The 50,912-nt window shown below is 46.7% G+C and carries 25 protein-coding genes; 9 read left to right on the top strand and 16 right to left on the bottom strand.

What is annotated here, in order from left to right; genetic code table 11:
- Positions 1-359 precede the first annotated feature (359 nt).
- The 8 genes from QUA00_RS22150 to pilM all read right to left on the bottom strand — a co-directional run bounded on the left by QUA00_RS22150 (position 360) and on the right by pilM (position 16,779).
- The gene (locus QUA00_RS22150; RefSeq protein ID WP_333411139.1) at positions 360-5,828 is read right to left on the bottom strand and encodes an AAA family ATPase; all 5,469 of its coding nucleotides are present in this window, start codon (positions 5,826-5,828) and stop codon (positions 360-362) included.
- A gap of 615 nt (positions 5,829-6,443) precedes the next feature.
- Positions 6,444-7,934 (bottom strand): NAD(P)/FAD-dependent oxidoreductase, encoded by a 1,491-nt coding sequence (locus QUA00_RS22145; RefSeq protein ID WP_333411138.1) that lies wholly within the window; start codon positions 7,932-7,934, stop codon positions 6,444-6,446.
- Between the two features lie 453 nt (positions 7,935-8,387).
- Positions 8,388-9,539 (bottom strand): threonine-phosphate decarboxylase CobD, encoded by a 1,152-nt coding sequence (cobD, locus tag QUA00_RS22140; RefSeq protein WP_333411137.1) that lies wholly within the window; start codon positions 9,537-9,539, stop codon positions 8,388-8,390.
- A gap of 15 nt (positions 9,540-9,554) precedes the next feature.
- Positions 9,555-9,863: an HU family DNA-binding protein gene (locus QUA00_RS22135; RefSeq protein ID WP_278187376.1), complete on the bottom strand. Its 309-nt coding sequence runs from the start codon at positions 9,861-9,863 to the stop codon at positions 9,555-9,557.
- A 730-nt stretch (positions 9,864-10,593) separates the two neighbouring features.
- The gene (locus QUA00_RS22130; RefSeq protein ID WP_333411136.1) at positions 10,594-13,005 is read right to left on the bottom strand and encodes an AMIN domain-containing protein; all 2,412 of its coding nucleotides are present in this window, start codon (positions 13,003-13,005) and stop codon (positions 10,594-10,596) included.
- Between the two features lie 577 nt (positions 13,006-13,582).
- Entirely contained in the window at positions 13,583-14,377 is a 795-nt protein-coding gene (locus QUA00_RS22125; RefSeq protein WP_333411135.1) for a pilus assembly protein PilO, read from the bottom strand.
- A complete protein-coding gene (locus QUA00_RS22120; protein ID WP_333411134.1) occupies positions 14,374-15,285 on the bottom strand; it encodes a PilN domain-containing protein in 912 nt (303 codons plus the stop codon). The genes QUA00_RS22125 and QUA00_RS22120 overlap by 4 nt, the downstream gene beginning before the upstream one ends.
- A 399-nt stretch (positions 15,286-15,684) precedes the next feature.
- A complete protein-coding gene (gene pilM, locus QUA00_RS22115) occupies positions 15,685-16,779 on the bottom strand; it encodes a type IV pilus assembly protein PilM (protein WP_333140072.1) in 1,095 nt (364 codons plus the stop codon).
- A gap of 380 nt (positions 16,780-17,159) precedes the next feature.
- Between pilM and QUA00_RS22110 the strand changes: the two genes are divergently transcribed.
- Positions 17,160-18,443: a sugar ABC transporter substrate-binding protein gene (locus QUA00_RS22110; RefSeq protein ID WP_333411133.1), complete on the top strand. Its 1,284-nt coding sequence runs from the start codon at positions 17,160-17,162 to the stop codon at positions 18,441-18,443.
- Between the two features lie 209 nt (positions 18,444-18,652).
- Here QUA00_RS22110 and QUA00_RS22105 read toward each other — a convergent pair whose 3' ends face one another.
- Together QUA00_RS22105 and QUA00_RS22100 are read right to left on the bottom strand one after the other, a co-directional pair.
- Positions 18,653-19,084: a type II toxin-antitoxin system VapC family toxin gene (locus tag QUA00_RS22105; protein ID WP_333411132.1), complete on the bottom strand. Its 432-nt coding sequence runs from the start codon at positions 19,082-19,084 to the stop codon at positions 18,653-18,655.
- Positions 19,081-19,809, bottom strand: a complete 729-nt coding sequence (locus QUA00_RS22100; RefSeq protein ID WP_333411131.1) for a hypothetical protein — start codon at positions 19,807-19,809, stop codon at positions 19,081-19,083. The genes QUA00_RS22105 and QUA00_RS22100 overlap by 4 nt, the downstream gene beginning before the upstream one ends.
- Before the next feature lie 441 nt (positions 19,810-20,250).
- On the opposite strand from QUA00_RS22100, the gene QUA00_RS22095 reads away from it, so the two are divergent.
- Positions 20,251-20,826 (top strand): Uma2 family endonuclease, encoded by a 576-nt coding sequence (locus tag QUA00_RS22095; protein ID WP_333411130.1) that lies wholly within the window; start codon positions 20,251-20,253, stop codon positions 20,824-20,826.
- Between the two features lie 5 nt (positions 20,827-20,831).
- On the opposite strand, the gene QUA00_RS22090 is transcribed toward QUA00_RS22095, so the two are convergent.
- Positions 20,832-22,097 carry a folylpolyglutamate synthase/dihydrofolate synthase family protein gene (locus tag QUA00_RS22090; RefSeq protein ID WP_333411129.1) on the bottom strand — a complete coding sequence of 422 codons (1,266 nt, stop codon included), beginning with the start codon at positions 22,095-22,097 and terminating at the stop codon, positions 20,832-20,834.
- Between the two features lie 162 nt (positions 22,098-22,259).
- On the opposite strand from QUA00_RS22090, the gene QUA00_RS22085 reads away from it, so the two are divergent.
- Positions 22,260-23,246: a DNA cytosine methyltransferase gene (locus tag QUA00_RS22085; protein WP_333411128.1), complete on the top strand. Its 987-nt coding sequence runs from the start codon at positions 22,260-22,262 to the stop codon at positions 23,244-23,246.
- Between the two features lie 94 nt (positions 23,247-23,340).
- On the opposite strand, the gene QUA00_RS22080 is transcribed toward QUA00_RS22085, so the two are convergent.
- From QUA00_RS22080 to rsmI, 4 genes are all read right to left on the bottom strand, one after another.
- Entirely contained in the window at positions 23,341-23,880 is a 540-nt protein-coding gene (locus tag QUA00_RS22080; protein WP_333411127.1) for a hypothetical protein, read from the bottom strand.
- Complete coding sequence (locus tag QUA00_RS22075) at positions 23,877-24,062, bottom strand: DUF4365 domain-containing protein (RefSeq protein ID WP_333411126.1); 186 nt, start codon at positions 24,060-24,062, stop codon at positions 23,877-23,879. The genes QUA00_RS22080 and QUA00_RS22075 overlap by 4 nt, the downstream gene beginning before the upstream one ends.
- A 135-nt stretch (positions 24,063-24,197) precedes the next feature.
- A complete protein-coding gene (locus QUA00_RS22070) occupies positions 24,198-25,415 on the bottom strand; it encodes a glycosyltransferase (RefSeq protein ID WP_333411125.1) in 1,218 nt (405 codons plus the stop codon).
- A 79-nt stretch (positions 25,416-25,494) separates the two neighbouring features.
- A complete protein-coding gene (rsmI, locus tag QUA00_RS22065; protein ID WP_333411124.1) occupies positions 25,495-26,379 on the bottom strand; it encodes a 16S rRNA (cytidine(1402)-2'-O)-methyltransferase in 885 nt (294 codons plus the stop codon).
- A 78-nt stretch (positions 26,380-26,457) separates the two neighbouring features.
- On the opposite strand from rsmI, the gene QUA00_RS22060 reads away from it, so the two are divergent.
- The 5 genes from QUA00_RS22060 to QUA00_RS22040 all read left to right on the top strand — a co-directional run bounded on the left by QUA00_RS22060 (position 26,458) and on the right by QUA00_RS22040 (position 45,870).
- The gene (locus QUA00_RS22060; protein ID WP_333411123.1) at positions 26,458-27,318 is read left to right on the top strand and encodes a PfkB family carbohydrate kinase; all 861 of its coding nucleotides are present in this window, start codon (positions 26,458-26,460) and stop codon (positions 27,316-27,318) included.
- A gap of 229 nt (positions 27,319-27,547) precedes the next feature.
- Positions 27,548-28,672, top strand: a complete 1,125-nt coding sequence (locus tag QUA00_RS22055) for a cupin-like domain-containing protein (RefSeq protein WP_333309561.1) — start codon at positions 27,548-27,550, stop codon at positions 28,670-28,672.
- 388 nt (positions 28,673-29,060) lie between these two features.
- Positions 29,061-29,939 carry a 3'(2'),5'-bisphosphate nucleotidase CysQ gene (locus tag QUA00_RS22050; RefSeq protein ID WP_333147612.1) on the top strand — a complete coding sequence of 293 codons (879 nt, stop codon included), beginning with the start codon at positions 29,061-29,063 and terminating at the stop codon, positions 29,937-29,939.
- A 399-nt stretch (positions 29,940-30,338) separates the two neighbouring features.
- A complete protein-coding gene (locus QUA00_RS22045) occupies positions 30,339-38,513 on the top strand; it encodes a DUF4347 domain-containing protein (protein WP_333411122.1) in 8,175 nt (2,724 codons plus the stop codon).
- Positions 38,514-39,015: 502 nt separating this feature from the next.
- Positions 39,016-45,870, top strand: coding sequence for a DUF4347 domain-containing protein (locus QUA00_RS22040; protein WP_333411121.1), 6,855 nt, complete (start codon positions 39,016-39,018; stop codon positions 45,868-45,870).
- Here the strand turns inward: QUA00_RS22040 and QUA00_RS22035 are convergent.
- Positions 45,808-46,068, bottom strand: coding sequence for a DprA-like winged helix domain-containing protein (locus tag QUA00_RS22035; RefSeq protein ID WP_333411140.1), 261 nt, complete (start codon positions 46,066-46,068; stop codon positions 45,808-45,810). The two genes, QUA00_RS22040 and QUA00_RS22035, sit on opposite strands and share 63 nt — an antisense overlap.
- Positions 46,069-46,422: 354 nt before the next feature.
- Here QUA00_RS22035 and QUA00_RS22030 point away from each other — a divergent pair.
- Positions 46,423-50,912: DUF4347 domain-containing protein (locus QUA00_RS22030; protein ID WP_333411120.1), on the top strand; the 4,490-nt coding region annotated here is incomplete at its 3' end.

The following is a 50,912-nucleotide window of genomic DNA, read 5'->3' as shown; positions in this document are numbered from 1 at the left end:
CGTCCAAAAAGGACGGGCGGGACGCCCATCCCACAATAACAATTAAAATTGTAAGTTATTTAATTCGCGATCCTTAAAAACTCAAGGGAACTCTTCACTCAAAACCGGGCACAAAAAAGCGAAGAGAGTTGGTAAAGCGGGCGGTTGCAAACCGCTGTCTCAATCACCAATAAGGTGCGGGCGGAGGATGGGGGAATTAGTCGAGATTCTTTGTTTCCCTAGTCCATAGTCGCTAGTTCCGAGCACGAAAACCCCTAGGCTGTTGCTCGTTCCCCGTGTCCCGTTTCCTCTTTCTGCTAATAACGGAACTGGTAATTGCGACGCGGCACTAATTGCGTTACAGCCCTATTACGAAATGCTCACGCCGGAATAGAAATCACAAACTCCGAACCCTGGCCCAAAGAAGAATTCACGAGTAACGTACCTCCATGTTTTTCCACAACAATTTGGTGGGCTATAGACAATCCTAATCCAGTTCCTTGACCCACCGACTTGGTAGTGAATAAGTGGTTAAAGATGTTTTCCTTGACTTCGCCTGACATCCCCACTCCATTATCCTTAATGCGAATCAAAACCTGATTTTGGTCTTCGCTCAGAGCAGTTTGAACCGTGATTTGATTAGGTAGGGCTTTAATTTCCTTAAAACTGCGCTCCTTATTTGACTCCTCCAGAGCGTCAATGGCATTAGCCAGTACGTTCATAAATACCTGGTTTAACTGGCCGGGAAAGCATTTCACTAGGGGCAAGTTACCATACTCTTTCACAACTTCAATGGCAGGGCGGAACTCGCTGGCTTTTAAACGGTGCTTGAGAATTAGCAGAGTGCTTTCGAGTCCATCGTGAATATTGAAAGAAACTGGTCGATCGCTATCAGCCCTCGAAAACGTTCTCAAACTTATACTGATATTGCGGATGCGATCGACTCCTTCCTTCATCGAGCCAATCAATTTGGGCAAATCTTCTCGCAAATACTCCAAGTCCATATCTTCAATTTCTGTTTCAATTTCCACTCCCGGATTGGGAAATTTTTCTTGATACAAATCAATCAAATTGAATAAATCCCCCACGTATTCTTGAGCCGGTTGCAAGTTGCCGACGATAAAGCCTACGGGATTGTTAATTTCGTGGGCTACCCCTGCGACTAAATTTCCCAAAGCAGACATCTTCTCACCCTGCACCAATTGCAGTTGCATCTGTTTGAGATCGTGGAGAGACTGCTCTAGTTTTTGGGCATATTCCTGGGATTGTTGATACAGTCGGGCGTTTTGTAAGGAAATTGCAGCTTGGGAGCACAGGATGTTGAGGATGGCGACGCGATCGCGCGTAAACGCCCCCGTTGTGAGATTATTCTCTAAATACAGAATCCCCATTACTTTGCCTTGATGGAGAATCGGAGTGCATAAAACGCTCTTGGGTTGGTGCTCAATCATGTAAGGATCGCCAGCCCAGGTGGTTTGAGTGCTGGCACGATCGAATACCAGGATTTCTTTTGTACGTTTGACGTAGTTAATGATGTTCAGAGGAATTGCTTTGCTTTCTTCAACTAGAAGTGATTCCAAGTCACAATCTTGACGATTTGTACAGTGTACGGCAACTCTCCACTTTCCACCTTCCTCCAAAATTAATGCTCCGGTTTGTGCTCCGGCATTTTGCACTACTACTTGCATCAAAGTAGTTAGCAATTGCTCTAGTTCTATTTCACTAGAGAGAGCTTGAAAAGCTTTGATCACTGTCGGCAAATCTACTAACTCCAAACTGCTTGTGCTACCGATAATTGTTCTATTCGTGTTAGATAGAGATGATTCACTGCTGGAGGTGTGAGTTGTTTCTGTCGGATTCTGGCGAGTTCGCTCCTGTTGCAGGATCACAGCAAGCAATTCGGGGTAGCGCTGTTCTAGATGGTCAATCTTTGCTTTTGCTCCCCAACGAGCGTAAGCATAGTAAGCATCAATTAAATAGGGTTTTGCCAGTTTTTCTTTGCCCCATTCTAAGTAGAATTTGGCAGCGAGTTCGTGAGCCACTGCTTCTTCGTTGATGTACTCGTTTTCTTGGGCGAGGGCAATAGCCTTGTCGTACATCTCAACCGCTTCTATTTTTTGGTTTAAAACCCGATGCCGTTCTGCCTCAACTAGATAGAATTTATGCAGATGGTTCATGGGGGCATGATGCGCCCACTGTTGCATTTTTTCTTGATTAGCTTGTACTCTGTCGAGAAGTTTCTGTTGTTCTGACTGTGGAGTGTCAGAATACACTGCCAACCGCACCAAAGAATCGTAGAAATGAAAGATAGCAACAGTTATCAGCCCTGAAGCTGCGCTCAAATAACTTTCTATTTGAGCGCTACTTTTAAAAGCTTCTGGGTAATTTTCAAACAGATAACAAAGCACAAGTTGATGCAAGTATAAGTAATGAATCCCTAGGTAGTTATTGGTTCCATGATACAGTTGCAACATTGTCTCTTCGTCGTAGGCTTCTCCATTTAAATGGCATGGGTCTGGCGATCTTCCTATCAAGTTCAAAACGGCTTGCCAACAAATTTTCTGATAAGAAAGTGGGGCTTCCTGGTGAATTTTACTAACGGCATCTGCGTAGGTTGCTATTTCTGGTTCGAGTTGCGTTAGTTGCTTGCCAACAAAATACGAGTAATAACTGTAGTGAAAGATAGCATAACCAGCAAATTCTAACTCTCCGGTTTCCAGCCCACAAGTATAATCTGACAGCAAAGGTTTTAAACTATTTCTGAAGTGTTCTTTCCAAGGTTGAATACAAGAATGCACCATTGCGGATGTCTTGGCTTGGATTTCTTTGGCATTCAACTTTGACAATAGACGTAAAGCCAGTTGACCGAACTGATAGCCCCGCTCAATATCTCCCATGCCACAGAGAAGAAAACTATATATGACAAAAGCATAGGGAGACAAAGAAGCATTGCCATATTGGACAGATAAATTGACCTGTTTGCAAACTACCAAAGGCGCGAGTGGCGGCAGCGCTAGGTAGGCAGGAGTAAATAGGCTTGACAGAATCGTTATAGTTGCTATTTGTTGAGGATCTGTCATCAGAGGGAGATCAATTAAGTCCTCAGTTCCCTTTCCGCTCAAAATTGACGCGGTTTCTCCTAGTGCCTGTCCAATATCAGATAAATTTGGCTCGGAGGGAAACTCTACCCCCAACTGCTTTAAGACTGGCAACCCTGTATTCAGCGCTTCCTGTAGCTTATTTTGCGCCATATAAGCTTGAATTTGGACTTCATATAGCTTCACTTTGTCCCCTAGCGTTTTGGCGCCGTTTTCCACGACAGATGCTAATTTTTCCATCTGGTCAAAATCACCATTTAGATATGCCGCTGCTGCTGCTTCTGTATACAGCGCTAATGTTAGTTCGTATTGACTATGCCAACTATTTTCTGTCAGTAATTCCTGGCCAACCTTGAAATCTTCAACCGCAGCAGCATAAGCGGTAGCAGCTTTGGCTTTCTTTCCAGCAACCAGATTCAATCGTGCTAATTGTTCCCGTTCTGCCTCCTGGGTAATTAGCTCAACTCCCACATTTAAGTGATTGACAATATCAAAAATTCTTTCTTCTCGATCGGCTTCTGGCGTATTCTTTAATAAGAGTTGACCAATTTTTAAGTGAGTAGAACGCTTTTGGTCCTCAGGAATGAGGGAATAAGCTGCTTGTTGAACGCGATCGTGTAAAAAATTATATTTGGGTAATTGATCCTGGGTAATTAGTAATTGGTCAGATTTCTTGATATTACCGATTACCGATTCGCTATTTCCCTCTGGCTGATAAAACTTATAAACTTCGCTAATGGGTAAAATTAGCCCGTCTTGTAGTGCCTTCCATAAAGCCGATGCGGTTTCTGTTGGCGAATTTTCATCAACAATTGCTAACGTCGCCAAATCGAACTGATTGCCAATACAAGCAGCTAACTTTAAAATTTCCTGGGTCTGGGCTGGCAACTTTCGCAACTGAAGTGCCATAAATTCTACAACATCATCTGTTAGTGCCAAGGTTCGCACTCTAGCAATATCGCACTGCCAATACCGAGCGTCAAAATTAAATTCAATCAGCCCATCTTCCTGCAAAGATTTGAGGAATTGTGTGCTGAAAAATGGATTGCCTTGGGTTTTCTGATAAACGAGTTCTGTCAAAGGCTGAGCCAACGCTGTAGAACAAGCTAGAGTATCGGCAACTAAACAATTTACGTCGGCTCGCTCAAGTGGTGCTAAGGTAATAGTATTCACCTTTGCTTCAGTTTTTTGAATTTCTGCTAACGTCAGCATCAATGGATGTGCGGGAAAAACTTCGTTATCCCGATAAGCTCCAATTAATAAGAGATAGCAGTTATCAACGTCGCTCATCAGCAGTTGAATTAATTTTAACGATGCTGAGTCTGCCCATTGCAAATCGTCCAAGAAAAGCACTACAGGATGGTCTTTTGTTGTGAAGACTTGAATGAATTTTTCAAACAACAAATTGAAGCGATTTTGACCAGCACTTCCCGAAAGTTCGGGGACGGGCGCTTGCTGTCCGATAATACGCTCTAGTTCAGGAATGACTTCAACTATCACCTGAGCATTCTCGCCCAAAGCCGCCAAAATTTCCAACTTCCATTGTTCAACTTTTGCATCGGTTTCCGAGAGCAGTTGTCCCATTAAATCGCGAAAAGCTTGGACAAATACTGTAAAGGGAAGGGTGCGTTGAAATTGGTCGAATTTTCCTTTAATAAAGTAGCCTCGCTGTCTCACAATTGGTTTGTGAACTTCGTTAACGACAGCGGTTTTGCCAATGCCTGAGAAACCGGCAACGAGCATCATTTCGGTGCTTCCGGCACTGACGCGCTCGAAGGCCGATAGCAGGGAGAATACTTCGCTTTCTCTACCGTACAACTTTTCTGGGATGATGAAGCGATCGCACAAATCTCGTTGTCCTAATTTAAAGGATGCAATCTCTCCCTTTTCTCTCCACTGCGGCCAACAAGTTTCTAAGTCATACTTTAGTCCGCTGGCACTCTGATAGCGCTCTTCTGCATTCTTCGCCATCAGTTTACCAACTATCTCAGACAGTACCGGAGGAACTGCTGGGTTGAGTTCATGGACGGGAATAGGTTGCTTTGCCAGGTGGCAGTGTACCCAATCCATTGGATCGTCTGTTTGGAAGGGTAACTTTCCTGTTAGTAATTCGTAGAATGTGACTCCCAGAGAGTAGAAATCTGTGCGGTAATCAATGCCTCGGTTCATTCGCCCAGTTTGTTCGGGAGATATGTAGGGTAAAGTGCCTTCTAGGACATTGGGATTTTGAATTTCTTGGGTTTCGCGCGGCAGCAGGGAAGCGATGCTCAAATCAATCAGCTTGACTTCTTTACTGGTGGGGTTAATTAAAATATTGGCGGGCTTGAGGTCTTTATGGATGACGTGGTGGCGATGAAGTCCGTCAAGGGCGTTGGCAATTTGAATCGCCATAGGAAGAAACTCGTTAACTGGCAAGCCTTCTAGGGTTTCGTTGCTATCGGATGCTAGACTAGCAAGGTAGCTACATAAGGAAATTCCGCCAAAGTCTTCCATCACCAGAGCATAGCGGTTATGATAGCTCTCCAGGCTGTATGCCTTGACAGTGCCGGGGATATTTAAGTTTTTAGCAATGACGTATTGGTTGCGGAAGTGAACCAGTTCGTTGAAGCTGGGAAAGTCATTTCGCAGTAGTTTGATCGCGACGGGTTGCTGATCACAAGAGCGAATACCACGATAAACTAGAGTTCGATTGCCTGCGTATATTTGCTCGTTTATGTGATATCCTAGAAAAAAATTTGTGATGTTAGTCATATCTACGTATTCCTACTGCTTCTGTCCAGTCTGAAGCTTCTGAGAGTTACTATCTACTATTTTCGCTTGCTCTGCTTTAGTATTCAGTGAATTACATTTTTCTTAATATATTGGGGAGAGAGACTTATGAAAGCCAGAGCTTAAAACAATACTTGAATTGTTTATGTAGGAGCTGTTTATAGTTGAGTTAATACTAAGTAGAAGATGAAGAAGGCTAAGGCTGATTGAAGACCCGCCGTTGATAGAAGAATTTAAGAGGCTAATCAGGTACTTAAGAGTATTTTTAAAACCGATGCTTGTATGCGATGGCCTATTAAATATAATGTCGAGTTTAGCTCAGAATTTAATCTCATCAGTACAATTCGGGCGACTCTGCATTTAAAGCAGGAAGCAGAGGAAATCTAGTTTGTGCGCTCGATGGCGGATCGGTAGGGAGTCATAGGCTCCAAGCCGAATTATTTGTCCTGATGCAACAACAAGCTGCCCCACTTTAATAAGTGAATCAGGCATTTAATGCCAAAATTCAGAAGCCGACTATGGAACTAGCCCAAGTCAATTATATTTTGCCACTCACATACTTACAATTACCAATTACCAATTACCCCTTTGATTTTTTCACTTCCAATACCTGCGCCAGTGAAACAAATTCTCCCATAAATTGCGCGAAAAAGTATTGCGACCCAAGCGCTGTGACTCCCAAACAGCAGCAGTTTGACCATTAATTTCCGAAAAACTCGACCAAATATAAGGAAGTTGGGCGATCGCCTCAACCTTCATCCCGTGACGCACAGCCAAAGCGATCGCGTGAATCAACTCAGCAGCTTGAGGCCCCACAATACTCGCTCCCAACATCTCACCATTGCGACGCCCGACAATCTTACAAAAACCAGTTGTATCCCCGGACATTTGAGCTCTTTCAACATTCTTGAAATATTCCCGACAAACAATGAGATCGTCTCCAAAACGGCGCCTTGCTTGCGCTTCAGTCAAGCCAACCCTCGCCAACTGTGGATCGGAAAAAATAGCCCAAGGAATCCCACGATAATCTATTTGAAACATTGGCAAAAACAAAGCATTTTTCACAGCAACCGCAGCTTCGTAATTAGCGATGTGAGGGAACGGATAACCCCCAGCAACATCGCCGATCGCATAAATTCGGTGATTTGTTGTTTGCAGCTTTTCATTTAAAATCACCCCCCGATCGCTGAATTTAACCTTAGCCGCTTCGAGATTTAACGATGAAAAATTGTGTCCTCTACCCGCAGCCAGAAAAATCTCCTCAGCTTCGATCGCCCTTGGCCCAGCTTGAATCCACTTTTTACCCTCAATCACCCTAGCTTGAGTCACCTCAGTAGCAGTCAGAATCCGCACTCCCTCAGCTTCCATTCCAGCTTGCACCAAACCAGCAGCCTCCCGGTCTTCTTTAGCCAAAATGTGCGAACTTTTCACCACCAAAGTGACAGCAACCCCCAGGCGAGCAAAAGTCTGAGCCACTTCGACACCGCTGGGATCGGCACCGATTACAGCCAAACTTTTAGGCAACTCTGGAAGTTTTGCTAATTCCCCGACAGTTTCCGAAGTAAAAAAGCCCGCAGACGAAAGTCCTTCAATATTGGGAATCGCCGGCAGAGTTGGACAAGCTAGCAAATAACACAGCGATCGCAATTTCCGCCCACCTGCAACAAAAGCCAAATCCGGTTTCGCAACAAACTCGCCGTTGCCAACAATAACATCGACCCCGCGAGCAGCCAAAAGGCCGAGAGAATCAATTTCTGACAAATTAGAAACAACATCATCTGCCCACTTGAGAACCCCCTCAAACCGCAATTTGAGTGGCATGGAGGAATTCGCGACTTCCCAGCGAACTCCCAACTGCTGGCGGCTGATCTGCTGGGCAAAACGAGCAGCCTCCCTCAAAGTTTGGCTGTATCTCAAACCAAGGTCGATCGACTCTTTGCCCCCAGTCTGCAAATCTTGGGAATTACTTAGCGGTTCCACCAAAGCAACGCGGGCCGGGAAATTAGTTGCAGTCAAAGCAGCATAGCGTCCGGCCGGAGTTCCACCAATAATCACTAAATCATAGTCAAGCATAAATAAAGAAGTCAATCGATTTTAGATTTTAGATTTTAGATTTTAGATTAAAGAATTGAAGCATTGACCACGGATAAATTCGGGGGGCAAGTTTCATCTGATACAGGTTTTTTATTTCCCCGGTTCTGAGTCTGCTTTCGGAATGAATCCGGGGGCTTGTATCCTGGATGCTTTCGGTCAGTAGTCATTAGTCATTAGTCATTAGTTAGTAGTTTAGGACGATCGGTGCGCGGGGTCAGAAACCCGGTTTCTTCCTAGATACTTCGCTGTAAAACCCAAGATTTATCATAGAAACCGGGTTTCTTGGGGATGTCCGCTCAAACGACCAATAAAATCAGTTTGTCAACTTTTATTGGTTGTTAACCGTCAACTGACAACTGTCAACTGACAACTGTCAACTGACAACTGACAACTGTCAACTGTCAACTGTCAACCGTCAACAGTCAACCGTCAACAGTCAACCGTCAACTAACCAATAACTTCGCCAAGTCCAGCAATCAGCCGCAGATTGTCCGCCCTTGAGCGCACGGCCACCCGAAAAAAACGATCGCCCAACTCAGGAAAACTCAAACAATCGCGAATCAAAATCCGGTGTCGTTCCAACAGACTTTTTTGAATAGAAGAAACCGACATCGACGACTCAACCAACAAGAAATTAGCCGCCCCTGCAAAAGGCTGCAAACCCGGCAAATTAGCCAAACCCTCAAATAGCTCTCGGCGAGCAACAGGCAGCCAATCCCAAGTTTGCCGCTCAAAAACAGTATCTCGCACCACAGCAGCAGCCGCAGCAGCAGCCAAAGCATTTACAGGCCAAGGATCGCGCAGTAACTGCCAGCGGCGCAGAATATCGGGATGGGCGATCGCGCATCCCATCCGCAGTCCGGGCAGAGAATAGAATTTTGTGAGCGATCGTAAAATCACCAAATTCGGAAACTCCTCAACACAATCGATCGAACTTTGCTGTTGTTCCGGTGGTAGAAAGTCCATAAAGGCCTCATCTACCACCACCAAAGCCAACTGCTGCAAATAAGGCACAATGGCCTCCTTACCGAACAGCAAACCCGTAGGATTGTGCGGGTTGTTCAGCAGCAAACCTCGATCGGTCGTCTGCAAGCCCGATCCCGCATCCACAGCAAGAGGAACCGGGAGACGGAGAGAAGGGGAGACAAAGGAACGGTTAGAAACCGACAAATCATCCGTTACTAATCCGCTTAATATCTCCCCCTCCAACGACTTGAGATCCAAAGGACATTCCAGCACCTGCGCGCCGAAAGCCTTTAGAGCCCGCCAGTAATCGCCAAAAGCCGGAGTAACCAAATAAGTCGCCTCCAGCTTCGACAAATCCCAAGCCGCCCAAGTCAACAATTCTGCCGAACCATTCCCCGGCAAAATCCAATCCCGGTCAACATTCAAAGCCTCCCCCAAAGCAGTCCTGAGCTCTCCATAATCCGGGTCTGGGTAAGCCGTCAGACTGCTCAAGTGAGCTTGAATCGCAGCCAGGGCAGACTCAGGAGGGCCCAAAGGACTGATACTCGCAGAAAAATCGACAATAGCAGAGGCAGGGCAGCCGGCCAGTGCGGCTGCCCAAGCTAAATTCCCACCGTGTACAGGTCTAATCAAGACTCAGTTCGCCAGCTATTCCGCGTTTTTCGGCGGTGCAACTCTGTCCTTAAACAACTTCCCTGCGGAAAATGCAGGAACTCTGGTTGCCGGGATTTCCATCTTGTCGCCAGTTTTGGGATTGCGACCCTCGCGGGCCTTGCGTTCCCGCGACTCAAACGAGCCAAAACCGACCAGCGTCACCTTGTCGCCATCGGAGACAGCTTCCATGATTGCTTCGAGGGCGGCACTCAAAACAGCATCTGCCTGTTTTTTCGTCACGCTAGCCTTTTCCGCGACTGCATCAACCAATTCACCTTTGTTCATTGCGAACTCCTTCTGGATTTGCAAAATTACGTTAAACAGAGTTAGTTCAACTATTAGCTGTGAGTTATCAACTGGATTGAGGTGTGGATTGGGAGGTTTGGGTGGTTCCCGATTGCTCCCGTCCGCTTCCCCGAATCACAACTCCTGCTGAATACCAATTACCCTAGGATAATTGGTCAGAGAAGGAATTTTTGTTTCTAACTGCTGAAAACCCCACAGCATCTAATTTTCACTGCATTATTCTAAAGTCTTGCCGACCGTTATGGATCGGTGGAACCTTTAATTTATATGCAACTTGCTAATTTTTGTAATTAATCCCAAAATTTAGGTAAAAAAATACCACCTTCGAGAGAAGATTTCTTGCCTCGGTGGATTTGAAAGCATAAAAAAAGGAGAAATAGAAGGAATAAAATGTAATTTGTCAAGGGCTAAAGGAAAAGTTTTTTCTTTCTTCCTTCTTTCTTTCCCATCTTTCTTTCCCCGGTGGGCAGGGCTGTTTCATTCTCCCGAAACCCGCCAGGGGTTGAAACCCCTGGCTAATAGCGAAAGTCGTCTGAAGACGACTGAAAGAGTGATTGAGAGTCCTATGCAAGAGGACTAATGAGTTCTTTAGTCCTCTTTGAGAGGACTTTCGCTTTGAGGCAGGGGTTTCAACCCCTGTCGGACTGTCGGACTGTCGGACTGTCGGACTGTCGGACTCAGGGGAAAGAGCATGGAAAGTTGACAGCAAGGCATTTTTCCTTTGTGCCTACTGTCTGGGCTGGACGGGCTGACTGCGCTGCAACATTTGGCGCGCGTCGGGACTGATGCTGTTTTGGTAGCCAAAGTTCGATCGATCGCTATCATCCAAAATCTGCGGAGTCAGCAATACAATCACTTCCGCCCGCTCGTTGATCTTATTAGTGCTCCTGAACAGCGAACCGATAATCGGCAAATCTCCTAAAATCGGAATCTTCGTCGCTGTAACCCGGTCTTGGTCGCGGATAATCCCCGATAAAATCAAAGTCTGACCGTCCCGCAGGCGAATTAGCCCCGACTGCAAAGAGCGCTCAGCCAGCAGGGTGATACTGTTATTTTCTCCTGCGCCAGTGCTCAGGGGTCGAGACGGGCCGATCGCACTGACGATTGGGTTGACTCGCAGAGAGACAAAACCGTTATCGTCGATGCGATCGATCGCCACTCCCAAGCGCAAACCTGCCTGGCCTTTTTCTGCCGTCACCGTTCTGGTAGTTTGACCTGCTGTTGTCTGCGATTCCGATCGAATGTTAGTAATCACTTCTTCGGTGATATTCACATTCGCCGTTTCCCCTTCTTGGACAACCAGAGTCGGGTCAGTCAGGATTTTGGCATTCTGGCTGGTAATACTGGCCTGCAGGTTAGACAGAAAACGTCTTGGATATTGGAACAGCGGGAACTGACCAAAAAGCGCAGCTCCCGAACCGGTCGCCGAGCCTGGAGTGTAATCCGTAATTCCAACTCGCGTGGGGTCATTAGTCACTGGGGCTGTCGGCTGGAGGAACACACCTTTGGTGGGGGGTAGACCTGGACCTAGAGATTGACCTGTCAAGGGCACGATACGCCGGCCGTTCGCATCGTAGAAAGGAGTATCCCTGAATTCTTGGGGAATGTCTCGGTTCTCAATAATCGCTCGATTAGCGATGCCCCCCAGTGTAGTATCCCTATTGGGCGGATTAATACCACCAAAATTGACGATCGCCGCCCCGCCGTCATTGACAAAGAAACTGTCATTAATCCCGAAAGAGAAGCTAGTATTTGTTCTGTTGTCTCCCGACAAGTTGATATCGATCACCTTGACGTTGACAGCTACTTGACGGCGGCGCAAATCTAGCTGTGTCAAGAAAGCCACAGCCATGTCAACTTTGCGCGGGTCGCCCACCAAAGTGATGGAATTGAGCCGAGAATCCGCCAGCACCGACAGTCCCCTCAGCAAGAGCGGCCCGGTGCCTTCCCTAGCGCCGATCGCCTTAATGTCGGGTTCCCTAATTTCCACATCCCGCGCCGCATTTCCCTGGCCCACGCTTTGAATCGTCACCCGAGTAATCGGCAGTTGAGTTTCCGCGCCTTGAGCGCTCAAAAAGTTAGCGGCATCCGTAGACCGAACTTGATTGAGCCGCAGAGTCCGAATGATAATATTGCGCGAGTCGATCGGCAAGCTAGTCCCTACAAAAATCGTCCGCCCCTGGCGGTTAGCTTGCAGCCCGCTGAGCCGCAGCACGTAATTAAAGACATCTTGCACCGACTCATTTTCGATGTCCAAAGAAATCTTCGGCCCTTCATCTGACCCGGAGGCTCCTGGCTGACCAGGCACTGCGGGCTGGCCCGGTTGAGCAGGGGCCCCGCCACCTGTAAAAGCAATGTTCAAGCCTGCAGCGCGCGCCAGCAGAGCCAAAACGTCCCGGACTGGGGCATCCCGCAGCACCAAGCGGGGGATGCGTTCTCCCGAACTCAGCTCAATATTTCCGACGCCAGGGGCGATGTTAGACACTGCGATATCTCCCAAGGGCGGCGCCACGGCCCGCGGCAGGAAAGGCGCTGCCTGATTTGTCTGGGATTGTATTTCGCTGGGGAGGGGGGGGCGATCGTTTCTGGTAACAGTAACTTCTGGATTTGGCAGCAGCACGCCTGGGTTTTGCGAGGTGCGGACTTGGGGAGTCGGCGGGGGAGCTGTTTGGCTCAGCGGCAGTCCCGGAGGCGGCGGGGGTGGAGTTTGGGCAGACTGTGCTGTGCCACCCTGTCCGGCAACGCTGAGGACGATGCTTTGGCCTTGTCCCGGAACAATTTGTCCGTTGGGAACTCCGTTGGTGCCGGCTACCACAACGCGGATGCTGTTAGCCTCTACCTGGGTGATTTCTACGGAAGAAATTCCCGGAGCGGGGTTATCTTGACGGAAGCTGTTGCCTTGTGGTAAGCGGAGCTGGGTGTTGATAATTGTGGCTTGGTAAGTATTGCCGTTATTGATGGCGAAAACTTGCGGGCGATCGCCCTTTTCTGTCGCCATGACAATATTTACGCCATTATTACCTTGACTTACTTGCACTCCTGTGACTTGAGTCGGCGCTGCCGAGACGGGGGCTTGCGCGATCAGAACTCCTGCAACGCTGCATAAGAGTCCTCCACTTAACCGTAGATGCTGTTTCACGTTCTCTCCTCAACTACACTTTGTTATTTATTTGTTGTTCGCAGTCTTTTGTCGCTAGCTGCTAAACTGACTAAAATATTCAAGGGTTCGAGCCTTTTTGAAAGGAGAAGTTATGCCCTTTTCGATTGGCGATTTTCGATTGGGAATAACTGATGACATAAGGGTTAGAAACTATCCTACAGCAATCCTCGCATCATTTGTGTACTTCTTACTCCCTCCCCTTTGTAAGGGGACGGTTGGGGTGGGGTAAAAAAATTACGACTCCTACAAGGATTGCTATACAGTTCCATTACTTTGAGAAACTGGTATTAGAAGAAATTAGGTTTTAGAGCAAATTGTTGAGTGCCATATAAAAAATATTTTTGTGGCCTTCATAATTTTTTGACTTCTACCTTCAATCTTCAAAATTCAACCTTCTGCCTTCTCCTTTCTTGTGAAAGAGCAAGTTGGGAACAATAGCTAATATAGCGGTTCTCAAGCGTGGTGAGGTATGCCCTATGCCCTATGCCCTATGCCCTATGCCCATGAGTACCTCATATGAGAGCTCGAAAGGCTATATCTATCCGCCAAACTACCGCTACTTAGCACCAGGACTCGGAGCCGGAGTTGGCGGTTTTTCTTCTTGCTTTAACGGCAGCAGCGCGTGCAATTCAAAAGCGGTTTTAATTTGAGTTGGCGGCTGCTCCACAGGAACTATTTTCCCTTTCAAAAAGTCAACTTGAATTGCCCCAGTTGATGGTAGCAATTCCGATCTCAAATTCTTCACTACCAACAGCGACTGCATCAACTCCAAGTTACGCATAAAATTGCGGGTTTGAGCGAAAGTGCCTTCAAACTCTACCTTAAATTTTTTGCGTCTGAGCTTGCCAGCCAGGGACGGCCCGAAGGAGGTATCTGCCAGAATATCAGGGTCTACAGTTCCCGGCGCGGCGGTTGCTGGGGGCATATCCGGCTCAAATTTGGTAATTTTAGCCTTGAAGTCATCTCCTTGCACGCCGGCGTTGATTCTATTAACGAGCTGGGTCATGTCCAGCAAAATCGTGTTGGCGCTGGCGTCGCTGGCAAACATTGCCGTCACGTTGGCCCGGCGCTGTTTTGCTTCTTCTTGCTTTGCTTCTGCTTCTGCCTTTTTTTGAATTTGAGTTTGCAATTGCTGTTGCGTTTGCTCGCTTTCCCTAAGTTTTTGCTTGAATGCGTCGCTTTTTTGGAATTCGGGAAGTACGAACTGGTAGCCGAGGCCGCCGGCAATGAGGAGGCCGAGAACCGCGATGCCGATTGCTTGGACTTGGGGGGTCAGCTTAATGCCGAATATTTCCTGAGCCCCTGTCTCTTCTGCTTGTGCGCCGCTGGGAATAAACTGATTTGCTGTCATTGTTTTTTCACCTCTGGTTTTTGTGGTTCTAGCACTCCTTTTTCTTGAAGTGTTTCTATCCGTATTGCTAGCCCGTCTGCTTGCTTGCTCCGCAGCTCGGGGAGCAACTCGGAGGCCCCCGTCGGGCTGAGCGTCGTTTCAATTTTATATTCCACCACTTTCCGCAGTTTGGGAAGTTCTGTTACTCCTGCTGCACTTTGGTTCCGCAATTGTACTTGTGCCGGGTTGTCTTTTAAGGTCGCTGCTAGCAGTCTGGTGTCAGTATTGAGGAAGAAAGGAGAGCGCTGGACTAGCAACATAAAGTCGTTAACTTGAGCAAAGGTACTGGCTATCCCTGAAATTTGTACTTTTGCTGCCTGCTGGGGGACGACGGGCGGGGGAGGAGCGGCAGCCGGGGTAGGGCTGGCTGGGGACGGACTCGCCCCTGGGGACGGGCTGGCTGCGGGGGTGGCTGCGGGGGGTGGGGGTGCTGCTGCAACGGGGGAGGGACTCGGGTCGATTTGCTCGATTTTGGCAATTTGCACTCCGGCGGGAGTGCGGACACTCAGGTCTTGCAGCATCGCCGACCAAGGTTTAATTTGGTCGAATACTCCGGCTAATGCTTTGTATTCGGCGGTAACTTGGTCGGTTTCGGCGTTGATGGCTTTGATGGTGTTGGCTTGAGTGTTCAACTTGGCAAGTTCTTGGTCGATGGCTTCTTGTTTTTTGGTCAAGCTGGTATTTTCGTTAGTCGCCAACCACCAGGCGCCCATGACTGCGGCGTTGATGCCAAAGGCAAACAGCACTGCCCCATATATGGGCAGTTGGTCTTTTGCTCCACCGGAACTTTTTTTAGCTGAGCTTTTGGCTGCTGCAACGGGTTTGTAGTCCGGACGGTCGTTGAGAAAATTAATATCTAGGCTGTACATGGCTTCACTCGATTTTTTAGCAGAAGGGAGAAGGCAGAAGGCACAAGGTAGAAGGAAGAAGGCACAAGGTAGAAGAAAAAAGTGATCGACCGCTTATGTTTGAGCAATTAAGAATGTCCCAACTCTCTTGGCTGTTGCTATAGATTTAAATTTGAAATTTTAGATTTTAGACAGAGCCCAAGATTGCTGGTACAAGTGAAGGATTTATTTAGGGAAGAAAGAAACAACTTTTTGCCTTCTACTGAAGGAAGGGGCTGCTTCTACCTCAGATATATTCTACCTTTTACCTTCTACCTTCTACCTCCAATATTCTACCTTCTGCTTTCTGCCTTCTTCTTTTGGAAGGGGTTTTTACCTAAAATTCTCACCTCGGTTTTTCTCTCATCTAAAACTGTTAGGTCACATAACCTCCCTTAGTCCTAAACCTAGGGCGACTCCTAAACCTGCTCGCTGTTCTGGGGTAATTTCTTGGCTGATTTCGAGTCCTAGGGTTTCGATGGGATCGACTTGAGATGCGGGCAAGCTTAATCTTTGCATAAAAAATTCGTCTAGTTTGCCGATCGCAGCTCCCGGGCCTGCTAGCAGCAGTTGCGCTACTTCGAGTTCTTCGCTCTGATTGAGGTAAAAGTCTACTGAGCGGCGCAGTTCGTCTGCTAGTTCTCCTAATACTTTAATCATCGCATTTGTTCCCGGATTAGCGTCTCCTGATGCGCCCATTGTATCTGTGACTGGCAGGGTCATGCCTTGCAGTTCGCTGGTGTCTCTGGTTGGTGGCAGGTTCATGGCTTGGTTGAGGGCGGTCTGGATTTGGTAGGTGCCGATCGGGATGGTACGGTTGAACTGAGGTATGCCGTCCACTACTATAGCTAACTCGGTGCTGTCAAATTCTATGGCAGTGAGAACTGCTGCTTCTTGGGAGGAAAATTGTTGCAGTTGGTCTTTGAGGGTGCGGATTAGGGCAAAACTGGTTACTTCTAGTACGTCTATAACCAGTCCGGCTTCTTTGAAGGTTTCGATGTATGTGTCGGTAACTTCTCTGCGGGTTGCTACTAACACGACTTGCACTTTTTCTACTCCGTCGTCATCTACAAATAGGCCTATTTTTTGATAGTCTACGTCGGCGTCTTCTCTGGGAAACGGCAAGTAGAGTCCTGCTTCTGCGTTCATGTAATCCCGCAGTTCTTCTTCGTTGAGCTCTGCAGGAACTGGGATGAGGCGGATGACGGCTTCACGGCCAGGAATGGCTGTGGCTACTCGCTTGGCTTTGATTTTGTTTTCGGCGAGGACGGTACGTATTAGTTCTGCCATTCCCGGCGGATCGACTATTTGTCCTTCTTGTATATAGTCTTCTGGAACTTCTATTGAGGCTAGGATGCCTAATTTTAATGCCTGACCTTTCTTTTCGAGCTGAATGATGTTGATGCGGTCTGGGGCTATTTCGAGCCCGATTCCTGGCTGGCGTTGGGAAAGTAGACCTTTGAAAAAGTTAACCATGTGATTGGGTCGCCGATAATTGCTATTTTTTTCTTTTGTAGTTGGCCAGCCTGATTCAGCGCGCAGGCCTGTTGGAGGGTTGGTTTCCAACTGCCGCCAGAGTGCTGTAATCTCGGTATCCCGCCGTAGCTACGCAGCTCAGTCTGTGTTGCGCGATCGCTAGTTCCGATTTTATGCTATCCAATTTACTTGACAATAGCTATTCTGCGGAGAATGTCAATAAATTCCAGCTCGATCGACCGAAAACCCGCCGATTCTGCACAAAAACAGACTATCTCGCTCCTGAACCCAGGTACAAAACTCTGTTACTGACTCATCGCGCTTGATTCGGGGGAGCGCTTTTTTGTCTGACGGTTCCCATAACTCTCAAATTTTATTCTATGAAACGTAAATCTTGGCAACTTTTTGCTGTTTTTGGGCTGGTGGGGCTGCTGCTGTCTGCGGTGGTGAGTTGCAGCAAGCCGGCTGTTAATTCCCAGGCAAATAATACGCAGGAAATCGAGTTCTGGACTATGCAGCTTCAACCTCAGTTTACTGAGTATTTCAACAAGACGATCGCCGGTTTTGAAGCGGAAAATCCGGGGGTGAAGGTGCGTTGGGTGGACGTTCCTTGGTCGGCGATGGAAAGCAAGATTTTGGGGGCTGTTTCGGCGAAAACTGCGCCGGATGTGGTGAACCTAAACCCCGATTTTGCTTCGCTGTTGGCGGGACGCAATGCTTGGCTGGATTTGGATTCTCGGATTCCGCAGCAAGTTCGTGAGCTCTATCTCCCAAATATCTGGAAAGCTAGTGTACTCGACGGCAAGACTTTTGGCATTCCTTGGTATCTCACGACTGGGGTGACAATTTACAATACGGAGTTGTTAAAGAAGGCTGGAATTGCTAAGCCTCCTGCTACTTATGCCGAGTTGGCACAGGTTGCGAAGCAGGTGAAGGAGAAGACTGGTAAGTTTGCTTTTTTTGTGACTTTTGTGCCGGAAGATTCGGCGGAGGTTTTGCAATCTTTCGTGCAGATGGGTGTGCCTTTGGTTGACGCTAAAGGCAAGGCGGCTTTTAATACTGCTAAGGGCAAAGCTGTTTTTCAGTATTGGGTGGATTTGTACAAGGGCGGACTTTTGCCACAGGATGTTTTGGTGCAGGGACATCGTAGGGCGATCGAGCTTTATCAAGCTGGGGAAACTACTTTTTTAGCTTCCGGGCCTCAGTTTTTGAAAGCGATTGCTGAGAATGCTCCGAGTATTGGTGCTGTTTCGGCTGCTGCGCCTCAAATTACGGGGGAAACAGGCAAGAAGACTGTGGCGGTGATGAATTTGGTTGTGCCCCGCGACAGCAAGCGTCCTGATGATGCTGTCAAGTTTGCTTTGTACGTGACTAATTCTCAAAATCAGTTGGCTTTTGCTAAGGCTGCTAATGTTTTGCCTTCTACGGTTGAGGCTTTGCAGGACGATTATTTTAAGAATGTTCCGACTGATGCTCCTGCTGCCGATCGAGCTCGGGTTGTTAGTGCTTCTGGGTTGAGTTCCGCCGAGCTATTGATTCCGCCTTTAAAGGATGTTAAGAAGCTGCAAAAGGCGATTTATGACAATTTGCAGGCGGCAATGTTGGATGAGAAGTCGGTAGACCAAGCTGTTGCTGATGCGGCTAAGGCTTGGGATCAAAGGTAGTTTTTAATTGAAGCTGGGGCGGGATTTTTTTTGATCTCGCCTCTTGCTTTTTTGGGCTACTTGACGTATTATTAAATAATGGAAATCTGTGTCGCCATATATAGGCATATATTAGCTTTTAAATGTAAGGTGCGTCGCCTCGCAGAGCTTCCAATCATCGCGAAAAATTCGATGGCGACGCACCCTACGATTAGCAATCGCGCTTGCTTTTAAGGTTGAATAGTCCAGTCTTCCTGCACTAAATCAGGCACTTGCGAAAAATCTCGGTAGTTGCGCGTAACGAGGATAGCATTATTAGCAAGTACAATAGCAGCAATCCGCAAATCTTGCGTGCCGATACGTATTTTTTGACGACGGAACTCAGTGTAAATAGTGAAAGCATTCTGGTCAAATTTCAGAATGTTGAGATTTTTGAAATCATCTAATGTATCCCCTAACCTGGTGTAAGCCAAGACTAATTTGTCCGCTTGCGAAGGTTCAGAAGCCTGTCTGATAACATTGAACCTGCCGCGAATTACTTCCTCTACGGTTACGATAGTTACAGCAAGGTTTTCTGCGTTAACCTCGACTCGCTGCACCATCATTGGATGATTCTGTTGCCAAAGGGAGAAACAATCCGTATCAAGTATGTATCGGCTCATTTGGTCTCAACCGCAGCGTCAATTTGACTATAATAAGCTTCGGTTTCTGCATCGAGTTCGCGGCGATATTCTTCTATGTGTGCCAATACCTCATCGTAATGCGGATCGTTTTCATACTTACCAGCTAAGCTCACCCAAGGATTGTTCGATCGACTATTCGTGAGTTTGACAGAGACGATTTCTGCTTCGGCTAGCTGGGCATTTACTAATTCGTGAAGGTTTTGCAGTGCTTGCGATCGCGTCTCGCCAAAAGCTTTACATTCTGGCCATCCCAGCAACGCTGCACTGACTGTTCTGTCTGATTCGTTTTTAATGATTACGTGAGCCTTTGAGCTGTCGAGGTCGCCCCCAGAGTTAGTGCGATCGGCTGCGCGAATGTCGCAGGTAGCGTTACCTGTTAAGAGTGTTTTTGTCTTGACTGTCTCCTTGGTGTTTTCCTGGCGCGGCTTTTCTCTTTCTCCAATGATAAGCGGCTCTGCTTTGCGAACCGCCTCAAAAAATTTGGCCATGTTTACTCTATCCTTGGTGTTTTCCTGGAGGAACTTTTCTAGTGCTTCTTGCCACCTCGCCGAGTCAACAGCTACCTTGACTGTAGAATCGATGTTTTCCTGACGCTGCTTGATTATGTTTCGCCTGAAAAGCTCGTCAAATAGTAAAGTTTGCTCTTGGGCTGGCAAAGCTTCTATATATTCAATTAGCGTTTGCACCGATATAAGGCTGCTCATAAACTTCTATCTCTAAATTTTTCTAAACTCACTTGTATTGTAACAAAAATTGGGCATTGGGCATTGGGCATTAATTTTTTTTGAGATCGCCTCTTGCTTTTTTATGCTACTTGACGTATTATTAAATAATGGGAATCTGTGCCACCATATATATAAGCAGATATAAGCTTTTAAGTTATTAAATAATTAAATTACCGCCTCTTCACAACCCGGAGTCGGAGGAGAACTCTGGATAAGTCAATCTCGACTGTTTTAGAGGTAAATGTTTGTTGATAAGAACGATCGCTCATTCCAGAAACCGGGTTTCTTTATCCCGTGCGAGATCCTTTCTCAATTGAGCTTGATTGATGATTTGTAGGAATATAGCCTGAATTCCTCAAATATTCAGAAATTTGACTCGTGTTAAAATCAAAGCTCAGATCGGAATAGGAGAAAATTCTTATGCCAGCGATGACACTCAAAGATTTAAACCAAGTTCAAACCCTTTTTTCCGAAGCGGGTTTAGATTACAAAATTGAACTAGAAGACGGGAGACTTTCAATTGTGGGGCCATCAGACATCGTATCCAGTGAAATCAGCAGTATTTTGATTCGCTTGCTGGGTAACTGGGTTTATCCCCGTCGCTTGGGGAGAGTCTTTGACTCCGCAGGCGGTTTCATCATGCCGGATACGAATGTCAAAGCACCGGATGTTTCTTTTGTGCGGGCCGCCCGCTTGCGCCAAAGTCCGCGTTATTTTGGAGAATTTGTCCCCGATTTGGTGGTTGAGATTAAATCTTTGAGCGATCGCATTAAGCTTATAGAAACCAAGGTTTTGAAGTTTATAGAATTGGGTGCGATCGTCGGAATTATGATCGATCCTGATGAAGAAACAGTGACTATTTATCGCTCTACAGGTGAACCGACTGTTTTAGGAAATGGTGATATCTTAACAGTAGCAGAACTTTTTCCCGGTTGGGAATTGCCCGTTTCGGAATTGTGGCCTCCTATCTTTACTGAGGAAGAAACACAATTCTGATGCGTTTAAGCTTGGGATTGTTGTTGTTGCAGAAAATAGCCGACGAGATAAAGGGAACCGCAAAGGATTGTTAGGTTGTCGCCTGTAACAGCAGCGTCTAAGGCCGTTGTTAAGTCGGAGAAGGCTTGACAGAGTGTTAATTCCGGGCAGATAATTTGAGCTAGGGTGGCTAATTCTGCGGGGGATGATGAGTTTTGATCGGGTACGGGTACTAGGTAAAGTCGATCGCCCTTTTTGAGTAATGCTTTCAAAATATCATCGCAGTCTTTAGTCGCAAGAATGCCGATTACCCAGTTAATCGGTGACGGGTGATTGTTCAGGCGATCGACATATTCACGCAGGGCGATAGCGGCGGCGGGGTTGTGCGCGCCGTCAATTAATATATTGCGGTTTTTCCAAGTTGTCTGCTGGAGTCTTCCGGGCCATTGGGTTTTGGCGATACCGTTTTCGATGGCGGTTGGGGAAATTTGCCATCCTTGGTTTTGGAGAGTTTGCAAAGTTGCGATCGCAATTGCTGAATTCATTAGTTGAATTTTTCCCAGCAGCGGCAATTGATATTTTATTTTAACCGCATTTTGATTTAACTGATATTCTGCGAATCCTTGTCCTAAATCTATTGCTGGTTTTACCCAAGTTGCCGGACAGTCTAATTCTTGAATGCGTTTTTCTACTACTATTCTAGCTGATCCTGGCAATTCTCCGATAACTGCCGGACATTTTGCTTTAAGAATTCCCGCTTTTTCCCCAGCAATATCGGCGACGGTGGGGCCGAGTATTTGCCAGTGGTCGAGACTGATAGAAGTGATGACGCTAGCGAGAGGTGTTTCGCAAACGTTAGTCGCGTCTAATCTTCCGCCCAATCCAGTTTCTATGACTGCGATGTCTGTTTTTTGTTCGGCGAAATACAGCCAAGCTGCGGCGGTGATTATTTCAAATTGAGTGGGAGTTTCGGTGTTGTTTTCGGTGGCGGCGACAACTCGTTCTAGACACTGTTGCAATGCTGTTGAGGAAATCGGTTTTTGGTTGATGCAAATTCTTTCTGTCCAATCGATTAAGTGCGGGGATGTGTAGCGTCCCACTCGATAGCCTGCTTCTGTGAGTACGGAAGAGAGATAAGCGCAAACGGAACCTTTGCCATTGGTGCCGGCAATGTGGATAATGGGTACTTGTTTGTGGGGGTTGTCTAGTTTTTGGAGAATTTGGTGAATTCTTTCTAGACCGAGGTGGACGCCGAAGTGTTGGTAGGATTGGAGGATGGATTCTGCATTCATTGAGGATGATAAGTTCTGTTTGTGTGTGAATTAGATTTTTTTTTATTAACCGCAGAGGGCGCAGAGGGCGCAGAGGGCGCAGAGTGAGAGAAGAAAGAGATAGATATCTAAGAAAAGAGAGGTTTATAATTGATTTATTGTATTTATTGTGGGTGAAAAAAGGTGGCTTTGGATATTATTTCTCTGTTTTCTGGTTGTGGGGGGTTGGATTTGGGTTTTCGCTTGGCTGGCTTTAATGCGGTTTGGGCGAATGAATATGATAAGTCTATTTGGGATACCTACGAGTTTAACCATCCTGAAACTATTTTAGATCGCAGAGATATCAGAAAAATCAAATCTGATGAAATTCCCAACTGTATTGGGATAATCGGCGGGCCTCCTTGTCAAAGTTGGAGTGAAGCCGGGGCTAAACGAGGGATTGAGGACAGTCGGGGTCAACTTTTCTGGGAGTATATCAGAATTGTGCGGGACAAGCAGCCTTTGTTTTTTTTAGCTGAGAATGTTAGCGGTATCTTGGCTCCCAGAAACAAGGATGCTTTCACTTATATATTATCGCAGTTTGAGGACATCGGGTATCGGATTTCGTACAAGTTGTTGAATGCTAGAAATTTTGGGGTTCCGCAAGATAGGCAAAGGGTGATTGTTGTTGGCTATCGGGAAACTCTGGGTTTTGGTTTTGAGTTTCCCGAACCTGGAACCGAGGTTTTGACGCTGAAAGATGCGATTTTTGATTTGCAGGCCGCGCCACTGTCAGTTAAGGGTAAATTAGATAATTATCACGATTCTGTCTCAAATCACGAATGTGCGGATTTGGGGTTTTCGAGCATTTATATGTCACGCAATCGAGTTAGAAGTTGGTCAGAACCTTCTTTTACAATTCAGGCAAGCGGCAGACACGCACCTCTCCATCCTCAAGCTAGTAAAATGATTTTGGTTGGCAAAGACAAACGCATTTTTGACCCCAATTCGCCTCTGCCTTACCGTCGGCTTTCTGTGCGAGAGTGCGCGAGAGTTCAGACTTTCCCGGATGAGTTTATTTTTAAGTACAAGTATATTGCTGATGGATACAAAATGGTCGGCAATGCTGTTCCTGTGAATTTGGCGAGGATGTTGGCGAATAAAATATTTGCGGATATTTCGCACTTGTAGCATGGAAAGTTTTGTAGGGGCGGGTTCGCCGAAATATTTGATAATTACCGACAAATTATATAAACCCGCCCCGTCTATACTAGCGGACATGATATTACAAATCATCTAAAGTAAAATTGCGGGGATTTTTGAGGGTAAAGGTTTGATTTTCTTTGATTAAATCTCCCGTACAGAGGAAAGGCAAGCGTTCTTGATAAGCTTTGATTGCGAGGATGTAATCTTTGTCTGCAAGTGAGGTTTGAATTTTCCGCAGTTTGTCGGCAATGACACCTAACAATGTAATTTCGCCGCTTAATTTGTCGGCATTGGGAGTTTGAATTTGCATCACGACTCCCTGAATGGTTGTATTGGGAATTCCGGTAATTAAGTCGGCTAAAATTTCTATTTGAGAGCGATTCTCGATGAGCTCCAATGTCTCTAGCATCAAGTTCATTGACACGGGAAAGTCAGGAAGAGTGGAATTTAAAGGTAGAACGATTTGAGGGGCTTCGTGCTTGATATCGCTGCTTGTCCAAATAATAGCGCGGCTGTCAATTTGTTGTGCTTGTTTCCAACCTTTTGCTTCTAAGTAGTAGCTGATTTGCTGAGGTTGGAGATTTTTGAGCAATTCAATATCCTTTATTGTGACATTCATATGACTTGAATGTAAAGAATGGGAAAGTTTGGTAAACCTGATGCTGCTATTCCCGTGATAATTAGGTCTACACCCAGCTTGTCTAGAGGAGTAGTTGTTCGCTGGCAGATGCACCCTGCTGCTGAGGCAATGGCGTAAATGTAGGCATAGCTAAATTCTTCTTTTTTGGTGTTGATGTCCATTAAACTGCTAATTCGGTCTTATAGCAATCCTAAATCATTTGTAAATTTCTTACTCCCTCCCCTTGATAAGGGGAGGGTTGGGGTGGGGTAAAAAATTTACGACGATGGTGAATAAGAACAGCAGTATATCATCTGTCATTTGAATTTTGTTAACTCGCCGAGATTGTGCCCAATCGCATTTATCCCGCGAATATGAGACAATGGAGAACCTCCGTACAAAAAGCTATTCAAACTAACTTGATAATTTTGTTGAACTGCTAAATCTAGCCACAAATTGTTAATCGCATCTCCGGGCTTGTAGTCGGGAATGTTGTGCTGGTAGTAAGGAAAACTGTCTATACAAGTATTGAAAAAGTTCTTGCGCCCGCAATGCTTTAAATACTGATATCGCGGTTTGAATTCTGTTTGATTTTCCAATACTGTATATATAGTATCTGCGAGAGATTCTGGGTCAAATTTGGCGTAAAGACCCGCACCTTCCGGGAAAACTGGCGAGTTTCCTCTGGCGTATTGGTTAAATTCTTCAAAACAAATTACTGGTACGTTGCAACTCATGGCTTCGGTAATTCCTCGGTTTTTTCCTTCGAGGAGGGAACCGAGGACGAATGCTTGGGCTCGCGAATAATATGTGGGTATTTCGCTGTAGTAGTCAACTCTGGGCACTAAGTTAATGTAGTCGGAGGGATTGGTTAAAATTTCCTCGACTTGTCGCCATTCTTTTAATGCGTACTCGTCGAGAGTTTTCAGGTTGCTAGCATCAAATTCGTGGCCGGTGACTACTGTTAGTTTTATCGGTTTTTGCGGATATTTTTGGCGGTAAACTTTTAAGGCCTTGGCTATGATTGGCAAATTTTTTTCTTCGGAAATTCGCGCGACGGCTAGCAAGTCGATGTCTTTGGCGGGGACGTTGCGCGGGGAAATTAAGTATTCGTTGATGAAGTCGGTGTCTTGCAGTGGTATGATTGGTTTGTGGGCGCGATCGACATAAGTTTCGCGAAACCACTTTTCTCGCTGCGGGTTTTTGTATAAACTGGAGTAGGCGTCAGCTATGGGGGCCCAGGAGTAGGAGATTCCGGGGGAATAGGTGAAGGAGAAAAATACTGAGGAAAGTTGGGGAAATAGTTTGTTTATTAGTTCGACTCCTTCGCTGAAGTAAATTCCTTTGATGAAACGCCCTTCGTAAAATAGTGGGGGAAGCAAGACGTAGAAACTGACGGTATCGAAGCGGTGGGGTTGGTCTTCAAATATCTCCCAGCTAAAGGCGTCTAAGTCTGCATAGATTTCGGCGATTGGTTTGTTGATGTGGGGGTTGCGTAAATATGGTTTTTGTCGATCGTAGTTTCCGCGTACCATATAATTCTGAGTGTGAGTATCTAGCTTTTTTTATTTAACCGCAGAGGGCGCAGAGGGCGCAGAGGAGAAGAGAAGAGAGTTATTCACAAGTCTCCACGGGTTGTTCTAGTGATTCATTGTCGCCTATTGTGAGGGCGAGTTGGTAGATTTGGCGGCGGGGGAGGGATGTTTGTTGCGCTAGCTGGCGGCTGGCTTGGGAACGACTTATGCCTTCGGCAATTAATGTTTGCAATTCTGCTTTAATTGCGTCTTCGGAAAATATTGGGGCGGCTGTTTGAATGCCGGCTATTACGAGGGTAAATTCTCCCTGGGGTTCGCGATTGGTGTAAAGTTCGATCGCACTTTCTATACTACCACGCCAAAACTCTTCGTGCATTTTAGTTAATTCTCTTGCCAGCACAATCTGTCTGTCGCTTCCCAAACTATTTGCTAAATCTTGTAAAGTTTGTCGCAATCGGTGGGGAGATTCGTATAATATTATAGTGCGGGATTCTATTTGCAAAGCTTCTAAACTTTGTTGGCGTTCTTGACCTTTCACGGGTAAGAATCCTTCAAATACAAATCTCTCTGTGGGTAATCCTGATGCAGTTATGCCAACTATGCAGGCGGTCGGGCCGGGAATCGGAATAATGTTAATATTAGCATCGGCGCAAGCTTTCACTAACTCGTATCCGGGGTCAGAAATTCCCGGCATTCCGGCATCGGTGACGAGGGCGATATCTTTGCCTAAATGCAGTTTGTCGAGGAGTTCGGGCAGTCGCTGCTGTTGGTTGTGTTCGTGATAGCTGATTTGGGGGGTTTTGATTTGGAAATGTTGCAAAAGTTTGCCTGTATGGCGGGTATCTTCGGCGGCGATGAAGTCTACTGTTTGCAAGATTTTGATGGCGCGAAAGGTCATGTCTTCGAGGTTGCCGATCGGGGTTCCTACGATGTAAAGTGTTCCTGTATTGGGATTTGCTTGCATTTTAAGATTGGATTTTTTAACGATGGGACACGGGCGGGACGCCCATGTCACAGGCCCATGCCACACATTTAAGAAGATATGAAAACGGGATTGTTTTTGGGATTGGCGACTTTAGATTTAGTTTATTTGGCCCAGAAGCCTCCGGGGGAAAATCAGAAAGTTGTTGCTTCTGATTGTACCATTGCTGCGGGCGGGCCTGCGGCAAATGCTGCGGTCACTTTTAGCTATTTGGGGAATGCGGCGGTATGGGCTGGTGTTTTGGGTACTCACGCGATCGCCCAATTAATTCGTGCAGACTTAGCGGAGTATAATGTCAGGATAATCGATTTGGAACCGGGGCGATCGCACTCGCCGCCAGTTTCCTCGATTATTGTAACTGAAGCAACGGGCGATCGATCGGTAATTTCGATTAATGCTACTAAATCTCAGGTTGACCGTCAAGCAATTAACCCGGATATTTTAACATCAGTTAATATTGTACTGCTTGACGGACATCAAATCGCAGCCAGCCAAGAAATTGCTCAACTTGCCAAGTCAAAAAACATTCCCATTCTCCTCGACGGCGGCAGTTGGAAACCCGGATTAGAGGAAATATTGCCTTTCGTTGAATGGGCTGTATGTTCGGATAACTTTCATCCCCCCAACTGCGACAATTCCGAACAAGTCTTTGCTTACCTGTCAGCAGCCGGAATTTCCCATATTGCCATCACTCGCGGCGAAAAATCAATTTTATACCTCAGCAATGGCAGTTACGGCACTATAGAAATACCTCAAATCCAAGCCACAGACACTTTAGGCGCCGGCGACATCTTTCACGGCGCTTTCTGTCACTACATTTTGCAAAATAACAACTTTACAGATACTCTCACCGCAGCAGCTAAAATCGCTTCCCATTCCTGCAAAAACTTCGGAACCCGCGACTGGATGAATAAGAGTTAATTTTCAATTAAAATTAACCAAAGTATCCGGGGAAAACCCCTCCCAGCTAGAAAACTTGAACTGGCAACACCTGTTAAGTTAAAATCCTAATAACAACCTTGACAAAAATTGTCAACTCCTTCCCTCTCTTCCTTCGCGCCCTTAGCGCCTTCGCGGTTCGTTAAAATTGCTATATTAGTAAAACAACCTCAAACCAAACCAAAGAGTCCCACAACAACATACCCGAATCATGTCTGACACCCAACCCCTAACTATCACCCTTCCCCCTTTGCGGATTACCCTAACAGAACAACAGCAAGTTAACCTAGAATGGCTGACACAAAACTTGCCAAATCTACTCACCCCAAGCAAACAAGAAGTCCCCGACAATATGAAACAGTGGGTGGCGGCCAACAAATTATTAAATCAACCCGACGCCGAAATCATTCAAGCCTTAATAAATACCGGCATAGATGCGGAAACAGCCACCGCAGAAGTGAGGGAAATATCCTCTCATCCCTACTTCCAAGCAGGTAGCCATTACGTGCAGTTATTGCAGAAATTAGAATCGCATCTCAGGATTAACAATCAATTAGCTGCATTGTCTTCCAAATTTGGCACAATCGAACGCAAAAGCAGCCTTTCCAGAGAGTATTTCCTCGAAAATTACTACGCCAAAAATACTCCAGTAATTATTACCAATATCATGCACAACTGGAAAGCATTGCAGTTGTGGACGCCGGAGTATTTGCAAGAAAAATATGGCGATGCAGAGGTGCAAATTCAAGCCAACCGCAATTCCGACCCGAATTACGAAATCAAGATAGAAAATCACAAAAAAATTGTTTTGTTCCGCAAATATGTAGAGATGGTGGTCAAGGGCGGGCCTAGCAACGACTACTACATGGTTGCTAATAACCAAACTCTTGAAAGAGAGGAATTTAAACCCCTATTCAACGACATTGAAATATTCCCAGAATACCTCAATCCAACGGATACAAAAGGCAGAGTTTTCTTTTGGTTCGGCCCGAAAGGCACGATTACACCGCTGCACCATGACCCAGTTAATTTAATTTTAGCTCAAGTGTCGGGTCGCAAACTAATTAAGTTGATTTCTCCCCAACAAACACCTCTGCTTTACAATCACGTCGGAGTTTTTAGCAAGGTGGATGGCGAAAATCCCGATTATGACAAATACCCGCTTTACAGAGATGCGAAAATTATTGAAGTCATTTTGGAACCGGGAGAGGCTATCTTTATTCCTGTTGGTTGGTGGCATCATGTAAAATCATTGGAGGTTAGTATTTCGGTTTCGTTTACTAATTTTGTGTTTCCTAATTATTATGAATGGAAATATCCTCATATTAATTGGTAATTATCAAGCGGGCGAATATAATTCGCTGCTACACATACAAAGTCCGCCTACGCGGACTAAGAGAATAAAAGATGTCTCGTTCTCTCGTTCTCTCGTTACTAGGCTCTGCCTGGTAACGCATATCTAGAGGCTCTGCCTCCGATTCTACTAATAGGAAAAGGAAGGCTCGGCTCCAGATTTTGCCAACAGGAAGAAGGAGGCAGAGCCTCCGGGTAGGCATTCCCAGGCAGAGCCTGGGAACGAGTAAACAGGAAGAAGGAGGCAGAGCCTCCGGGTAGGCATTCCCAGGCAGAGCCTGGGAACGAGTAAGGGGCGGGCACGGGGGCACCGGCCCTACAGAAGTCTGGGTTAATCGGCGTTTATCTGCGGTTCAAAAAAAAATAAATTCATGAAAACTCTCGAAGAAATCAGCGAAATTGCCCGATCGATCGCCTGGAGTGCATCAGATATCCTACAATCCTATTATCGGCAGGATTCCAACACTCCTAACCTCGACATCCAAGAGAAAAAAGATGGCCCCGTCACCGCCGCCGATGTCGCTGTCAACTCTTACATTCTCGACGAATTGCAGTCGGCTTTAGGGAATGCAGAATTTGGCTATCTCAGCGAAGAAACTTACAAATCTTATTTAGAAAAAAACGGTCAAATTCCCTTACGTCAAAGTTGGGTTTGGATTATTGACCCTTTGGATGGAACGCGAGATTTTATTGACAGGACAGGTGAATTTGCCGTTCACATTGCTTTAGCGTTCGAGGGAAGACCGGTATTGGCAGTTGTGGCTTGGCCCGAACAGCAAAAGATTTATTACGCAATCCGCGATGCGGGTGCTTTTATGGAAAGTCGGGACGGTTCTACGGTCAAATTGCAGGTTTCGGCGCGAAATATAGTGGCAGATTTATCTATAGTAACCAGCCGCAGTCACCGGGGCGATCGCTTTAATCAATTGTTACAAAAACTGCCTTGTCAAAATCAAATAGCTGTCGGTAGTATCGGCTGTAAAATTGCAACTATTGTGGAACAAAAGGCTGATGTTTATATTGCGCTTTCGGGAAAGTCTGCGCCTAAAGATTGGGATTTAGCGGCGCCGGAATTAATTTTGACTGAAGCGGGCGGCCGATTTACTCGTTTTGACGGTTCTACTTTGCAATATAACCGGGGAGATGTGAGTCAGTGGGGGGGATTGTTGGCGAGTAACGGTTGCTGTCACGCTGCTTTGTGCGGGCAAGCGGATGAGATTTTAGCGGGGATAGATGGGACCTTGGGCTAGTCACAAGTTTCGTAGGTGCGTTAGAAGAGTGTATTTTCTGCACGACTAATTGCTGACGCACCCTAAAGTATGTATCAAAATTGCTGAGTTTGAAATTTCTGTACAATTGTACTTACGTTTCACAAATATTTGTGGTAAATCAATCTAGCATTCGTTACAGTAATAATACTTAAGTATTTTCCATATCTTTATCAAAATTTTAATTAACCAGGTATTTTTTAAGAAAAATTTACATATTTTCTGTAAAAAAACTGTTATGGTTACGACAAAAGATGAGGACTCACCGGGTTTGTACGGAGAAAGGGTGTGTCTCTATAAATAAAAATTGATAGATAGTTTCGGACGCCAGTCACGAAATAGCGGAGTTTTTGTATTTTTTTAACCCCCAGTAGGTGCAGTATGCCAAATTTAAATAATCAAGTTTCACCAAGTGCGATCGCCTTTATCGACACTCAAGTTGAAGATTATCAAAGTTTGATTGCCGGGATAAAACCGGGTACAGAAGTAGTCGTTTTGGATGGGAATAAAGATGCGATCGACCAAATTACTGAAATTTTAGCTCTTCGTACCAATATTGACAGCATTCACATCATTTCTCACGGCAGTCCAGGCAGCTTGCAACTGGCCGACGTTCGCTTTAGTTTAGATGATATAGAGTGCGATCGGAATTCTCTACAGCAGTGGTTTTCGCCACGAACCGACTCAATCCCCAACAATCGACCTCACATTCTTTTGTACGGGTGCAACGTAGCAGCAGGCGAGACAGGTAAAGCATTTGTCAAACGCCTGAGTGAGTTAACCGGCGCTAGTGTTGCTGCTTCGCAAAACCTCACCGGAAGTGCAGCAAAAGGCGGCGACTGGTTCCTAGAAGTAACATCAGGGAAAATTGCCACACCTTTAGTATTTCGGCCAGAAGTGCTGGCGGCTTACAGCCACGTTCTCTCCAGCTTCAGTACGGCTACTAACTTTAGTGCGGGCTTTTCGCCGACGGCAACTCCTGTTTCGATTGATACGGGCGACTTTAACAGCGATGGTTTCCCCGACTTAGCCGTGCTCAACCTCAACTCCAGAGATATTTCCATATTGTTGGGGACAGGTACGGGCAGCTTTGGTACTGCTACTAACTTATTTAACCCCGGTAACGAGATTCCCAATTCCATTGCAGTGCGCGACTTTAATGGAGACAGCAAACTCGATTTAGCTGTAGCGAATCCTCTCAGTGGCGCTAATGGCAATTTCATTTCCATCCGGCTGGGGACAGGTACTGGCACTTTTGGCAATCCTACCAACTTAGGTCAAGGGATAAATCCTCGATCAATCGCAGCGGGCGACTTTAATGGAGATAGCAAGTTAGATTTAGCCACAGCCCCTTTGAGTGGCAACAACCTTTCAATTCTTTTGGGAGACGATACCGGTAGCTTTAGCACTCCCGCTACCATTAATACAGGAGCATCTCTTACTATTGCCACAGCCGACTTGAACGGCGACGGCAAACTCGATTTAGTCACCTCGAACAATAGCGCCACTAACAATATTTCAGTTTTGTTAGGAGATGGTACGGGCAACTTTAGCGCCCCCGTTAACTTTAGCGCGGGAACAGGGAAGCACTTTGTCGTTACAGGCGACTTTAATGGCGACGGCAAACTCGATCTCGCTGCATCGAACAGTCTTTCTCAGAATGTTTCAGTCTTGTTGGGGGATGGTACGGGTAATTTTGGTACTGCTACCAACTTTAGTGTCGGATCATCTCCCGAATCTGTGGTTGCGGGGGACTTTAATGGCGACGGCAAAACCGATTTATCCGCGTCTAACGGCGGAGATAACAATGTCTCAGTCTTGTTGGGAGATGGTACTGGCAGTTTTGGTACTGCAGTCAATTTTAGTGTAGGAACTATTCCCCGTTCGATCGCAGCGGGAGATTTTAATGCTGACGGCAAGTTGGATTTAGCTACGCCGAACTTTACCTCTAAAGATGTCTCAATTCTGCTGAATACACCCAATACAGTTAATTTCGGGGCTGCAACTTACAGCGGCACAGAAGGAACAACAGACACAGTAGTTAATATTCCCGTTACCCTCAGCGGCGGCACTCCTTTTGCCGATGTAACTGTACCAATTGCGATCGACAAGAGCAGCACAGCCACCCAAAATTCAGACTACACTATTTCCCCTACCTCGATTACATTCCCCGCCGGCACTACTACTCTCACTCAGGATATTGCAGTTACTATCAAACCTGACAATCTCCCTGAAACCGCCGAAACCGCAATCCTCAACTTTGGCGCAATCACCGGAGGCATTGCAGGTACAACCAAACAAACAACATTAAATATTGCAGCAAACGGTACTGTTTCTTATGCCGTTGCCGCTGGTACTGCCAGCATTCCCGAAGGCAATAGCGGCACAAAACCTCTGACTTTCACTGCGACTCGCAGCGGCAACACAGGCGGGGCAAGTAGTGTCAATTATACGATCGCCGGCACAGCTACAAACATCAGCGATTACAACAACATCGGTGGCACTTCAGGGGCAACTGCTGTTACTGGCACCATTAATTTTGCCGCCGATGAAACATCCAAAACTATTACTCTCGATGTATTAGGCGACACCCTAGTTGAACCGGACGAAACTATTGCCGTCACCCTGTCAAATCCCACCAGCCCAGGCGTAACACCGACAATTACCACTGCTACTGCTACCACAACTATTACTAATGATGACACTGCCGGTTTCACAGTTAACCCAATATCGGGATTGACTACAAGTGAAGTTGGTGGCAAAGCAGAATTTACAGTCAAACTCAACGCTCAACCTACTGCTGACGTTACCATCGGTTTGAGGAGTGACAATGTTGCAGAAGGAACAGTTTCAACTAATAGCTTAACTTTCACTCCTGCTAACTACAATCAACCGCAAACAATAACGGTGAGTGGTGTTAACGATTTAGTAGCTGATGGCCCTAAACCTTACAAAATTGTCACGGCTGCTGCTGTGAGTACCGATGTTAATTACACTAACCTCGATCCTGAAGATGTCATCGTCACCAACAGTGACAATGAAAGTCCGGGAATTACGGTGAATCCGACGGCGGGATTAACTACTGGTGAATCTGGCACAAAGGCTAACTTTACTGTGGTTTTGAATACTAAGCCGACTGCTGATGTGACTATCGGTTTGACCAGTGACAATGTTGCCGAGGGAACAGTTTCGACTAATAGCTTAACTTTCACTCCTGCTAACTGGAATACACCGCTGCCGGTGACAGTAACAGGGGTTGACGATAGCATTGTTGACGGCAATATTGATTACAAAATAGTCACAGCGCTTGCTGTTAGCACCGATCCGAATTATAAGCTAGATGCAGCGGATGTTAGCCTCAGCAATAAGGACGATGATACCGCTGGTGTTTCTATTACTACGACGAGTACAACTGCGACAGAAGGCGGTGCGAATGGCATTTATGAGTTCAAATTAACGTCGCAGCCGAGATCCCCTGTAACTATCACTCTCACAACAGGTGAGGAGATAGAGGCGATCGCCCCTGTAACTTTCACTACGGATAATTGGAATGTCGCTAAAACCGTTACGGTGAAAGCTGTTGACGATACGATTGTCGAAGGCGCCCACAGCGGTACTATCGCTCACAGTGTGAGTAGTGGTGATGCTAAGTATAATGTGGTTGTGGTGCCAGGGGTGACAGTGGCGATCGCAGATAACGACACTGCACCGACACCGCCGACACCGCCGACACCGACACCAACACCAGTTATAGTCGAGCCGCCGACACCGCCGACACCGACACCAACACCAGTTATAGTCGAGCCGCCGACACCGCCGGCACCGACACCGACACCAGTTATAGTCGAGCCGCCGACACCGCCGACACCGACACCGACACCAGTTATAGTCAAGCCGCCGACGCCGCCGACACCGACACCCCCTGCTATCATCAACACACAGAATAATTGGTGTGGCTTAGAAGCTGGATTGAACAAACTTGAAAACATCCTTGACGACCAGCTAAATACAATTAAACTACCCATAGTTGGTTCCCTCAAGAACATTGCCCCCAATTTTATTGACAGCTTCAAAAATAAGTTAGTCGATGCGGTTAAAAATGGGGTAAATCAAACTACCGAGCAGTTAGAAACTACTTTGGGCAATGTACTTGGAGCTGATTTCAACGTCAAAGTCGATCGCAATTCTACTCAAGAGGAAAGCACTTTACTAATTACTCTGGGTAAAGCATATCAAAGCGATGCTAATTTAGCCCAAAATTTAGGGATGCCTGGATTAGGTTTGACTACGGATGGGAAAGCTAAATCCACAGCAAATTTTGATTTGGCGATCGCTGTGGGTGTTCATAAAGATTTTGGTTGCTTCATAGATACCGACAAAACCAAGCTTACAGCTAATTTTGACGCCGGAATAGATGACAAATCTAAGGGGCAAGCTAATTTAGGCGTTTTACAACTTGACCTGAATAATAATCCTCAAAAACCCACTAAAGCTGAGGCTAAACTTGCCGTCAATTTGAAGGATTTGGATAATTTGGGAGGTGCGAATGATGGATCTCGCTTAACTCTCTCAGAACTTGGTGGTAACTATCAGTTAGCAGATTTGTTCAATGCTACCTTAACTGCTAACGCTAATCTCGGTCTCCAAGCTAAAACTAGCATTAACAGCAATCCTGCTTTTCCTTCCTTAAGTTTTGACCTGGGCGCTAATTGGCAGGCTATTAATTATACCAACGGTCAATTAACTGCACCGCAAAATCCAACAATTAACATCGATAACGCCTCTTTTAACTGGGGGCAAACATTACAAGGGTTGGAAACAAGCTTGACTCAGCTTCAAGACAGTCTCAATCAAAATTTACTGGAAGTAAAACTGCCAATTTTAGGGAAATTAAAAGATGTAATTCCCGGAGATTCTAGTGCTTTGACTTTCCTGAATACAGTCAAGGAGAGTACAATAAATGAGTTGAAGTTAGTTAGCGATCGTACTCTCAGTTCAACCCTCACTTCTCTTGTCCAAGACTCGCTAGATGGCAATTTCAACTCCGAAGCATTAGGGGCAAAATTAACTTCTCAATTTGCCCAGAAATTTTCTGAACAAATTGCCAACAACCTACAAGCAGGATTAACCAAATATTTTCCTTCCAAAAAACTCTTTGGCTTTTTAGATTGGCCTAGTTTGAGGGTAATTGGTAACGGTACTCCAGATGACATTAATCTGCAAATTTCCCTAGACAAAAACTATGAATTCCCAGATGTTAACCTTTCTGGAGACTTAGGACTTCCAGCATTAGGTTTGGACGTAAATGGCAAAGCACAATCCAAATTTGACGGTAACTTATCATTAGGATTTGGCGTCAATAAAGATTTTGGCTTCTATGTTGACACCAACAAAACCAAACTGGACGCAAATGTAGAAGCTGGTCTAGATAATAATTTCAATGCCAAAGGTCAATTAGGATTTTTCCAAGTAGACCTTGCCAACAATAAGGACAATCCTACCAAAGTTGAAGCAAAATTTGCCGTCAAATTAAAAGATTTAGATAATTTGGGAGGTGCTGATGACGGATCTCGCCTAACCTTCCCAGAACTGACTAGCAACTATCAGTTGTCAGACTTATTGAATCCTACCTTAAATAGTAGTGCTAATCTCGGTCTGCAAGCTAAAACTAGCGTTAACGGCAATCCAGCTATCCCTTCCTTTGACTTTGACCTTGGAGTTAATTGGCCGATCGTCAATTACGCTAACGGTGAATTAACCGGGCCGCAAAAACCCAGTGTTGAGTTCAAGAATATGCAGCTCGACTTGGGAAGCTTTATTACGGGTTTTGCTAAACCTGTCATCACCAAAGTCAATGATGTTGTGAAGCCGGCTCTTCCTATAATCAATGCACTGGAGAAGGATATTAAACTGCTGTCTGAATTCAAGGCGATCAGGAAGTTCTTCGACCAAGACCGCGATGGCAAGGTGACGCTGATCGAAATGGGTGCGACTCTCACAGGCACAACGATCGATGATCGATTCCTAGATGCCCTTCAGTACATCGGCCAAGCAAGTGATTTGCTCAATAGTTTTTCATCTCAAGAGGAGAAAATTGCTATAGATTTAGGTGACTACGCGATCGATTTCGATGCCACAGATCCCAATGCTGATACCAAAACTGCTAATACAACTCAAACCAAAACCGCCACATCTCCCACTGACCAAGCTAAATCAAATTCAAAGGGCAACACTCAAGAGTTGCTTTCCCTCTTTGACAAGATGGATGGGCTGAGTTTTCCTATCTTGAGAGAGCCTCAAGTTGCCATCGACTTGCTGATGGGTAAACCAGATGTCAACCTGTTCGACTATAAAGTGCCAAAGCTCGATTTTAATTTCAGTATTAATAGAAAGTTTCCTATCTACTCCATTCCTGTTGTAGATGTAGGTGTCAACGGCAAGTTACAGGGAAACTTTGAAGCTAAAGCTAACTTTGGTTTCGGCTTTGATACCTCTGGACTTTCTCAATGGAAACAATCTGGCTTTAATGCCTCAGATGCCTATAAAGTTCTTGATGGTTTTTATGTAAGCGATCGCGAAAATGCAGATGGTACAGGATCGGATGTTAATGAACTCAAGCTTAATGCTAGTATTTCGGCTGGGGGCGGAGTTGATATTGCAGTGGCAAATGCCTACCTCACGGGTGGAATTAAGGCTAATGCTAAATTAGACTTGCTCGACGTGGGAGAAGGGTTTGTTCCCTTTAGAGGAACGGGTGATGGCAAAATTCGCGGTTCCGAAATTACTTCCCGCATCAGCAACCCCCTGAGCCTGTTTGAAGTTAATGGTGACGTGAAAGCTGCCCTAGATTTTAAGGCTGAGTATTGGACTTTCTGGGATGGCTGGGAAACAGCTTACAAGAGGCGCCTAGGTGAAATAAAACTGGCTGACTTCCGATTGGGAAGTGGTTCGACGCGCAAGAGTCGCGCCATTGATGGTTACATCACTGGTGGAACAGTCTTCTTCGATGCCAACTTCAATGGGCTGCAAGATGATAATGAACCCTTCGCTTTTACCAACCCTGATGGCAGCTTCGACCTCACGATAGAACTAGAAAAATTCGACAACAATAAAGATAGCAAGATCGACTATACCGAAGGTAAAATTGTCATCACCGACGGGATAGATATCTCGACCTATTTGCCCCTAGAGACACAGTTGTCTTCTACTCCAGAGTCAGAGGTGGTGACACCTTTAACTACCGTCATCGCTGAGTTAGCCCAGCAAGGCACTGACCCTGAAACTGCTGAAACTCAAGTGAAATCAGCGCTGGGTCTGCCGGCTGATGTTGATTTGGGCAGCTACGATCCTTTGGAGGCGATCGCCAATAACGATCCCAAGGGTGTGGCGGTTTATGCAGCACACGCTCAGGTACAAAATACCATTGTTTTAGTCACCGATTTAATTACCGGTGCTTCAACTACCGCGAAAAATGAGATTGCCAAGAGCGTAATTTCTGCGGTTGCCAATCAAATTAAATCTGGCACTCTCGACTTCAGCAATTCCACACAAGTGCAGGCGATTATTGAGTCGGCGACGAGTCAACTGCAAGTACCGCAACTCTCTAGTATTGCTTCGGATGCTGCCCAAATTATTGCCGAGGGAAATCAGCGAATAAAGGCGATCGCATCCAGCAATTCCTCGCCCTCAGATGCCGCGACAGAAATCGCCCGCATCCAAAAAGTTGCACAAGGAGAAGTAGCCCAAGATTTACTGCAAGTCGCAGCCGGAAATAAAACGATTCAGTCGGCGATTTCCGAAAATACTGGTGCATCTCTAAATACCAAAATTCAGTCGGCGACAGCTAACAATCCAACAGTCCGTAATACTTTAGATACTGATGACTCCAGTACACCATCTACACCCGATGAACCATTCCCAGAAAGCGGTATTGAATTAGTTAAAGATGGGGAAAATACTACCGAAAGCACCGATGGCGATGATACCCTCATGGGCAGCGCTAGCGATGATATATTGCGCGGTAGAAAAGGAAATGACTTGCTGTTTAGCCTTGATGGCAATGATTGGATGAATGGCAATCAGGGGAACGACTTAACAGATGGTGGAATTGGTGACGATACGCTTTACGGCGGAAAGGGTTTTGATACCTTGACTGGTGGTGCGGCTAGTGATTTCCTTTCTGGCAATCGGGGTGAAGATATCCTAATTGGTGAAAAAGCCGACGATACCCTTTACGGCGGTCAAGGCAATGATATTCTGCTAGGAGGTCAGGGTAACGATTTCCTCAGTGGCGATTTGGGCGATGATACCTTAGTAGGGGATGTAGGCAATGATAAATTCTTACTCTCTACCAATTCTGGTATTGATACTGTTGCTGACTTTGAAGTCGGTCAAGACTTGTTAGTATTGGGTAACGGGTTGACTTTCTCGCAATTGGCCCTTGTCCAAGATAGCGATGCAACATTAATCCGGTTTGCACAAACAGGGGAAATTTTAGCTTCTCTGGCAGGAGTTTCTGCTAGCAGTATTAGTGCCGTTAATTTCGGATTGATTTAAGAAGGATGTGGGTTCAAGCACTTATTCTATCGGAGTTTGAAGTAAGTCCGCGCGTGCGAAGCTATCCCGTAGGGAATCGCCCGTAAAGATGGTAACGAATAAGTTTTAGGGGCGGGTTTTACGGGAAATAATTGCCTAATACCAATTATCCCGTAAACCCGCCCCCACCCTTGCGAAAGTCCGCTAGGGCTTGAAACGAACGGCCCAACCGCATGGCAGATATGTATCAAAAATCCCGTTCTTAATATTTCAGTATAATGACACTTGCTATTGAAATGTTTTTGTGTTATCTCATCCACCTCGCGCTGGCTTATCCGTAATATTACTTAATAAAATTCCCCATCTTTATCAAAACTTTAAATAAAAAGGTGTTTATAAAGAAAACTTTATAGATATTCTCTAAAAAAACAGTTATGGTTACTACAACCTTCAGAAAGTGTTTCGGATGCAAGTCGCGAAACAGGGGAATCCTTGTCTTTTTTTAGCTATTAGTAGGTGCATTATGCCAAATTTAAATAATCAAGTTTCTCCAAGTTCGATCGTCTTTATCGATACTAAAGTTGAAAATTATCAAAGTTTGATTGCAGGGGTAAAACCGGGTACGGAAGTAGTCGTTTTGGATGGGAATAAAGATGCGATCGACCAAATTACTGAAATTTTAGCTCTTCGGACAAATATTGACAGCATTCACATTGTTTCTCACGGTGCTCCGGGTAGCTTGCAATTGGGTAATGGCTGCTTGAGTGCAGATAATGTGGAAACTTATTCCGAGAAATTGCAGCAGTGGCGGAGTGCTTTAAGTGTTGATGCGGACATTCTGATTTACGGTTGTAATGTCGCATCAGCCTCTGGCGCTTACCCGAAAGTCCGCCAGGGAATGAATTCCCTGTCTCAAAGCGAAAGTCGGTTGAAACCGACTGGTAACAACCTCAATAAACAGTCCCTGAGCGAGGACTTTCGCTATGAGACGGGGGTTGAAACGAACGGCGGATCGGATGAATACGCCATAGATGATGAACAGGCGAGAGATATAGACGGTGTAGCCTTCATCCAACGGATTGCCCAACTCACAAATACAAACGTTGCAGCTTCCCAAAACCTCACGGGAAGTGTAGCCAAAGGCGGCGACTGGGAACTGGAAGTCAGAACCGGGGAAATAGAAACGCCGCTGACATTTGAAGCCGAAGTATTAGCAGGTTACGAGTATGTTTTGAATAGTTTTGGTGCTGCAACTAATTTTGGCGCGGGGGGGCAGCCGCAATTCGTCGGCGTAGGAGACTTCAACGGCGACACCAAGCCTGACTTAGCCGTGCCGAATCGTGTCGCTAACGTTTCTATCTTATTAGGGACAGGTACAGGCACCTTTAGTGCTCCCACTAATTTTCCTGTGGGACAATATGCCTTTGCTGTGACGGTGGCAGACTTTAATGGAGACACCAAGCTTGACCTAGCCGTTGCCAACTGGGGGAGTAATAACGTCTCAATTTTGTTAGGAACAGGGACAGGCAGTTTTGGTACAGCTACCAACTTTAACGTCGGGTCGAGTCCTTGGTCAGTTACGTCCGGCGACTTCAATGGAGATGGCAATATTGACCTAGCCACAGCCAACATTGACTCAAACAATGTCTCTATTCTATTAGGGACAGGTACAGGCAGCTTTAGTGATCCCACGAACTTTATCGTCGGGACAAAACCCCAGTCTGTATCTGTAGGCGACTTTAACAAAGACGGCAAACTTGACCTAGCTACGGCGAACTTTACCTCAAACAATGTCTCGATTCTATTGGGAACAGGCACGGGTAGCTTTGGCACTGCCACTAATTTTAGTGTGGGAACAAACCCCTATTCTGTTGCTGTGCAAGATTTTAATGGGGATGCCAACCCTGACATAGCTACAGCCAACGAAGGCTCTAATAATGTATCGGTACTGTTAGGGAATGGCACAGGTGGCTTTGGGACTAACACTAACTTTGCTGTGGGGACAGGGCCTCGTTCCGTTACTGTAGGTGACTTTAACGCCGACGGCAAAATTGACTTAGCTACAGCGAACGGTGTTAGCAGCTCGACCCCTGTGGCTAATAACCTCTCGGTTCTGTTGGGGACAGGCACTGGTACTTTTAGCCCTGTCGCCAACTATAGCTTGGGGTCAAATCCCTGGACTGTCACTGCGGCAGACTTGAATGCGGATGGGAATCTTGACCTAGCCACGTCGAACTATTGGACTAACGACGTTTCGATTCTGCTTAATACAACCCCGGCGGTAAATTTCGGGGCTGCAACTTACAGTGGCAGTGAAGGAACCGCAGATACAGTAGTCAATATTCCCGTTACTATCAGCGCCACTCCTGACGCTGCTGTAACAGTGCCTATTGTCATCGACCCCAGCAGCAGTGCCACCGAAAATTCAGACTACACCTTTTCGCCTACCTCGATTACATTCCCCGCAGGTGCAACAGGTGACGCACTCACCCAGAATGTTGCATTTACTATCAAACCCGACAACATAGTTGAAAATGCCGAAACCGCCATCCTCAACTTTGGCACAATCACCGGTGGCGTTGCCGGTACAACCAAACAAACCACACTAACTATTGCGGCTAACGGTCAACCTTCAAGCCTGAGTCCGTACCAAATAGACCTCAAAACAGGCGCAATTACCGGTGGGCCAAACCCGTTTATTTCTCTAGTAAATACCCCGACCGACTCAAACGCAGACAGTTGGTTAGAAGCGGTAGCCAAAATCAATTTTGACGGCAAGATCAAAAAAGCAAAATTCATCGTTGAATACGACAAAACTCCGTCAGGATGGACGGTAAATCTCGGCGACTCAGCGTCAAACGATGGCTATGGAGGGGATGCCAGCACTAACAGCCGCGATGCCGAGATGCAGATTGTTAACGGGGGTATGGCAGTTTTTGGGAATGACTACAATACACCCGCTGGGGGAGAACTTACCCCAGGAAATGTGCCTAACTTTGTGAGTAATGGTTCCCGCGTCGAGTTAGAAGTGAGCAACGAACAACTTGCGTGGGATAACAAAAGCGGGCTAAAAAATAGCCTGAATTCCCCATATCTTTACGCCCTCAACGGTCAACCTGATGCTACTGGGCCAGTCAATTCCGAGATTTACGCCGGATTTAACAGGGTGATTTCTGGGCCCGGCGATCGCATCGGATCGGGTGCTAGCAAGGTGACAATTCTGCTCAATCCGATCGACTACGCGATTAGTGCTGGTGTTGCAACCGTTACAGAAGGAAACTCCGGTACAACTGCTGCCACTTTTACTGTTACTCGCAGCGGTTGCACTGATTTGGCGAGCACAGTAGATTATGCGATCGCAGGTACTGCTACAAACGCCAGCGATTACAACAACATCGGCGGCACATCCGGTGCAACTGCTGCGACTGGTACGATTAATTTTGCAGCGGGCGAGACATCGAAAACCATTACTCTCGATGTTTTAGGCGACAGTGCGATCGAAGCCAATGAAACCCTTGAGGTTACGCTGTCAAATCCCTCGGTATTAGATTCTACACCGACAATTACCACTGCTACCGCTACCACAACTATTACTAATGATGATGTAGCGCCACCGACACCGACGCCAACGCCGACACCAGTCACGCCGACGCCGACACCAGTCACTCCGACGCCGACACCGACACCAGTCACGCCGACACCGACGCCAGTCACGCCAACACCAACGCCGACGCCAGTCACGCCAACGCCGACGCCAGTCACGCCGACGCCGACGCCAGTCACGCCAACACCGACGCCAGTCACTCCGACGCCGACGCCGACGCCAGTCACGCCGACGCCGACGCCAGTCACGCCGACGCCGACGCCGACGCCAGTCACGCCGACGCCGACGCCAGTCACGCCAACACCAACGCCAGTCACGCCAACACCGACGCCGACGCCAGTCACGCCAACACCGACGCCGACGCCAGTCACGCCGACTCCGACGCCGACGCCAGTCACGCCGACTCCGACGCCGACGCCAGTCACTCCGACTCCAACGCCGACAACTGGTACTCCGACGCCAACGCCGACAACTGGCACTCCGACTCCGACGCCGACAACTGGTACTCCGACGCCGACGCCGACAACTGGCACTCCGACTCCGACGCCGACAACTGGCACTCCGACTCCGACGCCGACAACTGGCACTCCAACTCCGACGCCGACAACTGGCACTCCAACTCCGACGCCGACAACTGGCACTCCGACGCCAACGCCGACAACTGGTACTCCGACGCCGACGCCGACAACTGGCACTCCGACGCCGACGCCGACAACTGGCACTCCGACGCCGACGCCGACAACTGGTACTCCAACACCGACGCCCACGCCGATACTTGGAAGTCCTGGCATTGTTATTAGTCCGGCATCGGGATTAGTAACTACAGAAGCAGGTGGCACAGACCAATTCACCATCAAACTCAACCGCCAACCGACTGCGGATGTAACGATTGGTTTGCGTAGCAGCAATGAGGCAGAGGGAGTAATTTCGACGGAATCAATTACTTTCAATTCTGCTAATTGGAATCAGTGGCAGCCGGTTACGGTAACGGGTGTCAACGATCGAGTATTTGACGGCGATAAGACTTATCAGATTGTGACTGCCCCTGCTGTGAGTGCCGATAGTAACTACAACGGCCTCAATGCACCGGATGCGACTGTTGTTAACAGGGGTAACACCATACCGCCATCTAACGATCTGATTGCTGGTGGTCCTCGCAACGATCAGATTCTTAGTATTCCCACGGTAAATTTTTCCCCAGCTACTTACCAAGTCAATGAAAGTCGCACAGTAACCGTTCAGAAACAAATTACCCTCACTCGCACTGGGGATCAAAGCAACTTTTCCACGGTGTGGCTAGAACGTCCTACTGGTTCAGCTACTTTGGGAATAGATTGGAACGTTCCGCCCAATTTCTCTCCTCAAATCACCTTTAACCCAGGCGAAAATAGCAAAACTTTGACAATTGACATCTTACCGGATGGTCAGTTTGAGGGAACAGAAGAAATTGCGTTTCGGATCGCCAATGGGGGGGTTAATGTCAATATCGGCACCCAAAACACTGCTACCTTGCAAATTTTCGATGCTGAGGGGCCTCCTACAATTAATTTCTCCCCAGCTACTTACCAAGTCAATGAAAGTCGCACAGGAATCGTTCAGAAACAAATTACCCTCACTCGCACAGGGGGGAATATAGACAGCTTTTCCAGGGTGTACCTAGAACCTCCTACTGGTTCAGCGACTTTCGGAACAGATTGGAATACCCCCAATTTCTTTCCTGAAATCACATTTAACCCAGGCGAAAAGACCAAAACTTTCACAATTGACGTTTTTCCGGATGCTCAAGTTGAGGGAACAGAAGAAATTGCGTTTCGGATCACCAATCGGGATAATTCCATTATTGGCACCCAAAACACTGCCAGTCTGAAAATTATCGATGCTGAATCTACACTCAACAACAACCCGCCGGTGGTGACTAATCCCCTCTTGAATCAACGTGGTCCCAATCCCCGCCGCGACTTCAGTGTGACTCTTGCTCCCAACACCTTTACTGATCCCGATCCCGGTGACAGCCTCACTTACTCCTACTCAATAATTCCAGAGCCGGATCCCAACGGACCCTTCGGCCCCAACCGTCTCGATTGGCTGACCTTCGACCCCAATACCGGCACTTTCATTGCACCCGATTGGCTGACCTTCGACCCGAATACTCTGACCTTTAGCGTGAATTTGAATGCTGGCAATGTTCCCTCATTCTTCTATGTGCCAATTAAGGTGACAGCAACGGACAATGCGGGTGCCAGTGTCAGTGACTTCTTCCACCTGTACCGCGCCGACAGCCTTTCTGGCGTCGCAATTGACGGTTATATCTCCGGTGCTACTGTGTTCTTAGATGCCAACAAAAACGGCATCCTCGATGCCAACGAACCATCCACCACAACTAACAGCAGCGGTGAGTTTAATCTCGATATCCCCTTCGAGACATTCGACACCAACAAAAACGGAGAAATCGACCCATCAGAAGGCAATTTAGTAGCCATAGGAGGCATTGACACCGCCACCGGCTTACCCCTAGAAACACCAGTCACCGCACCACCAGATGCGAGTGTAGTCACCCTCCTAACCAGCTTAATCGCCGACTTAATCGACAAAGGAATTGAACCAGAAGAAGCCCAATCTTTAGTCAAAGCCGCCCTTTCTCTCCCCGCTGAAGTTGACCTAACTAGCTTAGACCCTATCTTAGCTACCAATAACAATCAACCGGGCGGAGTCCAAGTCTTAGCCGCAATGGTGAAAGTCCAAAACTTCATCACCCAAACTAGCGGTTTGATTGACGGTGCATCCAGTGCAGTCAATACCGATATTGTCAAAGCTGTTGTCAGTTCAATTACGGCTCAAATTCAATCCGGTACAGTCTTAAACCTCAGCAATGCCGCAGCCTTAGAACCAATCATTCAGCAAACAGCCGCGAAAATCCAGCAAATAGACCCCAGTTTCAACAGTCAAACAGTCAGCCAAATTACATCGCAATCCGCGACAGTAATGGCAACAGCCAATCAGCGCATTGATGCGGCTGTCTCCAACCCAACAGGAACATCAATTCCTGAATCACTTGCCCGCCTCCAACAAGTAGCCTTGGGCCCAACCACTCAAGACTTCAAATCAGTTGGTACAGGAAATAAACCTATTTCCCAGTTAGTTGCTGACAATACTGGTACTGCTTTAGATAGCAGAATCGAAGCTGTAGTATTGCCTGTTGGGATTGCGACTCCTGTTGTCAGCGGCGATGCTGATTTGGGCAGCAATTCCCCGGATGCAATTCTCGGTACTAATGGCGACGATATCCTGACTGGCGACAGCGGAAATAATGTGTTGATGGGGATGAGGGGCAATGATTCCCTCGATGGAGTTCTGGGGAATGACACTATTTTTGGTGGCAAAGGTAGCGATACAATCCTGGGAAGCAGCGGTGATGATGTCTTATTTGGCAACCGTGGTGCTGACATTTTGAATGGCGATGATGGTAATGATATTCTTTACGGAGGTAAGGGCGATGATTTACTCAATGGCGGTTTGGGAAGTGATACTTTGGTAGGAGGAATGGGAGTAGATAAATTCCTACTCTCTACCAATTCCGGTACTGATACGATTACTGATTTTGAAGTCGGTCAAGACTTGTTAGTATTGGGTAGCGGGTTGAGTTTCTCGCAATTGGCAATTGCTCAAGATAGCGGTGCAACTTTAATCCGGTTGGCACAAACCGGGGAGATTTTAGCTTCTCTGGCCGGAGTTTCGGCTACCAGTATCAGTGCCGTTAATTTCGGATTGATTTAAGAGCGATTTCGGGTTTATTACCCAGATTTCTGCCTTCCGAGAAACTCGTGAGCGCGAGAGTAAGACAGGGGTTAAAAACCCCTGTCTCATAGAAACTAATCCCAACAATTCCAACTGCAAAAGTATACGAGAAACTGTTCCCGCTTCTAATCGAGATGCTTCCACAATTGTATTAAAAGAAATCGGCCCAGAGGCGATCGCACAGCGTCTTCCACCAATCGATCGAACTCTGGTACTAAACCTCTGAACCTCTACTCCTATATTCTCCTTCCCATACTCTGCACGGGGACTAAAATATTTCAGTATAATGATACTTGCTATTGAAATGTTTTTGTGTTATCTCATCCACATCGCGCTGGCTAACCCGTAATATTACTTAATAAAATTCCCCATCTTTATCAAAACTTTAAATAAAAAGGTGTTTATGAAGAAAACTTTATAGATATTCTCTAAAAAAACAGTTATGGTTACTACAACCTTCAGAAAGAGTTTCGGATGCAAGTTGCGAAACAGGGAAATTATTGTCTTTTTTTAGCTATTAGTAGGTGCAGTATGCCAAATTTAAATAATCAAGTTTCTCTAAGTTCGATCGCCTTTATCGATACTAAAGTTGAAAATTATCAAAGTTTGATTGCAGGGGTAAAACCGGGTACGGAAGTAGTCGTTTTGGATGGGAATAAAGATGCGATCGACCAAATTACTGAAGTTTTAGCTCTTCGTACCAATATTGACAGCATTCACATTGTTTCTCACGGTGCTTCGGGCAGCTTGCAATTGGGTAATGGCTGCTTGAGTGCAGATAATGTGGAAACTTATTCCGAGAAATTGCAGCAGTGGCGGAGTGCTTTAAGTGTTGATGCGGACATTCTCATTTACGGTTGTAATGTCGCATCATCACCTCGCGCTTACCCGAAAGTCCGCCAGGGAATGAATTCCCTGTCTCAAAGCTCAAGTCGGTTGAAACCGACTGCTTACCCGAAAGTCCGCCAGGGAATGAATTCCCCGGCTCAAAGCTCAAGTCGGTTGAAACCGACTGAAAACAAACTCAATAAACAGTCCTCTTCAGAGGACTTTCGCTATGAGACAGGGAATTCATTCCCTGGCGGATCGGATGAATACGCCATAGATAATGAATACGCCATAGATGATCGACACGCCAGAGATATAGACGGTGTAGCCTTCATCCAACGAATCGCCCAACTCACAAATACAAACGTTGCAGCTTCCAAAAACCTCACCGGAAGTGTAGCCAAAGGCGGGGACTGGGAACTGGAAGTGAGAACCGGTTCAATAGAAACGCCACTCGTATTTGAAGCCGAAGTATTAGCGGGTTACGAGTATGTTTTGAATAGTTTTGGTGATGCGACTAATTTTGGCGCGTGGACAAATCCCAAAGGTATTAATGTATTGTTTTTCAACGCTGATACCTTTCCAGACTTGGTGGTGACCAACCTATCAAGCGAAAACATTTCAATTTTGTTGGGAGATGGAAATGGCAATTTTGGAACAGTTACCCAATTGGCTGTAGGTTTGGATCCTGTTTTCGTCACATCAGGACTTTTTAACGCTGACAATTTCCCCGATTTGGCAGTAGCAAATAGCAGTAATAGCAGTGTGTCAATTCTGTTAGGAAATGGCACGGGCGGACTCATTAGTCCACCCAGCACCTTTAGTGTGGGTAACACTCCCTCTTCAATAGCTGTCGGGAACTTTAACAGCGACACTTTCCTCGATTTAGCAGTGGTAAATGCTAACCCTCAAGGTACGGGTAGTGTCTCAATTTTGTTGGGAAACGGTGCTGGCAGCTTTGGCGCTGCCACTAATTTCAATGTTGGTGCGATTCCTGGTTCCGTTGTTGTAGGGAACTTTAATGCTGACAGTTTACCTGACTTAGCCGTTGCCAACAGCCTCTCTAATAATGTCTCAATTATGTTAGGAAATGGCACGGGCGGATTTGGTGCAGCTACTAATTTTGGGGCTGGGCAAAATCCAAATTCGATCGCCACTGGGGACTTTAACGGAGACAATTTCCTCGACTTAGCCACAGCTAACGGCGGTTCTAACAGTGTGTCAATTCTATTGGGAAATGGCACTGGTGGCTTTGGCCCGGCCACTACTGTTAACGCAGGGGCAGGGCTTAACGGCATTGTGGTGAAAGACTTTAGCGGAGATGGCAGACTTGACTTAGCAGTAACAGGAACCAGCGGCGCTGCAATTTTAGTAGGCAACGGCAATGGCGGTTTTAGTGCACCCATTAACTTTGCTGCGGGCACAGATCCAACTTCCATTATTGCAGGCAACTTTAATGCTGATACTCTCCCGGATTTGGCAGTAGCGAATAACGGTTCAGACAACGTTTCTGTGCTGCTAAATACCCCCAATACAGTTAATTTTGGTACTGCAACTTACAGTGGCACAGAAGGAACAACAGACACAGTAGTTAATATTCCCGTCACCATCAGCGGCGGCACTCCCTTTGCCGATGTAATTGTACCAATTGTCATCGACTCCAGCAGCACAGCCACCGAAAATTCAGACTACACCTTTTCGCCTACTACTGTTACATTCCCCGCCGGCACTACTACTCTCACCCAGAATGTTGCATTTACTATCAAACCCGACAATCTCCCTGAAAACGCCGAAACCGCAATCCTCAACTTTGGCACAATCACCGGAGGCATTGCCGGTACAACCCCTCAAACAACACTAACTATTGCAGCAAACGGTACAGTTTCTTATGCCATTGCTGCCGGTACTCCCAGCATTCTTGAAGGCAATAGCGGCACAAAACCTCTGACTTTCACCGCCACTCGCAGCGGCAACACAGGCGGGGCAAGTAGCATCAATTATGCCATTACCGGAACAGCTACAAACATCAGCGATTACAACAACATCGGCGGCACTTCAGGGGCAACTACTGCTACTGGCACAATTAATTTTGCCGCCGATGAAACATCCAAAACCATTACTCTGGATGTATTAGGCGACACCCTAGTTGAACCCGACGAAACCATAGCCGTCACCCTGTCAAATCCCACCAGCCCAGGCTTAACACCGACAATTACCACTGCTACTGCTACCACAACTATTACTAATGATGACACTGCCGGTTTCACAGTTAACCCAATATCGGGATTGACTACAAGTGAAGTTGGTGGCAAGGCAGAATTTACAGTCAAACTCAACGCTCAACCTACTGCTGACGTTACCATCGGTTTGAGGAGTGACAATCTTGCAGAAGGAACAGTTTCAACTAATAGTTTAACTTTCACTCCTGCTAACTACAATCAACCGCAAACAATAACGGTGAGTGGTGTTAACGATTTAGTAGCTGATGGCCCTAAACCTTACAAAATTGTCACGGCTGCTGCTGTGAGTACCGATGTTAATTACACTAACCTCGATCCTGAAGATGTCACCGTCACCAACAGTGACAATGAAACTCCGGGAATTACGGTGAATCCGACGGCGGGATTAACTACTGGTGAATCTGGCACTCCTGCTAACTTTACTGTGGTTCTAAATACTCAGCCGACTGCTGATGTGACTATCGGTTTGAGCAGTGACAATGTTGCCGAGGGAACAGTTTCGACTAATAGCTTAACTTTCACTTCTGCTAACTGGGATACAGCGCAGCCGGTGACAGTAACAGGGCTTAACGATAGCATTGTTGACGGCAATATTGACTACAAAATTGTCACGGTGGCTAGTGTTAGTACAGATCCGAATTACAGCAATAAAGATGTAGCGGATGTTAGCCTCAGCAATAAGGACGATGATACCGCTGGTGTTTCTATTACTCCCAAGGCAACAACTGCTACTGAAGGCGGCGCGACGGGCAGTTATGATCTCAAATTAACGTCGCAGCCGATCGCCCCTGTTACCATTAACTTTAATGCCCCAAGTGAAATAAATGCGATCGCCCCTGTTATCTTTGATAGCACTAACTGGAATGTTGCCAAAACAGTCACTGTCACGGCTACAGACGACAGCAAAGCCGAAGGCACGCACAGTGGTACGATCGCTCACACTGTTACCAGTACCGACACTAAGTATAGTGGTCAGACGGTTCAGGATGTAAATGTAGCTATTACCGACAACGAGACAGCAGGTGTCAGCATTACACCTACGAGCACAACTGCTACAGAAGGCGGGGCGAATGGCAGTTATACAGTCAAACTCAACAGCCAGCCGATCGCCCCTGTTACCATTAACTTTAATGCCCCAAGTGAAATAAATGCGATCGCCCCTGTTATCTTTGACAGCACTAACTGGAATGTTGCCAAAACAGTCACTGTCACCGCTACCGACGATAGCAAAGCCGAAGGTACGCACAGCGGCACGATCGCTCACACTGTTACCAGTACCGACACTAAGTATAGCGGTCAGACGGTTCAGGATGTAAATGTAGCTATTACCGACAACGAGACAGCAGGTGTCAGCATTTCTCCCACGCAAACAACTGCTACAGAAGGCGGCGCGGATGGCAGTTATGGGATCAAGTTAACATCGCAGCCGATCGCCCCTGTAACTATCACTCTCACAACAGGTAATGAGATAGAGGCGATCGCCTCTGTGACTTTCACTACGGATAATTGGAATGTCGTTCAACCCGTTACGGTGAAAGCGGTTGACGATGCGGTTGTGGAAGGGGCGCACAGCGGTAATATTACTCACAGTGTGAGCGGTGGTGATGCTAAGTATAATGTGGTTGTGGTTCCAGGGGTGACAGTGGCGATCGCGGATAACGATGTAGCGCCACCGCCGCCGACACCAACACCGACGCCGACACCAACGCCACCGCCGACACCAACACCGACGCCGACACCTACACCGGCAACTGGTACTCCGACGCCGACACCGGCAACTGGTACTCCGACGCCGACACCGGCAACTGGTACTCCGACGCCGACACCGGCAACTGGTACTCCGACGCCGACACCGGCAACTGGTACTCCGACGCCGACACCGGCAACTGGTACTCCGACGCCGACACCGGCAACTGGTACTCCGACGCCGACACCGGCAACTGGTACTCCGAC

It is taken from the genome of Microcoleus sp. T2B6 (genome assembly GCF_036700475.1).
Classification (GTDB): Bacteria; Cyanobacteriota; Cyanobacteriia; order Cyanobacteriales; family Microcoleaceae; genus Microcoleus.
This window is presented reverse-complemented; position numbering and strand designations above follow the sequence as displayed.

Bases quoted from the DNA above. Each gene is read 5' to 3' on its own strand.
- QUA00_RS22150 (WP_333411139.1), bottom strand. From the start codon at position 5,828: ATGACTAACATCACAAATTTTTTTCTAGGATATCACATAAACGAGCAA.
- QUA00_RS22125 (WP_333411135.1), bottom strand. From the start codon at position 14,377: ATGACAGCAAATCAGTTTATTCCCAGCGGCGCACAAGCAGAAGAGACA.
- QUA00_RS22120 (WP_333411134.1), bottom strand. From the start codon at position 15,285: ATGTACAGCCTAGATATTAATTTTCTCAACGACCGTCCGGACTACAAA.
- pilM (WP_333140072.1), bottom strand. From the start codon at position 16,779: ATGGTTAACTTTTTCAAAGGTCTACTTTCCCAACGCCAGCCAGGAATC.
- QUA00_RS22110 (WP_333411133.1), top strand. From the start codon at position 17,160: ATGAAACGTAAATCTTGGCAACTTTTTGCTGTTTTTGGGCTGGTGGGG.
- QUA00_RS22105 (WP_333411132.1), bottom strand. From the start codon at position 19,084: ATGAGCCGATACATACTTGATACGGATTGTTTCTCCCTTTGGCAACAG.
- QUA00_RS22100 (WP_333411131.1), bottom strand. From the start codon at position 19,809: ATGAGCAGCCTTATATCGGTGCAAACGCTAATTGAATATATAGAAGCT.
- QUA00_RS22095 (WP_333411130.1), top strand. From the start codon at position 20,251: ATGCCAGCGATGACACTCAAAGATTTAAACCAAGTTCAAACCCTTTTT.
- QUA00_RS22090 (WP_333411129.1), bottom strand. From the start codon at position 22,097: ATGAATGCAGAATCCATCCTCCAATCCTACCAACACTTCGGCGTCCAC.
- QUA00_RS22080 (WP_333411127.1), bottom strand. From the start codon at position 23,880: ATGAATGTCACAATAAAGGATATTGAATTGCTCAAAAATCTCCAACCT.
- QUA00_RS22075 (WP_333411126.1), bottom strand. From the start codon at position 24,062: ATGGACATCAACACCAAAAAAGAAGAATTTAGCTATGCCTACATTTAC.
- QUA00_RS22070 (WP_333411125.1), bottom strand. From the start codon at position 25,415: ATGGTACGCGGAAACTACGATCGACAAAAACCATATTTACGCAACCCC.
- rsmI (WP_333411124.1), bottom strand. From the start codon at position 26,379: ATGCAAGCAAATCCCAATACAGGAACACTTTACATCGTAGGAACCCCG.
- QUA00_RS22060 (WP_333411123.1), top strand. From the start codon at position 26,458: ATGAAAACGGGATTGTTTTTGGGATTGGCGACTTTAGATTTAGTTTAT.
- QUA00_RS22055 (WP_333309561.1), top strand. From the start codon at position 27,548: ATGTCTGACACCCAACCCCTAACTATCACCCTTCCCCCTTTGCGGATT.
- QUA00_RS22050 (WP_333147612.1), top strand. From the start codon at position 29,061: ATGAAAACTCTCGAAGAAATCAGCGAAATTGCCCGATCGATCGCCTGG.
- QUA00_RS22045 (WP_333411122.1), top strand. From the start codon at position 30,339: ATGCCAAATTTAAATAATCAAGTTTCACCAAGTGCGATCGCCTTTATC.
- QUA00_RS22040 (WP_333411121.1), top strand. From the start codon at position 39,016: ATGCCAAATTTAAATAATCAAGTTTCTCCAAGTTCGATCGTCTTTATC.